The 57671-nt window shown below is 57.4% G+C and carries 45 protein-coding genes, 2 tRNA genes and 1 riboswitch (1 of these 48 only partly in view); of the genes, 15 read left to right on the forward strand and 32 right to left on the reverse strand.

Translation table 11 applies throughout. From position 1 onward, the window contains the following. The 6 genes from AC07VV_RS20930 to ltaE form a co-directional block, all read right to left on the reverse strand. A tRNA-Arg gene (locus AC07VV_RS20930) sits at positions 1-71 on the reverse strand. Positions 72-178: 107 nt separating this feature from the next. Next, a tRNA-Ser gene (locus AC07VV_RS20935) sits at positions 179-269 on the reverse strand. A gap of 62 nt (positions 270-331) precedes the next feature. Continuing rightward, entirely contained in the window at positions 332-520 is a 189-nt protein-coding gene (gene csrA, locus AC07VV_RS20940) for a carbon storage regulator CsrA (RefSeq protein ID WP_002554426.1), read from the reverse strand. A gap of 187 nt (positions 521-707) precedes the next feature. Continuing rightward, on the reverse strand, positions 708-1949 hold the full coding sequence (locus tag AC07VV_RS20945; RefSeq protein ID WP_096818090.1) for an aspartate kinase: 1242 nt from the start codon (positions 1947-1949) through the stop codon (positions 708-710). A gap of 90 nt (positions 1950-2039) precedes the next feature. Further along, the gene (alaS, locus tag AC07VV_RS20950) at positions 2040-4658 is read right to left on the reverse strand and encodes an alanine--tRNA ligase (protein ID WP_495037363.1); all 2619 of its coding nucleotides are present in this window, start codon (positions 4656-4658) and stop codon (positions 2040-2042) included. 146 nt (positions 4659-4804) lie between these two features. Beyond that, positions 4805-5809 carry a low-specificity L-threonine aldolase gene (ltaE, locus tag AC07VV_RS20955; protein WP_495037364.1) on the reverse strand — a complete coding sequence of 335 codons (1005 nt, stop codon included), beginning with the start codon at positions 5807-5809 and terminating at the stop codon, positions 4805-4807. A 197-nt stretch (positions 5810-6006) separates the two neighbouring features. Then, positions 6007-6178: riboswitch (FMN riboswitch) on the forward strand. A 102-nt stretch (positions 6179-6280) separates the two neighbouring features. Between ltaE and AC07VV_RS20960 the strand changes: the two genes are divergently transcribed. After that, positions 6281-6790 (forward strand): 6,7-dimethyl-8-ribityllumazine synthase, encoded by a 510-nt coding sequence (locus AC07VV_RS20960; protein WP_011335530.1) that lies wholly within the window; start codon positions 6281-6283, stop codon positions 6788-6790. 45 nt (positions 6791-6835) lie between these two features. On the opposite strand, the gene astE is transcribed toward AC07VV_RS20960, so the two are convergent. From astE to AC07VV_RS20995, 7 genes are all read right to left on the reverse strand, one after another. Continuing rightward, positions 6836-7846 (reverse strand): succinylglutamate desuccinylase, encoded by a 1011-nt coding sequence (gene astE / locus AC07VV_RS20965; protein ID WP_495037365.1) that lies wholly within the window; start codon positions 7844-7846, stop codon positions 6836-6838. Positions 7847-7858: 12 nt separating this feature from the next. Then, positions 7859-8149, reverse strand: a complete 291-nt coding sequence (locus AC07VV_RS20970; protein ID WP_192558776.1) for a topoisomerase II — start codon at positions 8147-8149, stop codon at positions 7859-7861. A 62-nt stretch (positions 8150-8211) separates the two neighbouring features. Next, positions 8212-9558 (reverse strand): N-succinylarginine dihydrolase, encoded by a 1347-nt coding sequence (gene astB / locus AC07VV_RS20975; RefSeq protein ID WP_495037366.1) that lies wholly within the window; start codon positions 9556-9558, stop codon positions 8212-8214. A gap of 73 nt (positions 9559-9631) precedes the next feature. Further along, positions 9632-11101 carry a succinylglutamate-semialdehyde dehydrogenase gene (gene astD, locus AC07VV_RS20980; RefSeq protein WP_173861371.1) on the reverse strand — a complete coding sequence of 490 codons (1470 nt, stop codon included), beginning with the start codon at positions 11099-11101 and terminating at the stop codon, positions 9632-9634. Continuing rightward, positions 11098-12123 (reverse strand): arginine N-succinyltransferase, encoded by a 1026-nt coding sequence (astA, locus tag AC07VV_RS20985; RefSeq protein ID WP_027612638.1) that lies wholly within the window; start codon positions 12121-12123, stop codon positions 11098-11100. Before astA ends, astD begins: the two co-directional genes overlap by 4 nt. A 51-nt stretch (positions 12124-12174) precedes the next feature. Then, on the reverse strand, positions 12175-13194 hold the full coding sequence (aruF, locus tag AC07VV_RS20990) for an arginine/ornithine succinyltransferase subunit alpha (RefSeq protein WP_096818103.1): 1020 nt from the start codon (positions 13192-13194) through the stop codon (positions 12175-12177). Positions 13195-13325: 131 nt separating this feature from the next. Then, positions 13326-14546, reverse strand: a complete 1221-nt coding sequence (locus AC07VV_RS20995; RefSeq protein ID WP_096818105.1) for an aspartate aminotransferase family protein — start codon at positions 14544-14546, stop codon at positions 13326-13328. Between the two features lie 306 nt (positions 14547-14852). Here AC07VV_RS20995 and AC07VV_RS21000 point away from each other — a divergent pair, with 306 nt between their 5' ends. Continuing rightward, a complete protein-coding gene (locus AC07VV_RS21000) occupies positions 14853-22559 on the forward strand; it encodes a dermonecrotic toxin domain-containing protein (RefSeq protein ID WP_495037367.1) in 7707 nt (2568 codons plus the stop codon). A gap of 48 nt (positions 22560-22607) precedes the next feature. On the opposite strand, the gene argR is transcribed toward AC07VV_RS21000, so the two are convergent. The 7 genes from argR to acs form a co-directional block, all read right to left on the reverse strand. Further along, positions 22608-23588, reverse strand: coding sequence for a transcriptional regulator ArgR (gene argR / locus AC07VV_RS21005; protein ID WP_085709719.1), 981 nt, complete (start codon positions 23586-23588; stop codon positions 22608-22610). A 111-nt stretch (positions 23589-23699) separates the two neighbouring features. After that, on the reverse strand, positions 23700-24464 hold the full coding sequence (locus AC07VV_RS21010; protein WP_003227281.1) for an ABC transporter ATP-binding protein: 765 nt from the start codon (positions 24462-24464) through the stop codon (positions 23700-23702). Between the two features lie 23 nt (positions 24465-24487). Continuing rightward, complete coding sequence (locus tag AC07VV_RS21015; protein WP_495037368.1) at positions 24488-25600, reverse strand: succinylglutamate desuccinylase/aspartoacylase family protein; 1113 nt, start codon at positions 25598-25600, stop codon at positions 24488-24490. A 1-nt stretch (position 25601) separates the two neighbouring features. Next, positions 25602-26300, reverse strand: coding sequence for an ABC transporter permease (locus AC07VV_RS21020; RefSeq protein ID WP_102621033.1), 699 nt, complete (start codon positions 26298-26300; stop codon positions 25602-25604). Then, positions 26297-26986 (reverse strand): ABC transporter permease, encoded by a 690-nt coding sequence (locus AC07VV_RS21025; RefSeq protein ID WP_096818114.1) that lies wholly within the window; start codon positions 26984-26986, stop codon positions 26297-26299. The genes AC07VV_RS21020 and AC07VV_RS21025 overlap by 4 nt, the downstream gene beginning before the upstream one ends. A gap of 91 nt (positions 26987-27077) precedes the next feature. Continuing rightward, a complete protein-coding gene (locus AC07VV_RS21030; RefSeq protein ID WP_249482421.1) occupies positions 27078-27851 on the reverse strand; it encodes an ABC transporter substrate-binding protein in 774 nt (257 codons plus the stop codon). A 688-nt stretch (positions 27852-28539) separates the two neighbouring features. Next, complete coding sequence (gene acs / locus AC07VV_RS21035) at positions 28540-30495, reverse strand: acetate--CoA ligase (protein ID WP_102621034.1); 1956 nt, start codon at positions 30493-30495, stop codon at positions 28540-28542. Positions 30496-30958: 463 nt separating this feature from the next. Here acs and AC07VV_RS21040 point away from each other — a divergent pair, with 463 nt between their 5' ends. Continuing rightward, positions 30959-31219 carry a DUF2790 domain-containing protein gene (locus AC07VV_RS21040; RefSeq protein ID WP_102621035.1) on the forward strand — a complete coding sequence of 87 codons (261 nt, stop codon included), beginning with the start codon at positions 30959-30961 and terminating at the stop codon, positions 31217-31219. 561 nt (positions 31220-31780) lie between these two features. Further along, positions 31781-33028, forward strand: coding sequence for a ribonucleotide-diphosphate reductase subunit beta (locus tag AC07VV_RS21045; protein ID WP_096818122.1), 1248 nt, complete (start codon positions 31781-31783; stop codon positions 33026-33028). A gap of 260 nt (positions 33029-33288) precedes the next feature. Here the strand turns inward: AC07VV_RS21045 and AC07VV_RS21050 are convergent, their stop codons facing one another. The 6 genes from AC07VV_RS21050 to dcm all read right to left on the reverse strand — a co-directional run bounded on the left by AC07VV_RS21050 (position 33289) and on the right by dcm (position 41986). Continuing rightward, on the reverse strand, positions 33289-36126 hold the full coding sequence (locus AC07VV_RS21050) for a Z1 domain-containing protein (protein WP_495037369.1): 2838 nt from the start codon (positions 36124-36126) through the stop codon (positions 33289-33291). Positions 36127-36164: 38 nt separating this feature from the next. Next, positions 36165-37124: a PD-(D/E)XK motif protein gene (locus tag AC07VV_RS21055; protein WP_495037370.1), complete on the reverse strand. Its 960-nt coding sequence runs from the start codon at positions 37122-37124 to the stop codon at positions 36165-36167. 29 nt (positions 37125-37153) lie between these two features. Beyond that, a complete protein-coding gene (locus tag AC07VV_RS21060; protein ID WP_495037371.1) occupies positions 37154-38668 on the reverse strand; it encodes an ATP-binding protein in 1515 nt (504 codons plus the stop codon). Between the two features lie 41 nt (positions 38669-38709). Further along, entirely contained in the window at positions 38710-39960 is a 1251-nt protein-coding gene (locus AC07VV_RS21065; protein WP_495037372.1) for a type II restriction endonuclease, read from the reverse strand. After that, the gene (locus tag AC07VV_RS21070) at positions 39942-40412 is read right to left on the reverse strand and encodes a very short patch repair endonuclease (protein WP_495037373.1); all 471 of its coding nucleotides are present in this window, start codon (positions 40410-40412) and stop codon (positions 39942-39944) included. Before AC07VV_RS21070 ends, AC07VV_RS21065 begins: the two co-directional genes overlap by 19 nt. Positions 40413-40549: 137 nt before the next feature. Further along, positions 40550-41986: a DNA (cytosine-5-)-methyltransferase gene (gene dcm / locus AC07VV_RS21075; protein WP_495037374.1), complete on the reverse strand. Its 1437-nt coding sequence runs from the start codon at positions 41984-41986 to the stop codon at positions 40550-40552. 574 nt (positions 41987-42560) lie between these two features. Between dcm and AC07VV_RS21080 the strand changes: the two genes are divergently transcribed. Both AC07VV_RS21080 and AC07VV_RS21085 read left to right on the forward strand, forming a co-directional pair. After that, on the forward strand, positions 42561-43070 hold the full coding sequence (locus AC07VV_RS21080) for a BRO-N domain-containing protein (RefSeq protein WP_495037375.1): 510 nt from the start codon (positions 42561-42563) through the stop codon (positions 43068-43070). Between the two features lie 173 nt (positions 43071-43243). Next, a complete protein-coding gene (locus AC07VV_RS21085) occupies positions 43244-44230 on the forward strand; it encodes a hypothetical protein (RefSeq protein WP_495037376.1) in 987 nt (328 codons plus the stop codon). A gap of 3 nt (positions 44231-44233) precedes the next feature. Here AC07VV_RS21085 and AC07VV_RS21090 read toward each other — a convergent pair whose 3' ends face one another. The 3 genes from AC07VV_RS21090 to AC07VV_RS21100 form a co-directional block, all read right to left on the reverse strand. Next, positions 44234-45424: a hypothetical protein gene (locus AC07VV_RS21090; protein ID WP_495037377.1), complete on the reverse strand. Its 1191-nt coding sequence runs from the start codon at positions 45422-45424 to the stop codon at positions 44234-44236. A 126-nt stretch (positions 45425-45550) separates the two neighbouring features. Beyond that, positions 45551-46792, reverse strand: a complete 1242-nt coding sequence (locus AC07VV_RS21095) for a hypothetical protein (RefSeq protein WP_495037378.1) — start codon at positions 46790-46792, stop codon at positions 45551-45553. Continuing rightward, a complete protein-coding gene (locus tag AC07VV_RS21100) occupies positions 46789-47604 on the reverse strand; it encodes a sulfite exporter TauE/SafE family protein (RefSeq protein ID WP_495037379.1) in 816 nt (271 codons plus the stop codon). Before AC07VV_RS21100 ends, AC07VV_RS21095 begins: the two co-directional genes overlap by 4 nt. A gap of 112 nt (positions 47605-47716) precedes the next feature. Here AC07VV_RS21100 and AC07VV_RS21105 point away from each other — a divergent pair, with 112 nt between their 5' ends. Both AC07VV_RS21105 and AC07VV_RS21110 read left to right on the forward strand, forming a co-directional pair. Further along, on the forward strand, positions 47717-48484 hold the full coding sequence (locus AC07VV_RS21105) for an AraC family transcriptional regulator (RefSeq protein WP_495037380.1): 768 nt from the start codon (positions 47717-47719) through the stop codon (positions 48482-48484). Positions 48485-48577: 93 nt separating this feature from the next. Then, positions 48578-48889, forward strand: a complete 312-nt coding sequence (locus tag AC07VV_RS21110; RefSeq protein ID WP_495037381.1) for a helix-turn-helix domain-containing protein — start codon at positions 48578-48580, stop codon at positions 48887-48889. A 38-nt stretch (positions 48890-48927) separates the two neighbouring features. On the opposite strand, the gene AC07VV_RS21115 is transcribed toward AC07VV_RS21110, so the two are convergent. After that, positions 48928-49980 (reverse strand): MBL fold metallo-hydrolase, encoded by a 1053-nt coding sequence (locus AC07VV_RS21115; RefSeq protein WP_495037382.1) that lies wholly within the window; start codon positions 49978-49980, stop codon positions 48928-48930. A gap of 214 nt (positions 49981-50194) precedes the next feature. Between AC07VV_RS21115 and AC07VV_RS21120 the strand changes: the two genes are divergently transcribed. From AC07VV_RS21120 to AC07VV_RS21135, 4 genes are all read left to right on the forward strand, one after another. Beyond that, a complete protein-coding gene (locus tag AC07VV_RS21120) occupies positions 50195-50803 on the forward strand; it encodes a TetR/AcrR family transcriptional regulator (RefSeq protein ID WP_102621054.1) in 609 nt (202 codons plus the stop codon). A 147-nt stretch (positions 50804-50950) separates the two neighbouring features. Then, positions 50951-52003 carry a diguanylate cyclase gene (locus AC07VV_RS21125; protein WP_495037547.1) on the forward strand — a complete coding sequence of 351 codons (1053 nt, stop codon included), beginning with the start codon at positions 50951-50953 and terminating at the stop codon, positions 52001-52003. A gap of 184 nt (positions 52004-52187) precedes the next feature. Beyond that, entirely contained in the window at positions 52188-53507 is a 1320-nt protein-coding gene (locus AC07VV_RS21130; protein ID WP_495037383.1) for a methyl-accepting chemotaxis protein, read from the forward strand. Between the two features lie 61 nt (positions 53508-53568). Further along, a complete protein-coding gene (locus tag AC07VV_RS21135; protein ID WP_495037384.1) occupies positions 53569-54099 on the forward strand; it encodes a DUF1003 domain-containing protein in 531 nt (176 codons plus the stop codon). Here the strand turns inward: AC07VV_RS21135 and AC07VV_RS21140 are convergent, their stop codons facing one another. Continuing rightward, positions 54100-55041, reverse strand: coding sequence for a LysR family transcriptional regulator (locus tag AC07VV_RS21140; protein WP_495037385.1), 942 nt, complete (start codon positions 55039-55041; stop codon positions 54100-54102). It lies immediately after the preceding gene. Positions 55042-55056: 15 nt separating this feature from the next. Here AC07VV_RS21140 and AC07VV_RS21145 point away from each other — a divergent pair, with 15 nt between their 5' ends. Next, positions 55057-55764: a CTP synthase C-terminal region-related (seleno)protein gene (locus tag AC07VV_RS21145; protein ID WP_495037386.1), complete on the forward strand. Its 708-nt coding sequence runs from the start codon at positions 55057-55059 to the stop codon at positions 55762-55764. Further along, positions 55761-56081, forward strand: coding sequence for an antibiotic biosynthesis monooxygenase family protein (locus AC07VV_RS21150; RefSeq protein ID WP_495037387.1), 321 nt, complete (start codon positions 55761-55763; stop codon positions 56079-56081). Before AC07VV_RS21145 ends, AC07VV_RS21150 begins: the two co-directional genes overlap by 4 nt. Here AC07VV_RS21150 and AC07VV_RS21155 read toward each other — a convergent pair whose 3' ends face one another. Further along, the gene (locus tag AC07VV_RS21155) at positions 56082-56408 is read right to left on the reverse strand and encodes a DUF2025 family protein (protein WP_495037388.1); all 327 of its coding nucleotides are present in this window, start codon (positions 56406-56408) and stop codon (positions 56082-56084) included. Positions 56409-56623: 215 nt separating this feature from the next. Between AC07VV_RS21155 and AC07VV_RS21160 the strand changes: the two genes are divergently transcribed. After that, positions 56624-57671, forward strand: partial view of a glycerophosphodiester phosphodiesterase gene (locus AC07VV_RS21160; protein WP_495037389.1) — the 5' portion only. 77 nt of this gene lie beyond the right edge of the window; only the first 1048 of its 1125 coding nucleotides appear in the window; its start codon is at positions 56624-56626; the stop codon falls past the right edge of the window.

Genomic DNA, 57671 nt, shown 5'->3' on the forward strand with positions numbered 1-57671 from the left:
ACTCGACAGGATTCGAACCTGTGACCGCTCGGTTCGTAGCCGAGTACTCTATCCAGCTGAGCTACGAGTGCATTTGTTGCGCCGCATTATAGCCCGTCTAATCTCTATTCCAACCACTTTTTCTATTAATTTCAACAACTTACAGAAAAAGCCAGATTACAACGTACTAAGCAAATAATGGCGGAGAACGGGGGATTCGAACCCCCGACACCCTTGTGAGGTGTACTCCCTTAGCAGGGGAGCGCCTTCGGCCACTCGGCCAGCTCTCCGCAACACGGGGCGTATCTTAACCAACCTTTTCCCCGTTTGCAAACATAAAAATCGATAAAAATTAATGGCTTGGTTCTTCGTCCTTCTCTTTCTTTATACGCAGATAGATTTCCTCACGGTGCACGGCCACCTCTTTCGGGGCGTTGACGCCGATACGCACTTGATTTCCTTTGACGCCGAGCACGGTCACGGTGATTTCGCCATCACCGATAATCAGGCTTTCTGCGCACCGACGAGTCAGAATCAGCATACCTTTCTCCTCACGCGAATCATTTCAGGGACAACAGTCTGCAAAAAAAAGGCACCCGACCTACAACCGGAGCGATCGTAGCCCTACATGCCTGAGTATTGACCAGCGCGAGCAAAAGAACAGTTCAGGGCTCGCGCCATTCAAAAAATAAAGGGCGCGGTCAGACCGCGCCCTTCATTGACCAGGATTACTCGCCCTGACGGGCCGGAGCGTCCAGTTCGAAAGCCGTGTGCAGGGCGCGCACGGCCAGTTCCAGGTACTTCTCTTCGATCACGACGGAAACCTTGATTTCCGAAGTCGAGATCATCTGGATGTTGATGCTTTCCTTAGCCAGGGATTCAAACATGCGGCTGGCCACACCTGCGTGGGAACGCATGCCGACGCCGACGATCGAGACCTTGGCAATCTTGGTGTCGCCGACGACTTCACGGGCACCGATCTCGCGAGCGGTGTTTTCCAGCACGGTCTGTGCGGCCTGGTAGTCGTTGCGGTGCACGGTGAAGGTGAAGTCGGTGGTGTTATCGTGCGCGACGTTCTGCACGATCATGTCGACTTCGATGTTCGCGGCACTGATCGGGCCGAGAATCTTGAACGCCACGCCCGGGGTGTCTGGCACGCCACGGATGGTCAGCTTGGCTTCATCGCGGTTGAAAGCGATGCCGGAAATGATCGGCTGTTCCATGGTTTCCTCTTCATCAATAGTAATGAGGGTGCCCGGACCCTCCTTGAAGCTGTGCAGTACGCGCAGCGGAACGTTGTACTTGCCGGCGAACTCCACCGCGCGGATCTGCAGCACCTTGGAACCGAGGCTGGCCATTTCCAGCATCTCTTCGAAGGTGATCTTGTCCAGACGCTGAGCGACCGATACCACACGCGGATCGGTGGTGTAGACACCATCGACGTCGGTGTAGATCTGGCATTCGTCCGCCTTCAACGCAGCGGCAAGCGCCACACCAGTGGTGTCGGAACCACCACGACCCAGGGTCGTGATGTTGCCGTGCTCGTCGACGCCCTGGAAACCTGCAACCACAACCACGCGGCCAGCCTTCAGGTCGCCGCGAATCTTCTGGTCATCAATCTGCAAGATACGCGCTTTATTGTGCGCACTGTCCGTCAGGATCCGCACCTGATTACCGGTGTACGACACCGCCGGCACACCACGCTTGATCAGCGCCATGGCCAACAGGGCAATCGTCACCTGCTCACCGGTGGAAACGATCACGTCCAGTTCACGCGGAACCGGTTGATCTTCGCCACTGATTTGCTTGGCCAGATCGATCAGACGGTTGGTTTCGCCGCTCATTGCAGACAGCACAACCACCAGGTCATCGCCGGCATCGCGGAATTTCTTAACCTTGTCGGCGACCTGCTCGATTCTCTCGACAGTGCCGACCGAGGTGCCTCCAAATTTCTGTACGATCAAAGCCATTTCAAAGCCGCCTCTGCCCATGAAGGGCGCCCAATAATCACTCAAACAGCCGCCGGGCCCGCCACTAGACTGCGGGCCCGACGGGCCGTCTTATAAACCCTGCTCGACGAATGGAACGGTCAGCGCCAGTGCGCCATCCAGTGCGCCGGCGTCGACACCGCCGCCCTGCGCCATGTCCGGACGACCACCGCCCTTCCCGCCCACTGCCGCAGCAGCCTGTTTCATCAAATCACCGGCTTTGAGTTGGCCAGTCAGGTCCTTGGTCACACCTGCAACCAGTACGACCTTTTCCTCATGGACACTGCCGAGCAGGATCACTGCGCGACCGAGTTTGTTTTTCAGCTGATCGACCAGCGCCAGCAGCGCCTTGCCGTCCTGACCATCCAGACGCACGGCCAGGACCTTCACGCCCTTGACGTCCACGGCCGAGGCCGACAGATCGTCGCCGGCAGCGGCGGCTGCCTTGGCCTGCAACTGCTCGAGCTGCTTTTCAAGCGCACGGTTGCGCTCCAGCACAGCCGACAGCTTGTCGATCAGGTTGTCGCGGCTGCCCTTGACCAGGCTGGCCGCTTCCTTGAGTTGTTCTTCCGCCGCGTTCAAGTAGGCCAGCGCCGCAGCGCCGGTGACCGCTTCGATACGACGCACACCCGATGCCACACCGCCTTCGCTGATGATTTTCAGCAGGCCGATGTCGCCGGTACGGTTGGCGTGGATACCGCCGCACAGCTCGACGGAGAAATCACCGCCCATGCTCAGCACGCGCACGTTGTCGCCGTACTTCTCGCCGAACAGCGCCATCGCGCCTTTCTGCTTGGCGGTTTCGATGTCGGTTTCTTCGGTTTCAACGGCGGAGTTCTTGCGGATCTCGGCGTTGACGATGTCTTCCAGCGCTTTGATTTGCTCAGGCTTGATCGCTTCAAAGTGGCTGAAGTCGAAACGCAGGCGCTGGCTATCAACCAACGAACCTTTCTGTTGAACATGCTCACCCAGCACCTGACGCAATGCAGCGTGCAGCAAGTGGGTGGCCGAGTGGTTCAACGAAGTCGCATGACGTACTTCGGCATCCACGTGGGCTTCCACTGGTGCGCCGATGAGCAGGCTGCCGGACGCCAGCACACCGTGGTGCAGGAACGCGCCGCCGGTCTTGGTGGTGTCGCGCACGTCGAAACGGCTGTTGCCGGCCTGCAGATAACCGCAGTCGCCCACCTGGCCGCCGGATTCAGCGTAGAACGGCGTCCGATTCAGAACGATCACCGCCTCTTCGCCTTCATTCAAGACGTCGACCGACTGGCCATCTTTATAGATAGCGACAATTTTCGCCGAACCGCTGGTGTCGGTGTAACCGGTGAACTCGGTGGCCACATCAACCTTGACCAGCGTGTTGTAGTCCAGACCGAACGAACTGGCCGAACGTGCACGAACACGCTGGGCTTCCATCTCGCGTTCGAAACCGACTTCGTCGATGGTCAGGCTGCGCTCGCGAGCGATGTCCGCGGTCAGGTCCATCGGGAAACCGTAGGTGTCGTAGAGTTTGAACACCACGTCACCCGGCACCACGGTGCCTTTGAGTTCCAGCAGATCCTGCTCGAGGATCTTCAAGCCGTGATCCAGAGTCTTCGAGAACTGCTCTTCCTCGGCCTTGAGCACGCGTTCGATGTTCGATTGCTGCTTCTTCAGTTCCGGGAACGCTTCGCCCATCTCGGCGACCAGCGCTGCAACGATCTTGTAGAAGAAGCTGCCAGTGGCGCCCAGCTTGTTACCGTGACGGCAGGCACGACGGATGATCCGGCGCAGCACGTAGCCACGGCCTTCGTTGGACGGCAGCACGCCGTCGGCGATCAGGAAACCGCACGAACGAATGTGGTCGGAAACAACCTTGAGCGAAGACTGGTCGCCATTTTCACAACCGATTGCCTCAGCCGAAGCTTTCAACAGGTTCTTGAACAGGTCGATGTCGTAGTTGGAATTGACGTGCTGCATCACCGCACTGATCCGCTCCAGGCCCATGCCGGTATCCACCGACGGCGCTGGCAACGGATGCAACACGCCGTCGGCGGTGCGGTTGAACTGCATGAACACGTTGTTCCAGATCTCGATGTAACGGTCGCCGTCTTCTTCCGGCGAACCCGGTGGGCCGCCCCAGATGTGGTCGCCGTGATCGTAGAAAATCTCGGTGCATGGGCCGCACGGGCCGGTATCGCCCATGGTCCAGAAGTTGTCGGATGCGTAAGGCGCGCCTTTGTTGTCGCCGATGCGGATCATGCGCTCGACCGGCACACCGACTTGTTGGGTCCAGATGTCATACGCTTCGTCGTCGGAGGCGTAGACGGTGACCCAGAGTTTTTCCTTCGGCAGTTTCAGGACACCGGTCAGGAACGTCCAGGCGAAGGTAATCGCGTCGTGCTTGAAATAGTCACCGAAGCTGAAGTTGCCCAGCATTTCGAAGAAGGTGTGGTGACGGGCGGTATAACCGACGTTTTCCAGGTCGCTGTTCTTGCCACCGGCACGCACGCATTTCTGGCTGCTGGTCGCACGGGTGTACGCGCGCTTTTCCTGGCCCAGGAAGCAGTCCTTGAACTGGTTCATCCCCGCGTTGGTGAACAGCAGGGTTGGGTCGTTGCCCGGAATCAAAGAGCTGGAGGCTACACGGGTGTGGCCTTGCTCTTCGAAGAAGCGAAGGAAGGCTTCACGGATTTCTGCGCTTTTCATTAGGTTCTTCCACGGAGGCTGCGGCCAAAGGCCTGTACGAAACGTCAACAGACGAAACGACGGCAAAGGGCCGCATTATATCGGCCCTGCGCGCGGGGTACAGCGTGTTTATACGATAGAAACGGTCAATTGAGGGGCTAACGCTGTCACTTGCGCGAAAACTCGACGAATGTCGCGATCACTTGCTCGATTTGCGAACGATTGACGTCCATGTGCGTGACCATCCGCAGACGGGCGGCAGCGCTCAATTTGATCCCGCGCTCGGCGGCAAACGCCTTGATCGCCTCGGCACGGTCGCCCATCTGCACGTAAACCATGTTGGTCTGCACCGGCTCGACGGTGAAACCGGCCGCACGCAAGCCTTCGGCCAGAAACTGCGCGTTGGCATGGTCATCCGCCAGGCGCTCGACGTTGTGATCCAGCGCGTACAGCCCCGCCGCCGCCAATAACCCGGCCTGACGCATGCCGCCGCCGACCATCTTGCGCAGGCGCCGCGCCTTGCCGATCAACTCGACCGAACCGCAAAGCACCGAGCCGACCGGTGCGCCGAGGCCTTTGGACAGGCACACCGACACCGAATCGAAGTGTTGCGTGATTTCCCGCGCATCGACCCCTAGCTTGACCGCCGCGTTGTACAGCCGCGCACCATCCAGATGCAGTTGCAGACCATTGTCCTGGGTGAACTGACGGGCCCGGGCCAGATACTCCAGCGGCAGCACTTTGCCTTGCATGGTGTTTTCCAGCGCCAGCAGACGGGTGCGGGCGAAGTGGAAGTCGTCAGGCTTGATCGCCGCCGCCACCTGATCCAGGTCCAGCGAGCCATCGGCCTGCACTTCCAGCGGCTGCGGCTGGATCGAACCGAGTACCGCTGCGCCACCGCCCTCGTACTTGTAGGTGTGCGCCTGCTGACCGACGATGTACTCGTCACCGCGTTCGCAATGCGCCATCAAGCCCAGCAGATTGCTCATGGTGCCCGTCGGGACGAACAGCGCCGCAGCAAAACCCAGCCGTTTTGCCAGTTCGGTTTCCAGACGATTGACCGTCGGATCTTCGCCATACACATCGTCACCGGTGGCCGCAGCGGTCATCGCGTCGAGCATGGCGGGAGTCGGTTGGGTGACGGTGTCGCTGCGAAGATCGATAACGCTCATGAACCTGGCCTCTGGTCAGCAGGGGAAATCCCTTTTCGAAGAGGAATTACTGCGGGCATGGCGCGGATTAATCAACCCTCGCGCAAGGAAAAGTCGTTTCCACGCTTCGAAAAATCCGATGGCAATCATCACAAAGGCGCAATGCACAGCCCACCGATCTGTGATAAAAACGCTGCGCCGCCCGATAAAGGGTGGCGAAACGTTCTCAGGGCGGGGTGCAATTCCCCACCGGCGGTAATTGCGCGCAATGCGCATAGCCCGCGAGCGCTTGGTGACGAGCACGGCAAAAACCGTGAGCGGCGGCAAGGTCAGCAGACCCGGTGTGATTCCGGGGCCGACGGTCATAGTCCGGATGAAGAGAGAACGGGATTGACGCCAAAGGGCCGTCCGCCGTGTTCGCGCGAGCGTGCGTACCCTTGAATCCCTTTCGATTCATAACGCCCTGTTTTTCACACAAACAGGAGTCAGAACATGCAACCCACCGCTATCGACAGCAAAAGCAAACACACTCACGGCGAGCGTGTCGCGTTCATCCAGGCCTGCTGGCACAAGGAAATCGTCGACCAGAGCCGTAAAGGCTTCCTCGCCGAAATGATCGCCCAGGGCTATCAGGAATCGGACATCGATTTCTTCGAAGTCGGCGGCGCCTTTGAAATGCCTCTGCACGCCAAGCTGCTGGCCAAGACCGGCCGTTATGCCGGTATCGTCGCGGCCGCCCTGGTGGTGGACGGCGGGATCTACCGTCACGAATTCGTCGCCCAGTCGGTCGTCAGCGGCCTGATGCAGGTTCAGCTGGAAACCGAAGTGCCGGTGTTCTCGGTATCGCTGACCCCGCACCACTTCCATGCCGGCGAAGAACACCAGAAGTTCTTCTTCGAGCATTTCGTGCACAAGGGTCAGGAAGCGGCGAAGACTTGCGCGGATACGCTGCAGAAAGTGCGTGCGTTGCGCCGCACCGAGCCGCGCGCCGTAGCGGTCTGATGCAATAACGATCTCCCCCGTGCGCCGCGCGGGGGAGATTCAGTGTCAGGCCAACTGCGCGTCAGTGGTCGGCACAATCAAAATGCCCGCCCGCAGGCCGTTCTTGACCTTGGGATTGGGGAAGATGATCCGCGCGCCCTGCTCCTCGATGATCCAGCGGGTATTGGCCAGGTCTTCGGCCAGCACATAACCCACATCCAGTTCCGAAAAGTTTTCGATGTCCGCCGGCAGGTTCAGGCGGAACGCATCGCTGTGCTTGATGATTTCCCGGGCCACGCTGAACAGTTGCAGACCGTCCAGGCCTTCTGTTGCCATCTCCGGCTCGGTGCCTTCGATGATCTGCTTCAGACGGGTTTCCAGCAGCGACACATTGACCCCGGCGTTCTGCCCGAACGGCCGCGCCTTGCCCAGTTCCAGTGTGAAGGACTCGGCATCGAGCTTGTCGTAGGTATAGGAACTGAACACGATCGACGGCTTGTTCTGCAACAGCACCGCCTCCATGCCGGCCGCGCGCAGACGGGCCAGCTCAAGACGGGAATGCTGGCGACCTTCCTTCCACGGATACAGGGCGAACTGCTCGATCTTCGAACCGCGAATCGCCGTGTGCAGGTCGTAGTGCAGACGCTGGCGATCCGGCACGCTGAAGAAGCTCGCCGCCAGGCGCTCCAGCTCGCAGGCGCGCAGGGCTTCGGATCCGCTGCTTTGTTCGTGACGGCCGTTGAACAGCCGATTGACGTCCTGCTCGATGAAACGCTCGCCCTTGCGAATCGCTTCCGGATTGCCGAACAGGAACAGAATGCGTGCGCGCGGCTTCAAGTCGCCGCGGGCGATGTCATGCAGCAACCGGTCGAGCAATTCGATCGGTGCCGTTTCGTTGCCGTGGATCCCTGCCGACAGCAGCAGATCCAGGCCATTGTCGCGTGCTTCGGGTGGCCGGACTTCCAGCGCACCCTCGCTCAACCAGCGCATGCGCACGCCTTCGACAGTCAGTTGAGTCTTCTCCGCCGGTTCGCGGCCGGCGAGGGTCAGTTCAAGCAGTTTGCCGAGGGCGAGCATAGAGCGGTTTCCTTAGTGGTCGTGGTTGCAATCCGGGCCGTGCACGTGACCGTCATCGTCGCCGAGGTCAGCCGGTTCCATCTCCAGTTGCAGACTTACCAGATTAGTCGCCAATGGGCGCAACAGCAGGTTGGCGTATTCAGCATCGCCTTCTTCGACGTCCACGCCGATCAACAGTTGGCCACGGCCGTCCTGCTGGATCCACAGCTCTTTGCCTTGCCACATGACCGCGACGCGGGTGCAGGAAGTTTCCAGTTGCTTGCCGTCGGTGTCTTCAAGGATCAGCCGCAGGGAATCGCTCATGTCTTTTTTACGCTCTGTTGGGGTGACAAGCCGCGCGCCGCGTTCAGGCGGCGCGCCGGCCATCAATTGATCTGGAATGGATAAACCGCGCCCAGTTTAAGGATTTGCGTCAGTTCATCCAGTGCCGTCCGGCATTCAAGCAGCAATTGCGGGTCCGCCAGATCGCTTTCGCTCAGGCGGTCGCGGTAGTGCTTTTCAACCCATGCGGTCAACGAACCGTACAACGGGGCGGTCATGATAACCCCTGGGTTGACGGCCGCCAGCTCGGTTTCGTTGAGCGCGACACGCAGTCGCAGGCACGCCGGGCCACCGCCGTTCTGCATGCTTTGCTTGAGGTCGAAGACTTTCACTTCGCGGATCAGGCCGCCGGAGCTGGTCAGGCCTTGCAGGTAGTTCCACACGCGCTCGTTGCCACGGCACTCTTCCGGCACGATCAGCAGCATCGAACCGTCAGGGCGCGACAGCAACTGGCTGTTGAACAGGTAGGAACGCACCGCGTCGTCCACGGTGACCGCCGAGCGTGGCACGCAGACCGACTGGAACTTGCCGCCGACCTTGGCCAGCTTGGTTTGCAACTCGGCCAGCATCTGCTCGGTGTCGAGGAACGCGTCCTCGTGATAGAACAGCACCTCGCCGTTGCCCACCGCGATCACGTCGTTGTGGAACACGCCCTGATCGATCACCGCCGGATTCTGCTGCGCGTAGACCACGCCGTCGTCACGCAGGCCGTGCAGACGAGCGACTGCTTGCGACGCTTCGAGGGTCTGGCGCGCAGGGTATTTCTGCGGCGCCGGGTAACGGGTGTCGAACGCACTGCGACCGAACACGAAGAACTCGACGCCAGCCTCGCCATACTCACGGCAGAAACGCGTGTGGTTCGCTGCGCCCTCGTCACCGAACTGCGCGACCGCCGGCAATGCCGCGTGGTGAGCGAAGTGCTGTTGATCGGCGAACATCGCACCCAGCACACGGCTGGTGGTCGGGTGCTCGATGCTGCGGTGATATTTGCAATTGAGGTTGGCGGCGGTGAAATGCACGCGACCGTCAGCGGTGTCGGCACTCGGGCTGACCGTGGCGGCGTTGGCCACCCACATGCTCGACGCCGAGCAACTGGCGACCAGCAGCGGCATCGCGTCTTTCGCGGCGCGCTCGATGACCTGGGCGTCGGTGCCGCTGAAACCCAGACGGCGCAGAGCAGCCACGTCCGGACGCTCCTGCGGTGCGAGAACGCCCTGCTGAAAGCCCATTTCCATCAGCGCTTTCATTTTCGCCAGGCCTTGCAGCGCCGCCTCCTTCGGATTCGAGGACTGCTGGCTGTTGCTCTGGGACGCAACGTTGCCGTAGGACAGACCACCGTAGTTATGGGTCGGCCCCACTAGACCGTCAAAATTGACTTCATAGGATTTCATCAGCGAGGCTCCACGAGAATCTGTTTTTATAGGCATCAAATAACAATCGAGTGCAATCGAGGCGCGACGCGCCTCACGCCATCTTCACGCCAGGCGTCAGGGCCGCCGGCATCACCAGGCTCGGGGTTTCCAGCGAGGCCACCGGGTACGCGCAGTAATCCGCCGCGTAGTAGGCACTGGCGCGGTGGTTGCCTGAAGCGCCGACACCGCCGAACGGCGCGCTGCTCGCAGCACCCGTCAGCTGTTTGTTCCAGTTGACGATACCGGCACGGCTTTCCAGCCAGAACTGCTGGTAGCGCTCTTCGGAATCCGACAGCAGGCCAGCGGCCAGACCAAACGCGGTGTCGTTGGCTTCGGCAATCGCCGCCGCGAAATCGGCGTAGCGGATCACTTGCAGCAACGGGCCGAACAGTTCTTCGTCGGAGCGATCGGCAACCGCCGTCACATCAACGATGCCCGGGGTCAGCAGCGCCGACTGCGCCTGTGGCTGAGTCATTGCCAGCAGCGACACCGCGCCGTTAGCCAGCAGATGCGCCTGGGCATCCATCAACGCTTTCGCAGCGCCGAGGGAAACCACCGAACCCATGAATGGGGCCGGTTGCTGATCGAACGCACCGACTTCGATGGTCGAGCTGACGTCCACCAGACGCTTGAGCAGGCTGTCGCCCCACGCGCCTTGCGGCACCAGCAGACGACGGGCGCAAGTGCAACGCTGACCGGCAGAAATGAACGCCGACTGAATGATCGTGTACACCGCCGCATCAAGATCAGCGACCTGATCGACCACCAGCGGGTTGTTGCCGCCCATTTCCAGCGCCAGGATCTTGTCCGGACGACCGGCGAACTGCTGATGCAGATGATTGCCGGTACGGCTGGAACCGGTGAAGAACAGACCGTCGATGCCCGGGTTCGCCGCCAGCGCGATACCGGTTTCACGGGCGCCTTGCAGCAAATTCAGCACACCGGCCGGCAAGCCGGCTTCGATCCAGCACTTGACCGTCAGCTCGGCGACTTTCGGCGTCAGCTCGCTTGGCTTGAACAGCACGCTGTTACCGGCCAGCAGCGCCGGCACGATGTGGCCGTTCGGCAAATGGCCGGGGAAGTTGTAAGGGCCGAACACCGCCACCACGCCGTGCGGCTTGTGGCGCAATACGGCGGTGGCGTCGCCCAGCGGGCCGCTCTTCTCGCCGGTGCGTTCACGGTAGCTTTGCACCGAGATCGCGATCTTGTTGACCATGCTGGTGACTTCGGTCGCAGCTTCCCACAGCGGTTTGCCGGTTTCCTCACCGATGGTGCGGGCCAACTCGTCGGCGTGGTTTTTCAGCGCGGCGGCGAAAGCTTCGAGCACACTGATGCGCTCTTCCAGGGTACGACGGGCCCAGCCCGGGAACGCCTGACGCGCAGCTTGCACGGCGGATTCGACCTGAGCGGCGGTGGCGCCCTCCCCCGACCACAGCACTTGCTGGGTCACCGGGTTCAGCGATTGAAAGGCCTCGCCCTGACCGGCCAGCCACTCACCTGCGATGTATAGCGAATTCATTATTTCGACTCCCGGGCAGCGGACAACGCCACGGCGCGAACCTGATCGCCAGCGTTGAGTTGAAGACGTTTGGCGGTCAGCGGATCGACCACCAGGGTGCCGGCGGCCAGACGGGCCGGTGCAGCCGTGATGCGGCAGTCTTCGCGTTTGCGGTTATGGATGATGAACGGCGTGGCGTCGTCGCCCGGCGTGCCAATGGCCAGCACCAGCGCCTCGCTGTCACGCACTGCGCGGATCTTGCTGGTCTCGCACTCGATGGCCGGGCCGGCGTCGAAGATGTCGACGTAACCCTGATAGCTGAAGCCTTCGCTCTTGAGCATCGCCAGCGCCGGCTCGGTGTCCGGGTGCACCTGACCGATGACGTTGCGCGCGTCCGGCGACAGGAAGCAGGTGTACAGCGGGAATTTCGGCATCAGTTCGGCGATGAATGCCTTGTTACCGACGCCGGTCAGGTAATCGGCCTGGCTGAATTCCATCTTGAAGAAGTGACGGCCCAGGCTCTCCCAGAACGGCGAACGACCGGCTTCATCGGATACACCGCGCATCTCGGCGATGATCTTGTTGCCGAACAGTTCCGGGAACTCGGCGATGAACAGCATCCGCGCCTTGGACAGCATGCGACCGTTGAGACCGGTGCGGTAGTCGGCGTGCAGGAACAGCGAGCACAGCTCGGAGTTGCCGGTCAGGTCATTAGCCAGGAACAGCGTCGGGATCTCGCGATAGATGTTCAGCTCCTGCGAGGCGCTGACGGTCAGGCCGACGCGGAAGTTGTACCAAGGCTCGCGCAGGCCGACGGCGCCGGCGATGGCGGAGATCCCCACCACGCGACCGTTGTCGTCTTCGAGCACGAACAGGTAGTCCGCGTCGCCACGGCCGGCTTCACCGCGAAAGGTCTTCTCGGCCCAGCCGACCCGGTGGGTCAGGCGCTCTTCGTTGGCCGGCAAGGTGGTCAGGCCGGTACCGGTGCTGCGGGCCAGGTCGATCAGAGCGGATAAATCGCTGCTGCGTACGGGACGAACAATCATGCTATCTCCTCAAACGGGCCGCCGTGGCCACCCGTGAAACTCGCTAAGGCGTTAAACCGCCACCAGGCGCACGCTGGCACCTTCACCGACGCCCAGGGCTTCGGCCGCTTCCAGATCCAGGGTCACCGGTTTGCCCGGCGCGTAGTCCAGTTCCAGCAATACCGCGCGGTAATCCTGCAACTGGGCATTGGCCACCAGATACTGGCGCCCGGCACCTTTGACCGGCTCACCGATCTTCACCGGCACCACACGGCTCTGGGCGATCGAACGGATCCCCGAAACACGCGCATGCAGGGTCGGACCACCGTCGAAAATGTCGATGTAGTGATCGGTCTCGAAGCCTTCGCGCATCAGGATGTCGAAGGTGATCTGCGCACGCGGGTGCACCTGGCCCATCGCTTCCTGAGCGGAGTCCGGCAGCAGCGGCACGTAGATCGGGTAATGCGGCATCAGCTCGGCGAGGAACGTGCGGCTTTTCAGGCCACACAGACGCTCGGCCTCGGCGTAGTTCAAGTCGAAGAAGTTGCGACCGATAGCGTCCCAGAAAGGCGAGTCGCCGTTTTCGTCGCTGTAACCGACGATCTCGGTCACCACCGAATCGGCGAAACGCTCCGGGTGGCTGGCGACGAACAACAGACGGCCCCGGGAGTTGAGCTCCGAGAACGGCGAACCCACCAGCTCGCGCTGCACGTAGAAACTGGTCAGCAAGCTGTTGCCGGTCAGGTCGTGGCATTGCGAGAGCACGTGAATCTTGTTGTGGATCTTCAGCTCGCGGGAGGCGTGCACGAAGGTCTCGTTGCGAAAGCTATAGAACGGCTCGGAATAACCGGCCGACGCGACGATCGCCGAGCAGCCCACCAGTTTGCCGGTGGCGGTGTCTTCGAGGACGAAGAAGTAACTCTCTTCACCGTTGAAACTCACTTCGGCAGCAAACGAGGCTTCGCTCGCGGCGATCTTGTCGCTCAGGCGTTCTACGTCATCCGGCAAGGAAGTGACACCAATCGGGCTGTCCGCAGCCAGACGCTGTACCTCGCCCAGATCAGCCATTTGCGCGGGGCGCATCACCAGCATGGTGTCACTCCTTTCTCTACTTCAGGTCGGCGAAAGCGCCGACTCGGGAAAAAAATGCCGGGCAGGCCCGGCACAGGAAATTTGTCCCGGCGCCTGTCGATGACGACAGGCGCCGGGCGGTCTTGCATGAATCAGGCTTGCGTCAGTTTCGCCGCAGCACGTTCGAAGCGATCCAGACCAGCGTCGATATCCGCGTCCTCAACCACCAGGCTCGGGGCGAAACGGATCACGTCCGGACCCGCCTGCAGAATCATCAGGCCTTCTTTTTCAGCGGCGTTGAAGATGTCCTTGGCCTTGCCTTTCCAGGCATCGCTCAGCACGCAACCGATCAGCAGACCGAGGCCACGCACCTGGGTGAACAGGCCGTACTTCTCGCCGATCTGTTGCAGGCGGGTCTTGAACTTGTCGTGCTTGGCGTTGACGCCGTTCAGCACCTCAGGGGTGTTGATCACGTCGATCACCGCTTCGGCTACGGCGCATGCCAGCGGGTTGCCGCCGTAAGTGGTGCCGTGAGTGCCGACAACCAGATGTTTGGCCAGCGCTTCAGTGGTCAGCATCGCGGCGATCGGGAAACCGCCGCCCAGGCTCTTGGCGCTGGTCAGGATGTCCGGAACCACACCGTAATGCTGGTAGGCGAACAGGTTGCCGGTGCGGCCCATGCCGGTCTGCACTTCGTCGAACACCAGCAGCGCGTTGTTCGCGTCGCACAGTTCACGGGCACCTTGCAGGTAAGCCAGCTCGGCCGGCAGTACGCCGCCCTCGCCCTGGATCGGTTCCAGAACGACCGCGCAGGTCTTGTCCGAAACAGCGGCTTTCAGTGCCGCCAGATCGTTGTACGGCACGTGGGTGATGCCGGTGATTTTCGGGCCGAAACCGTCGGAGTACTTCGACTGGCCACCGACGTTCACGGTGAACAGGGTGCGGCCGTGGAAGCTGTTGAGCGCGGCGATGATTTCGTACTTCTCGGTGCCGAAACGATCAAACGCAACGCGACGGGCCAGCTTGAAAGCGGCCTCGTTGGCTTCGGCGCCGGAGTTGCAGAAGAACACGCGCTCGGCAAACGTGGCGTCGATCAGCTTGTGCGCCAGACGCAGGGCCGGTTCGTTGGTGAACACGTTGGAAACGTGCCACAGCTTGTTCGCTTGCTCGGTCAAGGCACCGACCAGCGCCGGATGCGCGTGACCCAATACGTTGACGGCGATGCCGCCGGCGAAGTCGATCAGCTCGCGGCCGGCCTGGTCCCAGACGCGGGAACCGGCGCCACGCACCGGAATGAAAGCGGCAGGCGCGTAGTTGGGAACCATAACCTGGTCGAAATCGGCGCGTTGTACCGCAGCGTGCTCAACGGACATCGGAGTCTCCTGATGAGGGCCACCCGCCTGAAACTGGCGAGCGATGGGGGGATTGTAAGGACAGTTTTCAGCCCGGCCTTGCCGCCAAGCGACAACTTCTTATAGCGCAAACCCCGGTTTTTCCCGGGTTTACGGCAATGCGACATATAGCGTCGCAAAGGCGCAGTTTAAACTGCCGCCGGCCATTGCAGCAGTCCTGCGAGCTTATCAATTACGAAGGCGATGCCTGTCGTACATATGTACCACCTGGCGGTGACCGCATTTTGCTCTGCTTGAGCTCCTTATCGACGCTCAAGGACGCCAACGATGTCTTCCACCACCGGGCAATCGCTCAACCCCGCTTCTCACTATGAACCGCTGGCCAAAGCGATCCCCGAATGGCTGGGCAAGGCCTCACCCGCCCGGCGCTCCGCACTGAAGAACAGCCGTCGACCACTCGGCAACTCGCTCAAGGCAGCCCCGCGACCGCAGCACGATGCCCTCAGAAGCGCCATCACCCAACACATGACGGCACAAAATGCTGTCGATCAAATGCTTGACCGCGTGCAAAACGCCAGTGCCTTTGCCGAGCCTCTGCTGACCGAGGCGCTGAAGTCGCGCTTCGACCTGGATCTGAATGTCAGGGAAACCTTCTTGCAGTTGTATATCCCGGTGACAGCAGCCGGCATGACTACTGGCACCCGGACGTGGACGGTGTCTCTGCTGGAGGCGGCGCTGCATAACTTCGAAGTTGGCGAAACAGAAGCCGGTGCGTATGCCAGCGGCTCCTCGTTCATCACCCGCCCGTCGGCGACGGGGCAATTCGAAACGCTGGCGTCGCTCAATGCGAAACCCGGTATCCAGGCCTTTGCCCGTCTGTGCCGGGAGCTGGACATCGGCGCTCGCTACAAGATTTATCTTGAGGAAAACCTCGCGCTCGCCAGCCCGGTGGCTGCCTCGGTGCTGCGGCACAAGGTCAACACAGCCCAGAAAACCGCACTGCGTGTCGCACTGAAGATGGCCCGGATGAAGGGCGATATCAGTGAAGCCAATCTGCAGTCGATTGAAAGCCTGCTGGATGACGCAACCACCGTATTGATGAACGGCCAGCCAATGCGGTGCCACGACTTGACGATGATGTCGGTCGCCCTGACCGGGATCGTGATATTTGCGCCAGACCTCGAACGCGCGAATACCGCAGTTCGTGCGGTGGCTTACTTACCGGATGACCCTGAGCATCCGATCAAGGAATACCGCTCCACCGCAGACCTCGCAAAAGAGCTGATCCGGCAATTGCGCGGGACCGACTATCAGCGATTCTTCAGCCGTTTCATCGCTCACGAACAGCGTGGACAATTCTTCGGTCAGCTCAAGCAACGCCTGAGCGAAGTGAAGTGGCACCCACCGCAGTCCGACAGTCAATTGCCGCCCTGGCGCGAGACGTCCATCGAAAAGCCCGATCTGCAATTGGCGGCAACCCCCATCACTGGTGAACTCTGGGAACATCTTTATCGGGGCAAATTGAACAAGATCCTCAACGATGCGGCGGTGATTGCGGTCCCGACGGCGATGGTCGATCGCAATGCCCGCTGGAGGCGCTGGGATGCTCTTGTCAGTGTCGCGGCGTCGATCCTGGAAATCGCTGCGTTCGTCGTTCTGCCGTTCGTTCCGTTTCTGGGCGAAATGATGATGGCGTACATCGCTTACCAATTGCTCGATGAGGTCTTCGAATCTGTCATTGATTGGGCCGAAGGTCAGACGACCGAAGCCAGCGAACATTTCTTTGCAGCACTCGAATCGCTGATCCAGCTCGGCGCTTTCGGTATTGGCACCGGCATCGCCATGACCGAGCTGCCCAAGGTGTTGCCGGCCGACGTGGTGGCGTTCATGGATCGCTTTCAGCCGGTGAAACTGCGCAACGGCAAAACCCTGTACTGGAAGCCTGAACTGCAAAGCTACACCCGTGACACCGTGCCGGCCGTTGACTCCACGCCTGACGCGCAAGGCTTGCACAGGCTTCAGGGTAAAAAACTGCTCCCGCTGGAGCAGGCACACTTCGTCGTCAACGATCACGAGCTACCTGGAAAGTGGCGCATCGAACACCCTGTGCGCACCGATGCCTATGAACCGATCGTGCGGCATAACGGCGAAGGCGCGTTTCATACCGAACTGGAAAATCCGCTGCAATGGGACGGCGCCACCGTGCTGCGACGTATTGGCCCGCGCATGGAACCGTTCGCCCCGGCCCGGCGCGAGCGAATGCTTCAAGTCAGCGGCTACACCGAAGACGGTTTGCGCAAGATGCACGTGAATCAGGAGCGCGTGCCACCGTTGCTGGCCGACACCATCGAGCGCTTCAGGATCGATCAGGATCTGCAGACGTTCATCGAGCAACTGACCAGCGACGATCCAGCGATGTATCGCAAGGCCGATCCGTTGGTCCAGCTTCAATTGCTCAACGAGCAGGGCTTGTGGCCGGACACCAAACGGCTGCGCCTGATCAATGCCCGGGGCGAAACGGTCTGGCAGTCCTCCGACAATGCGCAGCTCCCGCTGACAGATATTCACCCTGACCGGCTTATCGACAGCGACCTGCTCAAGAGCCTGCTGCAAACCCTCGACGAGACCGAGATAAACACCCTCCTAAATGAAGAGTTCGGGCTGAAAATCGCCCTCGAGGTACGCAGCCGTCAGCTCAGGATCCGGCTCGCACAGATCGCCGAACTGCGGCGCCCTGCCCTGTTCGAACAACGCTATCAATCACTCCAGCATCGCGATGCTCCGCTGGTGAAACAGGTAGCCCGGCACGTACCGCGACTGCCCGTCAGGATCACCGAAGAACTCATTCGCACCGCCACCGGCACCGAGCTGCTGCAACTGGGCGAAGGCGCGCTTCCAGAGCGTCAGCGGCGACTCTCTGAAACCGCCCTGCACGAATTGCGGATCACTCGCGCCTATGAAGGACTGGAAATCGACTCGGTGCACAACCCGGATTCCGAAACCCTGGCACTGCACAGCCTGCCGCTGCTGCCGGGCTGGTCAGACGCGGTGAGTCTCGAAGTCCGCGACCAGTCGTTTACAGGGAACAGGCTCGACACCATCGGCCCTGTGGGTGCGGCCATCGAAAAAGTTCTGGTGCGCCGGGCCGACGGCACCTGGCAGCCGTTCGACCAGGCCGGACTGGAACTGCACGGCCCGACGGATTTCTACACCAGCGTGCTGCAAGCCTTGCCCGATACACAGCGCCAGGCAGTGAACCTGCAAATCGGCGAAGGGCAGAAACTCAGGCAGCTCATACGCGACAATCCCCTGCCACGCGCCAACCTGCGACTGACACTGGCAGTCGAAACCGCTCCCGCCACCGACGTCGACACCTTGCGTCTGCTGGGCACTGAAGGTTACTCACGCAATCTGTCATCCGACGATTCACCGCCCACCCTGGAAACCCGGGTGCGCGATGTTTTTCCCGGCATCACGCAAGAAGGCCTGCAGGCGATGGTGCTGCACCTGCAAAGCCATCTGGAGAATCCGATTGCCGAGCTGTCGCGCCTGCGCCTCGAATATGCACGCCTGGAAAACGATCTTGATCAATGGCGCTTCCAGGAAGTGCGGATCGATCCCGCGACCGGTCGGGAGCTATCCCTCGCCCGGCGGGCAGCCGCAGGACGTGATAGACAAGTGTTCGCCCGCACATTGCTCAGTTGCTGGCGCCGGGAAACTCCGGAACGCTTTGGCTACCGCATGCGCTTCAACGAACCTCTGCTGGGCGACCTGCCGGTGCTGACGGCGGACTTCAGCCATGTCATCAGCCTGGAATTGAGCGGCAGCGGAACATCCGCGGGCATCGAGACTTTCATAGGCTGCTTCCCTCGATTGTCCCGTCTCGACCTGCAGAACTTCGACCTGCACAACTTGCCGCAAACCATCACGACCCTGCCCACCCTGCGACAACTGCGGCTGCGTAAATGTGGAGTCACCCTGACCCCGGACAACCAGACGCTGCTGACATCCCTCAACGAGCTGGTGGAGCTGGACCTGAAGGACAACCCTCTGGGACCAAGCTTCGACGTGACCATCATGCCTTCGCTGACCTATCTCAACCTGTCCCGCACCGGGATTGCCGAAGTGCCCGCCGGACTGATCGATCACCCGCAGATCAGGAGCGCCTGGCTGACCGACAACCAGATCACCACGCTGCCCGCAGCGCTGTTCGAGTTCTCACCCACCGCCGGGGCAGGATACGATTTTTCCGGCAACCCACTCTCCGCCGCCGCGCGCGAACAGGTTAAAACCTATTTCACTCGCACGGGCGTCAATTTCGGCGTTCGCGCCGAACAGGCCGACATTGTTCGTACCAGAACGCTGTTTCCGGACATCGACGAGGGTCAGGCCAGCGGCCTTATTTATCGCTTGCCCGGCTCACTGGTTCAGGGCCGCTTGCAACTGACGGCGTGGGAGACCGAGATAACCACGTTGAGCAGTGATCTGACTCGCTGGGCCAGGGACATTCCCGACCGCAACCCGAACAGCGGCGCAACGCTGGAGGCTAACGAGCGCTTCACTGAGCAGGATGCGCGCGAAACCTTCGCCGGCAAGCTGCTGCGCCTGTGGCGTCACCGCTCGAAAATCCATCCTCACGCCAGGGCCGATGTCTTCACGGCCGAAGCTACGTTTATCGGCGATCTGCCGGAAATGAGCGCTGACTTCCACCACATCACTGCACTGACCCTCAACGGCAACAAAGGCCTGCGCGGCAATGCGCCCTTCCTCAAAAGTTTTCCCCGGCTCAAACGCTTGTTTCTACGCAATGGTGAGCTCGATCAATTGACCCAAACCCTCACCGGGCTGCCGATGCTGGAGGTATTGGTACTGGACAACTGCGGCGTGAGTTTCACCGCCGAATCACTGACGGCGCTGGCCGCGATGCCCAGACTCGAATCACTGGAACTGCCACGAAATCCGTTGGACCTGGTGCCCGACCTGCAACCCCTGAGTTCTCTGACCTACCTTGACCTGTCGCGCACAGGCCTGCTGGAAATCCCGCCAGGTCTGCTTGATCACCCGAAAATCAAGACCGCGATCCTCAGTGAAAACCAGATCACCGAATTGCCCGAGGCACTGTTTGAGTTATCGGCCCAGGCCGGTGACGGCTACGACCTGTCGAACAACCCGCTGACCCTCGCCACTCGAGAAAGAATCAAACAGTACTGCCGTGAAACCGGCCAGGATTTCGCCGTCCTCGCCGACGCGGCCGATATCGAAACCACCCAGCAGCTGTTCCCCGATCTCGACGCGCAGGACGCCAGCGACGTGTTCTACAACTTGCCGGGCACGCTGGAGCACAGTCGTAGCCAACTGCGGCACTGGCAGGCAGAAATCCGTCAACTGAACGCCGACCTCGCGCGATGGGCTGCGGCAGGGCCGAGCATTCACCCGACCACGGGGCAGTTACTCAACCCTCGACAGGTATTCGTGATGCAGGCGAACAGACGACTGTTCGCTCAGCGGATCGAAGAACTGTGGCGCTTCCGGTTTGCCGAGAAACCCACAGAACGAGGCAATGTACTGATCGCGGAACTGCCCTTCATCGGCGAGCTTCCCTTGTTGTCGGCTGACTTCAGCCACATCGCCGAACTGACTCTCGACGGCAATCCGACCCTGAGTGGCGTCGATGCTTTCCTCTCATCCTTTACCGGACTTCGGCACCTGGAGCTGCACGAATTCAAACTGGAGCACCTGCCCGAGGCTTGCGAACGCATGCCTTCGCTGGAACGTCTGGTGCTGGAGTACTGCGAGCTGACCCTGACGCCGCCAAGCCAGGCCCGGCTGTCATCAATGACCCGTTTAAAGTTCCTCAACCTGAGCCACAACCCGCTAGGCGCTACACCAGAACTGAAGGCGATGCCGGCACTGACCCACGTGCGCTTGATCGATACCGGGATCAACCACCTGCCGGACGGTCTGGTCGAACACCCGACTCTGATCATGGCCAACTTCGATCACAACCGGATCAGCGAACTGCCCGACAGCTTGTTCGACCTGCCGGTGCTTTCACCCAACCAATTCATACTGGGCGAAAACCCGCTGTCCCCCGCCACTCGCGAACGAATCAAGAGCAGCTACCAGCGCAACCGGCAAAACTTCGGGGTGTCGATGCCCTTGGCTGACATCGAGCGCGTGCTTGCACTGTTTCCCCTACTGGATGCGGAGCAAGCGAATCGACTCTTGTATCTGCTGCCGGGGACAATTGATCACGGACGACTCCGGCTCGGTCATTGGGAAACGGAATGGCAACAGCTGGAGGTAACGCTCTATCGCTGGATCGGGGAGATTCCCGATCAACATCCGTCAACCGGTACCCCGCTCAGCGAAGAGGACAAAATCGTAGAGCGCTCAGGACGCGATCAGTATCGCCGTGATCTGCAAGCATTCTGGCGCGCCCGCTCAACAGCCCAACCCGAGGTGCGATCGGACAGGCTGGTCCTCAATCTTCCCTTCATCGGTGAGCTGCCGACGCTGAGCGCAGACTTCAGCCACGTCGCAACCCTGTCAATCACCGGCAATGCCCAGTTGCGTGCCGGCGATGGATTCTTCGGTGCTTTCACAGGACTGAAAACCCTGGAACTGCGTGACCTCGGTTTGCAGCATATGCCGGATTCATTCCGGCGCATGCCTGCCTTGGAAAGTCTGGTTCTGAGCAACTGCGCGGTGGTGCTGGATACCGAAGGTCGCGCCACTCTCGCTTCGCTGACGCGCTTGAAGAAACTCGATCTCTACAACAATCCGCTGGGATTGGCCCCGGACATCCGTTCCCTGCCGGCGCTGGATTTTCTCGATCTGACCGGTACCGCGATTGCCGAGGTACCCATCGGGATGATCAATCATCCGGAGCTGGAAATCGTCATCCTCAACAACAATCGCCTCAACGAAATCCCCGAGGAAATTTTCAACCTGCCGGCAGAAATCGGTAACGGTTACGACTTTGGCAACAACCCCCTGAGCCCTGCGACTCGCGAGCGGGTCAAAGACTACTTCCGGCGCACCGGCGGTGATCTCGGTGTACTTGCCGATGAAGCGGATCGCGCACGGGTGCAAACGCTGTACCCCGCGATGGACAACGATCAGGCCAGCACTTTCCTCTATCGCCTGAGCGGAACGCTGGCCGACGGTCGCAACGAAGTGGCGCGCCGGGAAATGGCGCTAAGCGATCTCACCCGCAGCCTCGCTCACTGGAGCGACGACATTCCGGCGAATCCGCTCAACGGCCAGCCACTGCCGGAAACCGCACGGTTGCGTCAGGAACAACTGCGTTCGCAGTTCGCCGAAGCGCTGCTGACCTGCTGGCGCAAGATCCCGATGGAGGATTCAAGCCTCGACAGTTACGGGTTCAGCCATACAGTGAACTTCATCGGCGAATTACCGACACTGGGTGCCCCGTTTCCCTACGTGCCGGACCTGTTCCTGGTGGGTGACGGCCATTCATCACGACTCGGGCGCTTCCTCGAAGCCTTTCCCGGACTGGACAGCCTGGCCCTTCGTGAATGCAATCTGGGCGATATTCCCAAGGACATTTTCACCATGAACCGACTGACGGCGCTGAGCCTGCCGGACTGCGAGATCCGCCTGACGCCCGAGTCAGTCGCGGCACTGGCGGGGATGGACAACCTCGAAGTGCTCAATCTGCGCGACAACCCGCTAGGATTGACGCCGGACGTCAGCAACCTGCACAGCCTGACCGACCTCGACTTGAGCGATACCGGGATCACCGAGATACCAAAAGGGACGCTGGAGAATCTGCATTGGAACGAGCTCGACCTGTCCGGCAATGCCATCACTGACATACCGGAGGAAATCATGGATGTGCCCGCGTCAGTCGGCGACCGCTATGACTTGCGCAACAACCCGCTGTCACCCCAAAGCCTGGCACGGGTTCGAGCCTACTATCAGGAAACGGGTAACAACCTGAACGTCGCCGGCATCGACGGTACGCCGCGACCGCCGGAAATGAGGCCTGATCTGGAAATCGAAGACTGACCGAGACAGCGCCATGGCAGCCGATGCCATGGCGTGACTGGCGAGGGATCAACCGCGCTCTGGCGGCACCGACGACAGTTCGAACGGGCTGCTGCTGCGCCGCTGGTTGCGGTCTTCCCGCGGCGTGGCGCCGAAGAAGTTGCGATAGGCGCTGGAGAAATGCGGCCCCGAGGAGAAACCGCACGACAGGCCGATCTGAATGATCGACTTGCTGGTCTGCATCAACATTTGCCGGGCCTTGTTCAGGCGCAGTTCCAGATAGTACTGGCTCGGCACGCGGTTGAGGTATTGCTTGAAGATCCGCTCCAGCTGGCGACGGGACACGCACACATGCTGGGCGATTTCGTCGGTGGTCAGCGGCTCTTCGATATTGGCTTCCATCAGCAGCACGGCTTGCGTGAGCTTCGGATGGCTGGAGCCGAGACGGTTCTGCAATGGAATGCGCTGACGCTCGCCACCTTCACGGATGCGCTCCACCACCAACTCTTCGGAGACCGCACCGGCCAGTTCCGCACCGTGATCACGGGCCAGCACCGCCAGCAGCAAATCGAGCACCGACATGCCACCGCACGCCGTCAGGCGATCGCGATCCCAATCGAACAGATGGCTGGTGGCGATGACCTTCGGGAAGCGTTCGGCGAAATCGTCCTGCCAGCGCCAGTGCACGGCGGCGCGATAACCGTCGAGCAGACCGAGTTGCGCCAGCGGATACACGCCAGCCGACAGACCGCCGATCACACAACCGGCGCGCACCAATTGCTTGAGCGCGCTGCTGAGTGCCGGCGCCAAAGTCGTCGGTGGCTCGTCAGCGAGCAGGAACAGTTTCTGGAAGTTTTCGAGTTTGCCGGCCCAGGGTTCGCCGGGCAGTTGCCATTCACCTTCGGTCGGTGCTTCGGCTTGCAGGAACGACAACTCGTAAACCACGTCCGGATGCACACGCTGGGCAACACGCAAGGCCTCCTCTGCCAGCGCCAAAGTCAGAGCTTTAGTGCTGGGCCAAATCAGGAAACCAATTCGATGGGCAGTCATGGCGGGCGATCCGAAACGTAAACAGAGGGAAAAACCGAAATCGGCTGCAACCAAATTAGACCATCTGGCGCGCTGCGCAGCATGACCTAATTTGGTGCATAACGGGAGCGATTACTTGAGGCTGCCCGAGAGGAATTGTTGCAAACGTTCCGATTGCGGATTGACCAGCACTTCACGCGGGTTGCCGCTTTCTTCCACGACGCCTTTATGCAGGAACACCAACTGGTTCGACACTTCACGGGCGAAGCCCATTTCGTGAGTCACCACCACCATGGTGCGGCCTTCCTGAGCGAGGGCCTGCATGACTTTCAGCACGTCGCCGACCAGTTCCGGGTCGAGGGCCGAAGTCGGCTCGTCGAACAGCATCACTTCCGGTTCCATGGCCAGCGCACGGGCGATTGCCACACGCTGCTGCTCACCACCGGACATGTGCCCAGGGAACGCGTCTTTACGATGAGCCACACCCACCTTGTTCAGGTAGTGTTCGGCTTTCTCGCGGGCTTCGGCCTTGGACACGCCCAGCACGTGGACCGGCGCTTCCATGATGTTTTCCAGCGCGGTCATGTGCGACCACAGGTTGAAGTGCTGGAACACCATCGACAGGCGCGAACGCATGCGTTGCAGCTGTTTCGGATCAGCGGCTTTCAGCGCGCCGTCCTTGTTGGCCACCAGCTTCAACTCTTCGTTGTTGAGCAGGATCTTGCCCGCGTGCGGCTGCTCCAGCAGGTTGATGCAGCGCAGGAAAGTACTTTTGCCGGAGCCACTGGAGCCGATGATGCTGATCACATCGCCGGCGGCCGCTTTCAGGGAAACGCCCTTGAGCACTTCGTGACTGCCATAGCGTTTATGCAGGTCTTGGACTTCAAGTTTGTACATGCGGTCGGTTCTCACAAAAACAGTCAGTCGTTGAGCAAAGGGCCGTCGCGCAGCGCATCGCGCCCCGCCACTTTGGCCAGCCAGAAACCGGGTTGGGCGTAACGCAGCCGCTCAATGGCAAACAGCACCCCGGACGTACCAGCACACACCGTGCTGACCCGATCCGACAGCGGATCGATCACTTCAAAAATCTTGTCACCGGCTTCAACCCACTCGCCGGGCTTGCGCAGAAAACTCACCACGCCAGGATGCGGCGGCAGGAGCAGTTCCGTGCCTTCAAACGGCATGCCTTCGCACGGTTCGCGCACGGCGCTTGGCCACTCGCCCCGGATCAGGCCTTGTTCGGCGAGGAATGCCAGGATCCCGTCTGCCCAGGCTTCGGCCTGCGCAGGCGTGGTGTCAGCCTGACCACCCAGTTCAACGGTAGTCGCCAGGCATGCCAGTGGAATCTGCGCGTCCGGGAACAGGCGCGACAGACGCAGCCACGGCAGCGAACAGGCTTCGTCGAACGAGCTGCCACCGGAATCTTCCGCCAGCAGGCCGACCTTCACATCCAGGTGCGCGGCGAGCGAACGCCACTGCGGCCAATGCTGCGGCAAGGCGTACATGTGCAGCGCGGCTTCGCAGTCGCAATGCAGATCCAGCACCACATCGGCGGTGGCGGCATGTTGCAGCAGGATGCGCTGCATGCCCTGCAACTGGCTGCTGGCCTCGGGCAATGCGGCCAGGTGGTCGGCCATTGCCTGACGGATCAGACGAATGTTGGCGTGCGGATCATCACCGAGTTGTCCTTGAAGCTTAGCGGCCACGGGCGCGCTGAGCTCAACGAAATCACGGTTGAAATTCTTGCCGCTACCAGCTTCGAAACGCCCCTGGTGGTTGCCTTGCAGCAACTGGCCAAGACCCAGCGGATTGGCCACAGGCACCAGTTCGATGACGCCGTTGAGCAGGCCCTTGGCTTCGAGTTCGCCGAGGCGTTTTTTCAGTTCCCAGGCAGTACGCATGCCGGGCAATTCGTCAGCATGGAGGCTGGCCTGGATGTAGGCCTTGCGCTCACCGCTGCCGAAGCGAAATACCGAAATCCGGCGCTCGCTGCCCAGGTGGCTCCACGGCAGAACGTGGTCGATGCGTTCCATATCAGTGCTTCCTCGGGGCCAGATAGCTCAGCCAGCGACGCTCGGCCAGCTTGAACAGGCGCACCAGAATGAAGGTCAGGCACAGGTAGAACACGCCGGCGGTGATGTACGCCTCGAACGGCAGGTAGAACTGCGCGTTGACGGTACGGGCCGCGCCGGTGATGTCGATCAGGGTCACGATGGACGCCAGACTGGTGGTCTGCAGCATCATGATCACTTCGTTGCTGTACTGCGGCAGCGCCCGGCGCAGGGCCGATGGCAACAGGATGCGCTGGTACATCTTGAAACGCGACATGCCCATGGCCTTGGCCGCTTCGATCTCACCGTTCGGCGTGGCCTTCAGGCTGCCGGCGATGATTTCGGCGGTGTAGGCGCTGGTGTTGATCGCGAACGCCAGGCACGCACAGAACGTTGCACTGGACAGCCACGGCCAGAGGAAGCTTTCACGCACCGTTTCGAACTGGGCCAGACCGTAGTAGATCAGGAACAACTGAACCAGCATCGGCGTGCCGCGAATCACGTAAGTGAAGAGCCACGCCGTCATGTTGACGACGGCATTCTTCGAGACGCGCATCAGCCCCAGCGGCAGGGCCGCGAGCAGACCGAAGAACAGCGACAGCGCGAGCAACTTGAGGGTGGTGACCAGACCGCCGAGGTACAGCGGCAGGGCCTCCCAAATGACGTTGTAGTCGAAGATCATAGATCAGCCGCCCTTACGCCTACCGAGTAGCGCTTCTCAAGGTGACGCAGCGCCAGCAACGAGACACTGGTGATCACCAGGTACATCGCCGCCACTGCGAGGAAGAAGGTGAAAGGCTCGCGGGTGGCATCGGCCGCCTGCTTGGCCTTGAACATCATGTCTTGCAGACCGACCACGGAAATCAGCGCGGTGGCCTTGGTCAACACCAGCCAGTTGTTGGTGAAGCCCGGAATCGCCAGACGGATCATCTGCGGCACCAGCACGCGGAAGAACACCTGGACGCTGCTCATGCCGTACGCCATGCCCGCTTCGGCCTGACCTTTGGGGATCGCCATGAACGCGCCGCGGAAGGTTTCCGACAGGTACGCACCGAAGATGAAACCGAGGGTGCCGATACCAGCGGCCAGCGGATTCAGGTCGATGTAGTCGTCATAGCCAAGCATCGGTGCGACGCGGTTGAGCAAGTCCTGGCCGCCGTAGAAGATCAGCAGGATCAGCACCAGATCGGGAATCCCGCGGATCACCGTGGAATACAGATCGCCCAGCCAGGCCAGCCAGCGCACTGGCGACAGGCGCAATGCGACACCGATCAGCCCGAGAACGATGGCCAGGGCCATGGACGACAAGGCGAGCTGAAGCGTCAGCCAAGCGCCATCGAGGATGACAGCCCCGTAGCCTTTCAACATGATTCAGGTCCTCGAAAGTTGGGATGAAAAAATGGCGCAAACCGCAGAGATCCTGTTGCTTGCGCCATTTCGGACGGGTCGAGCGACGTCTTTACTTGCCGTAAATATCGAAGTCGAAGTACTTGTCCTGGATTTGCTTGTACTTGCCGTTTTCGCGAATGGCCGCGATGGCAGTATTGATCTTGTCTTTCAGGGCGTCGCCCTTGCGCACTGCGATACCTACGCCGTCGCCGAAGTATTTGACGTCGGTGAAGGCCGGGCCGACGAACGCGAAGCCTTTGCCGGCGTCGGTTTTCAGGAAGCCGTCGTTCAGCAAAGTAGCATCAGCCACAGTGCCGTCGAGGCGACCGGCGGCCACGTCGAGGTAGATTTCGTTCTGTGAGCCGTAAGGCTTGATCTCGGCACCCAGCGGGGCCAGGACTTCGCGGGCGAAACGCTCGTGGATCGAACCACGTTGCACGCCGATGTTCTTGCCCTTCAGTTCAGCCAGACCTTCGCTGACCTGAGTGCCTTCCTTCATCACGAGGCGGGCCGGGGTGTTGTAGTACTTGTTGGTGAAGTCCACGGACTTCTTGCGGTCGTCAGTGATCGACATGGACGACAGGATCGCGTCGATCTTGCGCACTTTCAGTGCCGGGATCAGACCGTCGAATTCTTGCTCGACCCACTGGCACTTGACCTTCATTTCTTCGCACAGCGCGTTGCCGATGTCGTAGTCGAAACCGACGATGCTGCCGTCCGGCGCTTTGGAGGCGAATGGAGGGTAAGCCGCTTCGATACCGATCTTCAGAGGCTTTTCATCGGCGAATGTCGGCAGGGACAGCACGGACAGTGCCAGGGCGCCAAGCAGCACAAGTTTCTTCATCTTGGGACTCCATCGGTAAAGGGCAAAAACGGCAGAGTGAGCGACAGCCCAATATGCGAATGGGTGAATCGGGAAAGCGGTGCTGCATCCGTGGGAAATTTCCCATTGAAACCGTCAGCGATTTCAACACGAGCCACGACGAGCGAGTGATCGGCATTCTAACGACAGGCCCGAAGCCGATATTTCTTCAATGCGACAACTAATTACAGATGCACCGAGAAACCCGCTTGAGCACATTGACAGCTCCGCAATTTCATGCAAGAGCGAAAGACAGTGAACCGATCTATGCTGCAAATTGCGGGCCTATTATTCGCAAACCCTTCTAATCCGGCAAGCGCGGGGTTATGTCTTATTTTTCACCGGGCGTTTTGAGGCCCCGAAACAGGGCTCGGCGTTTCCCATCGCCCCGTTGCGGAGCAGGCGGTTACACATTCAGTTACTTGAAGGCTGACGGGTAACAGTGGGAATAGGCTGACGGAGCAATTCGATAATTATTGGCTGCGGGTTTTGTGTTCCATGATCGTTCCCACGCTCCGCGTGGTAACGCCTCCCTCGACGCTCTGCGTCCGCTCTTGGGACGCAGAGCATCCCGGGCTGCATTCCCACGCAGAGCGTGGGAACGATCGAAAACAAAAAGCCCCGCCCGGCGTGATGCCGGACGGGGCTTTTCAGCCTTCAGACCCGTCGCTTACGCGACGTTCATGGTCTTGTGCGTATCGATCAGATGCTGCACCACACCCGGGTCGGCCAAGGTGGAGATGTCGCCCAACCCGTCGTATTCGGCCGTAGCAATCTTGCGCAGGATTCGACGCATGATCTTGCCCGAACGAGTCTTCGGCAGCCCCGGCGCCCACTGGATCACGTCCGGCGAAGCGATCGGCCCGATCTCCTTGCGCACCCAGTTCTTCAACTCCAGGCGCAGTTGCTCGCTCGGTTCTTCGCCATTTTTCAGGGTGACGTAGACATAAATGCCCTGCCCCTTGATGTCATGCGGCACACCGACCACCGCCGCTTCGGCGACTTTCGGGTGAGCGACCATCGCGCTTTCGATCTCGGCGGTGCCCATGCGGTGGCCGGACACGTTGAGCACGTCGTCCACACGACCGGTGATCCAGTAGTAACCGTCGGCATCGCGACGAGCACCGTCACCGGTGAAGTACATGCCACGGAAGGTCTTGAAGTAGGTGTCGACGAAACGGTCATGGTCGCCGTACAGGGTGCGCGCCTGACCTGGCCACGAATCGAGAATCACCAGATTGCCTTCGGCTTCGCCCTCGATGATGTTACCGAGGTTGTCCACCAGCGCCGGCACCACACCGAAGAACGGACGTGCGGCCGAACCTGGCTTCAAGGTATGAGCACCCGGCAGCGGGCTCATCATGTTGCCGCCGGTTTCGGTCTGCCACCAGGTATCGACGATCGGGCAACGGGACTTGCCGACGTTCTTGTAGTACCAGTCCCAGGCTTCCGGGTTGATCGGTTCGCCGACCGAACCGAGCAGACGCAGGCTGCTGCCATCCGCGCCTTCAACAGCGGCGGTGCCAGAGGCCATCATCGCGCGGATTGCGGTCGGCGCGGTGTAGAGGATATTGACCTTGTGCTTGTCGACGATCTTCGCCACCCGGGTGATGTCCGGATAGTTCGGCACGCCTTCGAACAGCAGTGTGGTCGCGCCATTGGCCAGCGGGCCGTAGACGATGTAGCTGTGACCAGTGACCCAACCAACGTCAGCGGTGCACCAGTAGATTTCGCCCGGGCGGTAGTCGAACACGCGCTCATGGGTCATCGCTGCGTACAACAAGTAGCCGCCAGTGGTGTGCTGCACGCCTTTCGGCTTGCCGGTGGAGCCGGAGGTATAAAGGATGAACAGCGCTTCCTCGGCGCCCATCTCTTTCGGCGCGCAGACAGTGCCCGCCACTTTCATCAGGTCTTCGTACCAGATGTCGCGATGCTGGTTCCACTTGATGTCGCCACCGGTGCGCTTGCACACGATGACTTTCTGGATGCTGCTGGTTTCCGGGTTGGTCAGCGCGTCGTCGACGTTGGCCTTGAGGGAGATCTTCTTGCCGGCTCGGATGCCTTCGTCAGCGGTGATCACCACTTTCGAGCGGCAGTCGATGATGCGACCGGCCAGGGCTTCCGGCGAGAAACCGCCGAACACCACCGAGTGAATCGCGCCGATCCGGGTGCAGGCCAGCATGGCGACCACGGCTTCGGGGATCATCGGCATATAGATGGTCACTACGTCGCCGCGGTGCACGTCCTGGCCACGCAGGGCGTTGGCGAACTTGCAGACTTGTTCGTGCAGTTCGCGATAGGTGATGTTGCGGCTTTCGGAAGGATCGTCGCCTTCCCAGATGATGGCGACCTGATCGCCGCGCTCAGCCAGATGACGGTCGAGGCAGTTATAGGAAACGTTCAGGGTGCCGTCGGCAAACCACTTGATGTCGACATGGTGATCGTCGAACGAAGTCTGTTTCACCGTGGTGAAAGGCTTGATCCAGTCGAGGCGCTTGGCTTGTTCGCGCCAGAAGCCGTCAGGGTTGACGACCGACTGTTGGTACATGGCTTTGTAGGTCGCCTCGTCGGTCAGCGTATTGGCCAGAACCTCGGGACGAACGGGATACAGGGAAGCCGCACTCATCTTTCCTACCTCGGTGTAATAGTTGTTTTTGTATGACCCTGTTGTAGCCGGGGCGCCCGTATAGAACCATTCGACGATGGTAGTAACAAGCCCCTACAAAACATCCAGATACCCCGGAGGTGCGCCGCAAATACCTTTGCGAAATGCTCCGCAAGCCCTGTGTGATCTGGCTTGCCAGCGATTCGGGCGACTCGTTTTCTCAGGAAAGCCGCATCACTGACATCACGATATCCGCCGATTGTTACCAAATCTGCCAAAGGTGTTTATCAAAACCGAGTCTGTTTACCCCCTCCCCGCCTCCCTAGAATTCACCTCGCCGACAAGGCAAAGCGATTAACAACGTTACAGCCCCCACGAAGGCCGTTAATCCAGCTCTTAAGTAACAAACCAAAACGATGAAGTTCCACACGCAACCCCAAAAAGGTTGCGTGACCCCACTCGACCTCAAGAAGGTAAATTTCAGATGAAAGCTTTATTGGTTCTGGCCCTCAGCAGTCTGTGCGCAACCGCCATGGCAGACGAGGTCCCGACTGATGTCGCACAGCAACAACCGGCCATCGAGGAATACACCTACTCCACTCACCTGGACATCGCCAACGTTGTATCGATGAGCGAAGTTCCGAATGTCTGCGAAGTTGTACCGATGAAAATGGAGTACGACGACTCCACCGGCCAGCGCCACATCCTGCGTTACAGCGTGATGGGTAACGGCTGCACCAATTGATGGTTTGAGACTGCACCGAATCGGATCACTCAGCGCAACATCGAGGGTCGATTCCAGCCCGGCTTCGGTCGGGCTCAGTTGTGTTTGAAGTGACGTAAAAGGGTTGCAAAACACAAGATATAGTGAAAAACGCGGTTTTTTGCTCGTTTTTTGAGCAACCAATCACACGCAGAAAAATTAATGAAAAAATTTTCTCCGGGGCCAATCCCGGCGAAAGCCCTGTAAACCCTCGCTCCGATCGAAATCACCTTCCCGTTCAACCGCCCTGCGCTGTTTCGCCCTCCCCCACGCCGGTGTTTTTTTCCCTATAATGCCGCCCAATCGGGTCAGCAATATTCCCTTACAGGGATCAAAGCCATTCTGAAGCCCCGCAGCAGCGACAACGCTGACCTGCGCCCGTCAGAGGCTCTCGGAAACCCGTACAAAATTCTGTTTTATTGCCTGCCTTAGCTGCTGCAAAAAACGATTCCTTAAGATCCAACGCGGCCAGTACGGTCGTGTGAAAAACCAACCATCAGTTTTCACACGGGCATCTGGCCCTCACGCAGGAGACGACACGTCATGCTGAGCTGGGACGAATTCGACAAAGAAGACAGTGAAGTAGCCGTAAAAGGCGCCAACGCCGGCCACGCTACCGAAGCCAACATGGACCGCCTCGACAGCGCCGGCGGTGCCGCTGCTCTCGAAGCCCGCGCCGTGACCGCCGCTGACTCGGCCGCCGTGGCCCGCGCCAAGGCTGCACTGGATTCCCTCGACGTCGCCGAAGGCCTCGCCGAACTCGAAGGCTCCGCCGCCCGTGTCGCCGTTGACGAAAAGCGCATGATCAACTGCCGCGCCGACCTCAACCAGCTCGTGCCATTCAAGTACGACTGGGCCTGGCAGAAATACCTGGACGGCTGCGCAAACCACTGGATGCCGCAAGAAGTCAACATGACCGCCGACATCGCCCTCTGGAAAAACCCGGAAGGCCTGACCGACGACGAGCGCCGCATCGTGATGCGCAACCTCGGCTTCTTCTCCACCGCCGACTCCCTGGTTGCCAACAACCTGGCCCTGGCCGTGTACCGCCTGATCACCAACCCGGAATGCCGCCAGTACATCCTGCGCCAGGCATTCGAAGAGGCGATCCACACCCACGCCTACCAGTACTGCATCGAATCGCTGGGCATGGATGAAGGCGAAATCTTCAACATGTACCACGAGATCCCGTCGGTCGCGAAAAAAGCCGCCTGGGGCCTGAAATACACCCGCGCCATCTCCGACCCGGAATTCAACACCGGCACCGTAGAGACCGACAAAGAACTGCTGCGCAACCTGATCGCCTACTACTGCGTTCTGGAAGGCATCTTCTTCTACTGCGGCTTCACCCAGATCCTCTCCATGGGCCGCCGCAACAAAATGACCGGCGTCGCCGAGCAGTTCCAGTACATCCTGCGCGACGAATCCATGCACCTGAACTTCGGCATCGACGTGATCAACCAGATCAAAATCGAAAACCCACACCTGTGGGACGCCGAAATGAAGGAAGAAGCCTCGCAGATGATTCTGCAAGGCACTCAGCTGGAAATCGAATACGCCCGCGACACCATGCCTCGCGGCGTACTGGGCATGAACGCGGCGATGATGGAGGACTACCTGAAGTTCATCGCTAACCGTCGTCTGTCGCAGATCGGTTTGAAGGAAGAGTACCCAGGGACGACTAACCCGTTCCCTTGGATGAGCGAGATCATGGACTTGAAGAAAGAGAAAAATTTCTTTGAGACGAGAGTTATTGAGTATCAGACTGGTGGTGCGTTGAGCTGGGATTGATCTTTAAAGCAGTCCGTCATTAATCAATACGCAAAAACAAGCATAGAAGAGCCCTGAACTATTCAGGGCTTTTTTATGAAACTGTACTTCGTAACCCTTACTCGAAACCAAAAACACAAATTAATATTCCGCTGACAGGCAACAAGCCTACTTTAACTAGAGCCTACAATATCTCCCTGTACGAAACTCACAAGAACTAAAATAGTTTCCAAAAAAGTGTCAAGCAGTGTAAAAACGCACACTGCACGAGACACATAAAACTACCTATTGATTTCAACCGTTAAGTCTTTTGGCTTTTCCGCAACTCTTACGCCAAAACGAATCTTTGTCTCGATGTCATTATGTGGAAACTGAAGCGCAAAGCCAGGTGTAATATCACTAGCAGAGTTATTTTTATCCATTGTAGGATAGAACAAAAAAACTCCCTGCTTAGATGAACGTAATTTTTTAGTGACGGAATTATTCGCTTCTCCTTCGTCAAGGCCACATAGGTATTTGGCGATAGATCGATGCCAGCTTTCAGAATAAGCATTAAACCTTTCCGAACCACCCTCCACCCGAGAGCGTCTATATGAGTTAAAATCCTGCCCCAAAACCTTATAAGCAACGCCATTTTTTGGCCCTTCGATATAAAGGAAAAGCCACTGCTCAACATTCGTCTTGTTAGTTTTATCCTCGAGAAACTCTATTTCCCTTTGCAAAACCCCTTGGGCAGACCACTTATACGACTTCAAAAAACTGACCATGTCAGTTGAGGAAAGAGTAGCCCACCGGGACTTATAATCTTTAATTTCTTCATCAGAGGTTAATATAGATAGCACCCCTTCCCTAAAGCCAAATTTAGCCTTTGTGAGAAGTCGCTCGAGCAAAACTTGATTATGTTTAACATGAGCAGAATTAGTTGGTGCCAACGTGGACTCCTTCCATTCCGCAGAGAAATTTTTAAAAGTCACAACAGCATTATACATTTTGTTACTCGCTGTTGGGCGTAGTAGGTGCGACGGTACAAGTGGAGGAACTTGAATCGGAAGTACCGGTACTCCGTTTTTGGGATTAGCGTATCTCTTCAGTTCAGAACGAAAATCCATCTCATCACGACAAACCGCTTCAAACGCTTCATAAAGATCAATAGTACTTTTGCCTGCCACCTCTTCACGCCCAATATAAAGCCTAACTAAATCACGATAGCCATCGCGAAATCCAAACCAACGCCCCATCTGCATAAGAGCATCTGCCGCTGCTGCGCGACGCCGGTAGTAACTGATGGTCAATCCCTCTATCGTATATCCCCGAGAAAGTTTGGCACCACCGACTACGATTTTCCAGATACTATCTGTTTCAAAATCTGGGTTATCATTAGCCTCACCATTTACAACAAGTACTTTTTTAGAACCATCTGACAATCTATTCCAACACTCTCCCAGAAATGGTTTGACCTGACTAAAACTTTTCGGCACTGGGTAACCACTGCCATCTTTGCAAAACTTAGAATAGTCAGAGTCCCACAATGACTCAAGACGACCCCAAGCGTTGCCTGACATATACCCGCCCGCACTCAGACAGCGCTCTACCTCTCCCGCGATAGCATTATGATGCGATGTTAAGTGTGATACATGCACAAGCATGGTATGGTGACGGTAGTTCTTAGAAAGCGTTGGATCGACACTTTGTCGAAATAACTTTATGGCGCCACTAAGAATAAAAGAGTCTATAGCTTGCGGCAAATTCTCAGCGGACTCATCACCACCTACAACGTCACGAACATAAGTTTTTTCATTCGGCCCGGCGACACTTTTGTCAATCCGATCCAGATCATGAAAATCGGCAACGCCCATATAATTTTGAGGTCGCGGAAGGCTAATAATAAAATCGCGCGGGAAAAGATTTTCTTCATTATTAGGATCAATAAAAACATTAGCAAAGGGGGTAGCAGTATAACCAACGTATTGCGCACGAGGTAACTGCTGCAAAAGCGAAACGATTGCAGAATTAGTAGCAGTGCGCTCTTCCACCTCTTTCTTAGTTGGCTTCTTAGTATTGACCGATGCCTGGTCCGACTCATCATCAATTATTAAAGTTGGAATATCCGCAAGTCTTGATTTGATCGAATCAAGATCATCTGCTACTTTCTTCAGTACAGACGGAACCTTTTTTACAACTAGCAGCCTAACATCTTCGACATGAAGATTATCTGGATGATTGAACGGTTTAGTTTTATCCGCCCTACGAAATTCCAGTGACTGTATGCCTTGCCTCAAACGCTGATAATCTCCGCTTATATTTGTAAGGCGGTGCCAGTCGAACCCTCCAAAATCAGAGGGCAAACCTCCATGATCAATAAAACTATGAAGATCAGATGCGTAACCAACCTCATCTTCCGCAGTAATGAATGGCTTACCAATTAGTTCACGATCAATTCGACGCTGTGTTTGCGCCCGTAAAATATTCATCGTTCCCGCCAGTACAATTATTAGGCGATATCCTGCATCTGCTGCTCTAGCAACAACACCAGTGAAATTGGCAGTTTTACCGCTTTGCACATAACCAACCACTAAACCCCTAACAGGAAAAATCTCATTCGCCTCTGGGTCAGATAGCCTCTCGGTTACTAACCTAGTACTTTCCTCCAAATCACTTACTTGATCTTGACTCCAGCCCTTGCGCTCCCTCAAATACTTAGAGTAAGCGTCGCGATAGAAGGAGCGACTCTGCTGCCTATCGGCATCGTACCAGGCTTTATGCTCTTGGGCGATAACGATTGGAGCTTCATATGCAAGATTGGGTGGGAATCTATCATTAAATATCTGAATTAGTTGATCATCAAGCTTCAATAGATCATAAATAAGCGCGCGTCGCTCTCTTGTATTTTTAAGAGTAGTCGCTATCCATTCTGCGGTAGATTCATAATCCCAAAGACTAAGCTTTCGACTGAGCAAGATAAATACAGGTGCAGATGGCGGAACGGAGCTTATATACTCTTTAAAAATCGACTCAATTGATGTTTCAGATCCAGAGTTAAAATTGAGCGTCAAGATCAATTTTTTTGGAGCCGTAGCCATGCTACCCAGAGTATCAGTTATTATACCTATCAAATTCATAGTTTTATTCTCCTTAATAAAAACTGAACAAGCTAAGACTACCCTTCAAAAAGGCGAGAAATGTTCTCCTCCCCTACATGAAAGCCAAGACCTTCAAAATCCGCAAAGTATCGAATATCCTTTATCCTTTCACGGTGGGGTACGTCACATAGTATCTCCTCATTAAGCTTGGGACACCATTCATCTACTGGAACAACCAACGGGGAACTTACTAATGTCAGCCGCCTGGGATAGAACAAAGAATGTTCTGAGCGATAGCCAAAGCACTCTCGCAGAATCCTATCCAACTCCAGCTTCGCACCACCACTCAAAAGATTCCTAGTTATTAATATATCCTCAGATAGTGTTGAGCCGAAGTTTAGGCCAGATGGTGCAAACTTTAGTGAGAATACAAACAACTCATGACCTAGGGATGGTTGCAACTGTGTAAAACCGTTAATGATATGAGCATGCCTTGGCCCACTAGTCGCCTTAACTTCAAACTCCTTCTTTCCAAAGCGAAAATCATGAGGTTGCCTCTGTGGGCCAACCCAAGCGCTAAGTGCTTCGTCGCCAAATTGCTCAATAAGAATTCGAAGAAAATATAGCTCTCCGCGCAGCCCTAATTGCACCTCATCACTAAGAATTGCACGAACCTTCATTAGTTCTCTCCACCCGTCAAGAGTTTCCTCAACGGCAGTTATGGGCAAAACCCCATTCAACTGAATCTTATCCGCAACAGAAACGAAAAAACTATACATTTCCTGATAAAGCGAAATAGTACTTGTGCGAACCTCCAACATAACTCCTTCCGCTGTATGCACCATTGATATTTTTATTTCTTCTAGCGGCGATTCATTTGGTCTTTCAACACCGTAGCACTGCACTCTCAACGCTAGCTCTTTCCCAAACTCCGAAACCCAAATATCTACAGCGGGAGCAACACCATCGCTTGAAGGAATGCGGTGAACAAATGGAACACCATTTTGGATTCGCGCACGCAAGTCTTCCCAACTCATGTGACGTGAGCCTTGCTGAGTTATCGAATTCATTCAACCACCCTCGAACTTTCCTCGTTCATCGCCAACATCAAAAGCTCATTAATTTCTTCCAGTCGCGCAGTAAAACGTTTGCTTTCACGCTCTCTTAATAGATCATCCCGTAACAGCAAAAAAAGTAATATTTTTATAATAGGCGCGTCATTTAAGCTAGCGGATGTTCCTTTCAATAGAACTTGCCGATACATTGCATTGAGTACAACATTGCAAGCCGAACGATCAATTCTAAAAAACCTATCTTCCGGTAGCTTAGCCCAGACAACATTCACCTCAGTCCTTGGCGCTTTTTGACCTGCAAGGTAAGTTGACGCTTTCCTTCGAACTGCAACACCGAATCCGCGACCTGGTACAGGAATAAAAGCCCTTTCAACATCGACAGTTTTCCTATAAACATCCTCTGCACACTTCAAATATTGATCCATAGGACCATCTTTTAAAGCAAGCGCCATTCTGAAATAATCAGGCACATCTAGTGCAGACTTTTGTACATTCAGACGAAACTCCGCATCGAACTCTTGCGAGAGTTCAACTTCGACACGGGCCAAGGAAAGATGATGATCTGCGTTATTTTCCCTCCAGCCATTCCATCCTCCAGCCTGAATTAATCGACCATTTCTGTAAAAATAAAAACCTTGTCGAACAGCGACATTCGCCCCACCCAATAAATATCCGCTACTAGTTTGGTTCGGCGGCCATATATGCGCTTTGCAGTTTATTACGTGGGACTTGACGACCTTTAACGAAAACTGCAAAGGGTAGTTCTTTTCACCTGTGATGGGATAGCTGAATGGATTAAGACTTCTAACTGTAACGGCAAAACCCTGACCACCGTCAATCATATTAGCTGCATCAATGTACAACGTTATCCCAGCATCAATAAATCGATGAAAAACCAAACCAAGATGATTACTTAGTTTTTTTTGTAACCGCTGCAAGACCACTTCTAGCGACTTACTTTTGGTTAGTGCGTGATCAAGTTCGTCAATAATTACAAGAGTGCCACTATCAGCGATTGCGAACGGCCACTGAGTTTCGGCCAACCACATTGCAGCCCCTTCAGAATCGAGCAACTCACAGTTCCATCCAGCCGCTATCGATTTGGTTGTCCAGCGACACGAAACGACCTGGCCGGCCTGCTTTGAAATGACAGTTAAGCTCCTGCCTTGACTTAGCGCCGCAGTCTTCAATCCCATTCCAAACTTCCCAAGCGCTTTAGGGCTGCGCTCACGGTTAGAACCGAACTGCATAGCTAAAAGGAGCTCTTCGCTATTCATCCCTAAGCCATTGTCGGCAAGTACTATCTGTTGAATCTCCGCCCCATCATGAACAAAACGAATAAGTATATTTGTTGCACCTGCATCGATCGAATTATCGACCAAATCTGCAACTGCCTCTTCAATTTTATAACCAATACGTGACAACGCATCGGTGACCTTCCCTGCATGTGGCTGAATGGGTACAGTAGTAATAACCTTTAGTCCATTAATCGATTCCCTTGCACTCACCATTCGCCTCCATTTTTTTAAAAATTAAAAAAGCTTCTACCCTAATGGTTCTGCATTTTCACAAAATCGATAAAATCCTTGAGCGACATTAACCAATCACGTTGTGCAACAGAGTAGGTCGTCTGAATTTCCTGAGGGACTACAAGTCGTAACCCACGAGACCTCATCTCCATCGTTTGACTATCGCTAATTGCAGCCTCCAAAGTAATTAAGTGTTTTTCGGGGACACGATTGGCTTCGCTCAACACCTGCCTCCATCGGTCTTTACAAGTTGTTTTCGCTCCAACCATAACTAATTTTTCGGCGGGAAATGAAAAGTCGTGGTACTCGGAAAAGCTAGGAAAAATGAAGTCTGGCCTTGAGTTGTTTTCCGTTATTGATCCTTTACCTCGCCCCTGCTGGAAGCGTAAACCATTTAGAAGAAATATCTCCTCCAAGTGTCCCTCGAATGCATGGCCCACTCTAGATTTTCGCCGATTCTGAACACTCAAGGAAAAATTAATAAACTCTTCGACATCGTCGCCACACTCGCCAAAACCACTAACAAGCTTCTTTCGAACGAGGTACCGTTCGTAGATCCGGAAAAGCTTTTCTTCATGCTCCATCCAAGAAATAATTGCTTTATCTGGATAACGTATAGGATCGACCGTTCGCTCAATAGTTTTTCGAGCATAATTAGAGAATGCCGATGTACTAGGAAACTTAGCATCGCCGAATGAGTTTATTAACCTGTCAAGCCAGACATCGTCATCCCGTTCAACCTGACTTACTTCTACACCTAAATCCTCAAGCATTAGCCTGAGTGGAAGAAGCAGCTGTACGGAATCTAACGTTCCTGCGGTAAACCTTTCGTCAACATCATGAAGGCCAAAGAGGAGCCTGAGTTGATTTTCAACTGAGGTACCTGCTGGAGTGAAGATCATTAATAATGACCCGTCACGCATTTTCCCCACAAGCAGAAAATCCCCTTCTTCGATCAGATCAGTTACGACACTTTTGTTGTAATAAAGGCGAAACTCAGAACTGCGATGTGGTTGTTTTCTTCGACAATCATACCAAGTCACAAATCCATCACAGAACTCTGGTGCGATAGACTCATCCGTAACGTAGATTTGTTTCGCGTTGAATCGGAACTCTTCGCTCTTGCCTGGCGCTCCTAAATATTGTTTAAATCCGGCAGCGGGAAGACCTCCTATTTCGTGTTGATTGGAGGAACCTGGATCAGCATCCACAGCGCTCAAATACTTGGCAGCTACGCCTTCGAAATAGTCACTTATGCGGTCGGTGAACATACGGTTTCGTCTATCTGTAAATATTCATTACCGTTTATCAGCCACCCTGCTATCTGGTCAATCAATACCAGAGATTTTTTTCTATCCATTGACCTAACTGCACATTCCCAAACGATGAGCACTCGCCAACCATGGTTCAAGAGAGCAAGCTCTTGGGATCGATCTCTGGCTCGATTTTTTTCGATTTTCTCCATCCAGAAATCTCGGCGCGTCTGCGGTATTTTGAAGTATCTGCAGGTATGTCCATGCCAGAAGCAGCCGTGGACGAATACCACTGCGTTGTATTTTGATAACGCCAGATCAGGTTTACCAGGAAGGTTATTTACGTGGATGCGATAGCGAAATCCACGGGCATACAAAGCCTTGCGGATTGAAATCTCTGGTTTTGTGTTTTTACCTTTGATTCCCGACATCATCCGGGATCGAGTTACTGCATTCACGATATCGACCATAACTCACCTCCATGCATTCGATAGCTCAGGTCCTGTGTTTAGCTTTGGAGTCCGCACACTCAAGGTTCCCTGTGAGCTATCTAATTCATTTTGAAATGGAGCCGACACGCTAAAACAACTTCAAACTGAGATTTCCCTTACACCGGAAGGGCGAACTCCAGCTGAGGTCTTTCCTCTTCCGCGTTTTTCTCCTTCGCGGCCAGTATTCGATCCTTCATCAACCGAGCTACAGCTTCAAAAACTGGAACCGCCACGGAGTTACCAAACTGACGATAAGCTTGGGTATCGGACACAGGAATCACAAATTTGCTTTCCCCTGGCTTGTCGAAACCCATCAGGCGCGAGCACTCATGCGGAGTCAATCGGCGCGGGCGATTGAGCTGATTCAACTCACTGTTGAAGTCCAAGGTGTCCACAAACCCACGATCAACCAGGATTTCAGAACCATCCTTGTGATATCTCGCCGAGAGCGTACGAGCAACGTCGTTTGGACGAGTCAAACCAAAGCCAAAACCATTGCCCTTTTCGCGATGTTTCTCGGCATATCGGTAGAGGTAATCCCAGAGCTTCGGAGTAAGGATGTATTTTTCGTCCACGTCCTTATCAAGCAGATCACCGAAGCTAGGTCGCTGCTTCGGTATAAGCTTGCTGATGTCGCTCAGAGTGAATCCTTGGTGAACATTCAAGTCACGACGGAAACCGACCAGCACAATTCGCTCACGATGCTGAGGGACAAAGTGCTTGGCATCGATGACCTTCGGGTCTGAGCCTTTCGGTGCATTCACGTCTGCAACCTCATAACCCAGCTCATCCAACGCTTCGCAAATGATCCGGAACGTATTGCCCTTGTCATGGCTTTTCAGGTTTTTGACGTTCTCAAGCAAGAATGCAGCCGGGCGTTTCGCGGCAATAATCCGCGCCACGTCGAAGAACAGGGTGCCTTGGGTCTCACACTCGAAACCGTGCTTGCGCCCCAGAGAGTTCTTCTTGGAAACACCTGCAAGCGAGAACGGCTGGCATGGAAAACCTGCCAACAGGACGTCGTGATCAGGAATTTCGCGATCAATGTTCTTGTACGCTTCTTCGTCGCTGATTTCAGGCTTGTCCGAAAGCGTGACCGAACGGATGTCGAGATTGAACCGGTGACGAGCCGGATCACAGAAGTGGTTGGCCTTGTAGGTCTTGACCGCGTACTTGTTCCATTCGGACGTGAACAGGCACTCGCCTCCGATGGCTTCGAACCCTTTTCTGATACCGCCGATACCGGCAAAGAGATCGATAAAGGTAAATGAAGGTTTATGGTTCAAACGCTTGGGCAGCAAATCCTTGAGGCGGGTGAACTCAATGTGGGAGAGCTTCGGCGAAGCCTTGCCCTTGATCCATCGATTGATGGTTTCACGGCACCAGTGGCTCGGGCTCACATCGTTGAGAATTTCGGCCAACTGCCCTTGGTCGTAGATCTCCAGCAGCTTGTGCAGTAACGCAAGGTCGGTAACAGGATGGGTATCAGGCTCATAAGAATCCGAAGTCGTTTCGCTCAAGGATTCAAAAGATGCTGTTTCAAAAAGATTCATGAGCCGGAAATTCCTCTGGGTCAAAGCTGTGACGAATGGTCACCATTCTAGCCCTGAAAACTTCAAAGTAAATGAAATTTCCCGTAATCCGTGAGATCAGACATGGCGACACGGGCTGGGAGAACTGGAAGAACAGTGGCGACCAAATACTGGATATAAACACAGCATAATTTACTCCACGCCATTGTCCAGATTTCGTTTTGCCTCACGATCGGTAGGAAAAGTCGCTGGTTGACGACCATCCCTGATCCCCCTACCCTCAGCTCCGAGCCTAAGAAACTCTACAAACCAGAGCGGTCCTCCGCACCCGACACTCATGCGGCTTTTTTTCGTCTGCGGTTTCTCTACGCCTGCGAAAAGTCCCGTTATGTCGGGAGTGGGCGAATACAAGACCCGAAAGGGGAATATGTCCGGCCCGTCTCTGGTGGGTTTCTTAGCTCCCGACACCCTTAACGAATGCCCTAAGAAAGCAGCCAGAGGTAAATGGAAATGCCTGACTACTCAGCCTTCATGATGAAGGCGATTCGCTGTACCCGCCGTTTGAATTCCGTGCTCCCGACTCGGGAGGCACGCCATGTCTGAACCACTTCTTCCGACTCGTTTTACCCGCAACAAAACCCACCTGCACGCCCTTCTGGTGGAGAACCAAGCCTGGTTCTGCGTCCATGAACTGGGGCGACTGATGGGCAAATATCTGGATGAGCGACAACTGCGCAAACTCGATGCAGATCAGCGGCAGATGATGTGCGTGGAAACCTACGGGGAACCCGGAGAACACTTGATGGTGAGTGAGTCAGGTGTGTATGCGTTGCTGATCTATCACTACTGCCCCGAGTATCGGCAGCTTCGCGAGTGGGTGACGCATCAGGTTGTGCCCGCGCTGCGAGATGCCCGTCCGACGCGCTCGGTTGAGCGTCCGATACTGAGTGTTTTGAGCTGGCCCAAGATGTCGTTGAGCACGCTGCACTGGCAGGATGAGCCGTGGATTCGCTTGCGGGACATGCCGTGTTTGCTGGCGGAGGATCCGTTCAATCGGCAGGAGTCCTGGTCGCGTAAAGCTTCACGAATGCTGCGTAGTTACTGATATCAAAAAACCGCTGCTTGAAAACTCAAGCAGCGGTTTTTTATGACCCGAAGTGTCGGGGACACCCAGTCCTCGGCAGACTGGGTTCGCATCATTCTGAAAACAATCAGTGCAACCCATCCCCCCACCCGCTATTAATACCCCCTCCCCCACTCAAGGACCCGAGCCCCACCATGAAATTCGATCTCGCCTACTGCCTCAGCCTCGACGACAAACTGTCGATCTATGACGTTCGCGATCTCAATTTCGATGAGACGGTGGCGTTCGATTCTGCGAAGGAACACTTCCAGTGCCCCAACGACGCCTGTCGTTCGGCGTTCGATGCGTCCAACGAGTTGGGTACGTTCAACGCCAAGAACGTGAATTACGTGCGTACGCCGCACTTCAAGAATCTGCCCGGTACGCAGCATGTGGCGGGTTGTCCGTATGTGAGTTTGAAGACGTCGGCGTCGGGGGTTGAGGCGGCGGATGGGGAAACGGATGACGGGCGGGAGGAGCATTTCCCGTCGGAGTTGTTGCTGACGCGCCGTGAGTATGTGCGCAAGCCTGCCGCGCCGGTGGGGGCGGCGGATGTGTTGCGGGATGATCCGGTGCGGGTGGCAGCCGCCACCTCGAAAGAGTCGCCGAGTCGTGAGACGGCGCCGGACAAGACCAGTGTCTTCGCTCACCCCGTGGAGTGTTTTGTGTCGAACTTCGCGGACAAGGATTTGCTCAAGCGTATGCCGTTGAAGATTGGCGAGCATACGGCGCCGTACAGTTCGTTCTTCAAGAAGATCGAGTACTTGATGGACAACAAGGGGCTGATTTACTGGGGCCGGATCAAGAAGATCGAGGACTTTCACAGCGCCAGTTTCCGGATCGATTTCGAGGACAAGGTCTGGTTCAAGAAACCGGATGACAGCAAGAAGAAGCCTTATCCGGTCAGTGTCTATCTCAACAAAAAGCTGATCGACAACTACCGCAAGCGCAAGGCGTTTCTGGAAGAGATCAAGCACGCGATCGACAGTGATAAGGAGTTGTTCTGCTTCTTCTATGGTGTGACGCCGGAGTTGAAGCAGGTGCCGGGCAAGAAGAACCCCGAAAAACCTTTCGAGGTCTTCAATGCCAATATCGAGAACCTGGATCACTTCATCATTCGTGAAGCGCCGGGTCTAGCGTGATGGTCAGCCCTGGGGCAGTTGCAGTTTGACGGCGCCGGGGTGTTGCTTGATCAGGGAGTACGGCAGGATCGACCAGTCTGGTCTATCGCAAGAACGTTGTACGCGGGCGAAGTAGGCGCCCAGGTACAAACCTTTCGCAGTGAAGTACCACGGCGAAGAACCCCAAACGCTTTCTTCCGTGAAGTCGCAATCATCGTCTTGCGTCGGCTTCTTCATTTCTGCGGGGTATAGGGCAGTGAGTTGCTTGATCAGCCAAGGCACCAGCTCTTTGTTTTCATACTGATAACGCGCGTCACTTTCAGCCGGGCTCAAAGGCTTGTCACCCAGACTGTCTCGTTCGGCATGCAGCAGTGGCTTGCCCTCACCTACCCACAACACATCTTCGAGCGACAACGGATGACCAGTGCTCACATCAATATTGAGAGGTGAATCACCGAAGTCCGGATGCGCGCCACCGCAGTAATAGCTGGTCGAGATGTTCAGGCTGACCACGGCTGGCGAAATCATTTTGGGTTCCGCGTCCTGCATGAAGTCGACGTTTTCCCCGCCCTGCAGTTGGCAACCGTGATAGCGGATGACCTCATTCCACAATCGCCCAAGCAACTGTTGGTTAACCCGTTGCAGATCGTCTTTTGGCAGACCGGACTCTACGCTGAACAGCGAAATCTTCGACTCCGGCTCTGTCCACCATTGCAGGGTGTAACCCATGAAGTCTTGTTTCTTCAGCGGTTTGAGCTTGAGTCCCTGTAGTCGCAAATACTCATACGGCTCGCCGTTTGGCAGCGCGGCGATGAAGGGCAGCGTAGAAGTTGTCGGCGCTGGAAGCCTGGCCTCGGAAAGTTGCACTGTAAGCTTCTTGCCCTTCGGACTTTGCCACTCGCCCTGCCAGCCAGTGGCCGTTTCTTCCAGTTTCAAAGTTGGCAGTGGCTTGTCGTCGCTGTAGCGATTGTTGCCTTCAACCAGCGTCAGGGTGCTGTCCTGCAATGACCCGCTAAGGGGCAGGTCCCGATGGTATTTTTCGTAGAAGTAACGACCGGTCACTTCATCCGGCTGCTGAGTGTTGAGTTCCACCACAATCGGCGTCTTGCCCAATGTGCCGGTGAAAACACGCCGGCCATCTTCGGCATGGGCAGTGGAAATCAGTGTGAACAACGCCACGGCATATGGCGCCAGGCGTAACAGTCCCTTGAGCATGGATCGGTCCCTGAATGAGTCGGAAGTTGCGCCGGGACGTGGGTGCCGGCGCTGGAAAATTCGCGGCGGATTATGGCGGGGTTGTGCCCGGTAATCGAGAAATGTAATTCGAGATGCAACGTCGCGTCATGGCAGTTGCAGCGCTACACCACCCGGATGTTGTTTGACGATGTTGTACGGCAGAACACTCCAGTCTACGAATCCGCACACTGCCGCCACGTGGGGATAAGACGGATCAAACTTGATGCCCTGCTCCGTGAAGTACCAACCCATGAATTGCCAGGGATCGCTCTCGTCGTAGTGACAGTCGTTATCGCCCTCTGCGGTGATGGTCATTTGCTGGGGATACAGTTTCAGCAGCTGTGCGACCAGCCAGGGTGCCAACTCTGTAGTCCGGTATTTCGACCAGGCATCAGAAGAACCGGGTGAACCTGCATTGAAATCATCGTGTTGTTCATAGTGCAACGGCTGACCTTGCCCTACCCACAAAACGTCCTCGAGCGTAAGTGTCTGACCGGTTGTGGCATCGAAGTTGAGCGCGTCGTTGCTTTGGTCCGGGTAGGCTCCGCCGCAGTAATAATCCGTTGAAATCCGCACACTCATTACCGAAGGCGTCATCCACAGAGGTTGGCTGGATTGAGAGTAATCACCCGAGCAACCGAAATACGCGATCACCTCCCCCCACAATCGGCCCATCAATTGTTGGTTGATGCGTTGACGCACTTCTGAGGAATAACCGGACACCACTTCAAAAAGCGAAGCTTGTGATTTGGGCTCGCTCCACCATTGCAGTGTGTAGCCCATGAAAGTTTCGGTTTTGCCCTTTTGCAGTTTCATTCCTTGCAGCCGCAGATACTCGTAAGGGGCCGTCTCACGCAGGCTGACGATATAGGGCAATGAGTCGACGGGGGCTTGCGGAATCATTGCGGGCTGCAACTCAACCTTGAGGGTTTTCCCGGCCGGATTACTCCACTCACCGGACCAATTGCTCCCGATCGCGTGTAAACGAAGCGTTGGACGGGAGTCCCCGTCCATCATCGAACCTTCGCTGAGTTCGAGCGTGTCCCCATCCCTGGAACCTTCGAGTTCCAGATCCTTGCGGTACTTCTGGTAGAAGTACCGCCCCTCTCCCGTTCGGGTATTCATCTCCAGAACGATCGCCGTCTTGCCCAGCGTTCCCGTGTAAACCTGCGTAGCGTTTTCCGCCCATGCCAGGGGATGGAAAAAAACGGCGAGTACCAAAATGCCGGAAAGGCGCAACAATCCGTGAAACATCAATTCTTCCTTGAGCAAGCGGGCAAATACCGCAAAAAGTGACCGCGGATTATGTCGATGTTGTAACGGGGAATCGAGCTTCGTCCAGATCAACTCACGCTCATGCTGAGCATCACAATCACCAGCAAACCGATGTACACCCACGCATGCACCCGATCCGGTATCCGCCCGATCCACGGCGTAGCCAATCGAATCCCCAGCATCGAGCCCAACGTCAGCACCGCAAACGCCAGCAGATCCACATACCCGATAAACCATGGCCCGAGGTCTGTCTCGCTGAATCCCGCCATCACCATGTACGTCAGCGTCCCCGCCAGCGCCACCGGCACGCTCAGCGGATTGGCCATCGACGTCGCCTGGGACATGCTCAACCCGCAACGCCGCAATAACGGCACGGTCATGACGCTTCCTCCTACACCGAGAAAGGTCGCGATGGCGCCTATCCCTACACCGCCGCCAGACGTTTCCACTGTTCCCAGTCGCCGTGGGACGGCGCCTTCGGACTGTGTGAGAAAGCCGCGACGCAGCAGGCAGTCGATAATCGTCACACCGAGGTAGGCGATGAAGGCATAACGAATGACTTCGCCACTGACCCACACCGCTGCGACTGCGCCGACAACCGCGCCCAAACCGATAAACCCGCCCAACGGCCACAGGTAATCCCGGATCAGGTTGCCGGCGCGGCGGTGTTTGTCGGTAGCGACCAGGGCGTTGACGATCATCACGCAGGTCGAGGTAGCGACGGCGATGTGCATGGCGGACTGGCTGATCGGGTCGTCGGCGCCGTGGCTCGCGGTGAGCATGCGGTACAGCAGCGGTACGACGACGAAGCCGCCGCCGAAACCAAAGAGCACGGCGGTGACGCCGGTCAGGCAGCCGAAGAGTGTCAGCAGGAGGTAGAACATGGCGCGTCGTCCGTTGGGGGGGAGCGGTCGACGATAGAGCGACGCTGCTTGGCCTGCTTCAGCAAGTCAGCCAATAATGTTTGCGCTTACGCCAATTACTGGGTGCCGCTCGATGCGCAATGTTTCGATCAATCTGCTGGATGACACGCCTCGCAGGGTAGTGGCGATCGGTACGGATTATTCCCACGGCTATCTGTTGCCACGTCATACGCATCGGCGGGCGCAATTGTTGTACGGCGCGACCGGGGTGATGCAGGTCAGCACGCATGACGGCAACTGGGTGGTGCCGCCGCAGCGGGCGGTATGGATTCCGCCGGAGGTGGCGCATGAGGTGTTGATGCTGGGGGTCAGTACTCGCAGTTTGTATATCGAGCCGGGAGCGGTGGATCTGGGTGAGCGTTGTCAGGTGATCAGTGTGTCGCTGTTGATGCGGCACTTGCTGATGGAAGCGGTGGAAATGCCGCTGACGTATGACCTGACTGGACGCGACGGTGTGCTGATCGATCTGTTGCTGCATGAGTTGGTGCGCAGTGCACCGCTGCCGTTGCATATACCGCTGCCGTCTGACGGAAGACTGCTCGAACTGTGTCAGAAATTTCTGCATCAGCCGAACGCCCACCAGTCGCCCCTGCAATGGGCCGATCAGCTGCACGTAAGCTTACGCACCTTCAACAGACTGTTCCGTCAGCAGACCGGCCTGAGCTTCAGTCAATGGCGCCAGCGCGCCTGCGTGGTATTGGCGCTGGCACGACTGGCGGCGGGTGAGGCGGTGACGCGGATTGCCCTGGATTTCGGTTATGACAGTCCGGCGGCGTTCTCGACGATGTTCCGTCGAATCCTCGGTCAGGCACCGTCCGTCTGGTTGGAGGCGGCGAACTAGGGCAAATCAAAAAATGCGTTTGATCCCGGCCGAAAACAACTGTACAAAAACACAGTACATTTTCCATCAGCACTCTCGAGCCCGGAGCACACCATGGCCTCTTCAGCGATGAACCTCATCCTCGAACGTATCGCCCTTTTCCAGTTCACCCCGACCCACTGCGCCCAGGCCCGAGGGATGTTGGGTTGGAGCATCGAACAGTTGTCGCGGGAGGCCAAGGTTTCAGTAGACGACATTCAGCGGTTCGAAGCGCAGCAGGACGTGGCGGATGCGGTGCGGTTGGCGTTGACCTATCGGTTCGAGGCGCAGGGGTTGGTGTTCTTTCCGGGCTTTGCGCCGGGGCGTTCGACAAGCAGTGGCTCGACAGTTGAATCGGTGCGTGGGGACTATGCGATGGCGGAGTGATTCGGTTCGCCTCATGGAGGCGAACCTGCATCCGTGAGTCAGGCCCCTTGCACCACCGCCCCACTCTCCCCTTCAACCGCCAACCACCACGCATGCCCGCGTTGCGGTTGTGCCAGGTTGAACGCCTCGCCCATTTGCGGAGTAGTAATGGAAACGCTGCGCTCCCAGGCCAGTGCAAGAATGCGATCGAACGGTTCATGCCAGGCATGCATCGCCAGGTCGAACGTGCCGTTGTGGATCGGGAATAACCAGCGACCCTTGAGGTCGATGTGGGCTTGCAGGGTTTCTTCCGGTTGCATGTGCACGTGGGGCCATTCGACGTTGTAGGCGCCGGTTTCCATCAGGGTCAGGTCGAACGGGCCGTATTGTTCGCCGATGCGCTTGAAGCCATCGAAGTAGCCGCTGTCGCCGCTGAAGAAGATTCGTGTATCGCCATCGATGATGACCCACGAAGCCCAAAGGGTCTGGTTGCCGTCAAACAGGCCACGACCGGAGAAGTGCTGCGACGGGGTGGCGATGAAGCGGATACCGGCGACTTCGGTGCCCTTCCACCAGTCGAACTGGCGGATCTTGCTGGCATCGATGCCCCATTTGACCAGCGTGTCACCGACGCCCAGCGGGGTCAGGAACACGTTGACCTTGTCCGCCAGTTTCAACACCGCTTCGTAGTCGAGGTGGTCGTAATGGTTGTGCGACAGGATCACCGCTTCGATCGGTGGCAATTCGTCGATGCTGATCGGTGGCTGGTGAAAGCGTTTCGGTCCGGCCCATTGCACCGGTGAAGCGCGCTCGGCGAACACCGGGTCGGTGATCCAGAATTTGTCTTGCAGCTTCAGCAGCAGGGTCGAGTGACCGAGGCGATAGACGCTGTGGTTGGGGGCGGCGATCAGGTCGGCGCGGGTCAGCGGCTGCACAGGGATGGCCGACGCCGGACGGGTGTTGCGCGGTTTGTGGAAGATCATATTCCACATGATGCGCAGCATCTTGCGCACACCTTCACGTTGCACTGGAGCGTGGTTACGGAACGTCCCTTCTGCCTGGCGCGAAGCTTCAGGTACAGGACTGACCGCGGAAGAAATTGATTTGGCCATGACTGAATGACTCCAGAAAAACCGCGCAATTCACGGTTTTCCACGGTGGGACGATAAATGGCCAAGGCACGCACGCATCAGCCGGACATCTGGTTTTAGGTTGCACCGATTAACGCAACATTACACTGATCGGTGTACTTTCTAGGTTGCATCAAACTGGATGACAAGTAAACTGCCGAGTGTAATTTCATCTATTTCCTGCCGAATCGAATTTATGACAGCTCCAACGCGCCTCACCGACCGCAAACGCGAAGCCATCATCCTGGCGGCCATTACCGAATTCCGTGCCAACGGTTTCGAAGTCACCAGCATGGACAAGATCGCGGCCACCGCCGGGGTGTCGAAGCGCACGGTGTACAACCATTTTCCGAGCAAGGAAGAGCTGTTCGCCGAAATTCTCAACCAGTTGTGGGCACGGATCAGCACCGAGCAAGCCGTTTCGTATCAGCCCGATCAGCCCTTGCGTGATCAACTGCGAACGATGCTGCTGGCCAAACTGCAGATGATGGCGGACGACAATTTCATGAATCTGGCCCGTGTCGCCATCGCCGCCGCGATCCACTCTCCCGAACGCGCACAGAACATGGTGGCGCGCATGGGCGAACGTGAGGAAAGCGTGACCGTGTGGATTCGCGCCGCTCAGGCGGACGGTCGGCTGAAACCGGTCGACCCGGAGTTCGCCGCGCATCAGGTGCAGGGCCTGCTCAAATCCTTCGCCTTCTGGCCGCAGATTTCCATGGGCCAACCGGCGCTCGACAACGCAACGCAAAATGCCGTGGTCGAATCGGCACTGGACATGTTCCTGGCCTGCTATCAGCTCTAGATCGTGCCTGCGCCAAGATTAAATGGCTCACAAGGACACTGAATTTTCCCGCTGGAATAAATGACAATGTCTGTCATTGACCGATGAACGGTCGCTCTGAAGAATTACACTGCAAAGTGTTTCAGAATGAATCTGGCGAAGAAACTCATGGATAACCAACGCGGCAAAGGCTTGTCATTCGCCAGACGCATTTACCTGCCACGCGCCATCGGTTTGGGCGTCGGCTTCTTCAGTGTCGGCGCCGCACTCTACCCACTGAATATGCCGGCCTGGCTCTGGGCGCTGTTGCTGTTCAACGGTTTTCTCTGGCCCCACGTCGCCTACCAATGGTCGACCCGCTCGGCCTTCCCCTACCGCGCCGAGCGTCGCAACCTGCTCTATGACTCGGTGTTCGGCGGTTTCTGGACTGCGTGTTTCCAGTTCAATCCGCTGACCGCCGTGACCATTCTGTCGATGATGACCATGAACAATGTGGCCGCCGGTGGCCGGCGGCTGTTCCTGCTCGGCGCCCTCGCCCAGTTGATCGGCGTGCTGTTGGGCTGGTCGCTGTTCGGGGTCAAGTTCAACCTGACCACCACGCAAACCCAGGTCTGGGCGTGTCTGCCGATGCTGACCCTTTATCCGCTTGCACTGGGAATGGTCTGTTACCAATTGGCGATCAAACTCGCCGAACACAAACGCACCTTGAGCGCCCTCAGTCGCACCGACAGCCTCACCGGCCTGCTCAACCACGGTGCCTGGAAAGACCTGCTGCACCTCAAGTTCCAGCAGTGCCGCGACCACAACAGCCAGGCCACTCTGGCACTGATCGACATCGATCATTTCAAGGTGATCAATGACAGTTACGGGCACATCGTCGGCGATGCGGTGCTGCAACAACTGAGTCGCGAACTGAAATTCCTGCTGGATGAAAGTGAGCTGGCCGGTCGTTACGGCGGCGACGAATTCTGCGTGATCCTGCCCAACCTGCCGCTGAGCAAAGCCGAAGCCCTGATGGAGCAACTGCGCCAGGCCCTGCATCAGTACCGCCATCCCGAGGTGCCCGAGTTGCGGGTCAGCCTGAGCATCGGACTGGCGCGTTTCCAACTGACCTGCCCGGACGCCCTCGACTGGCTGGATGACGCCGACAAAGCGTTGTACACCGCCAAGCACACGGGCCGTAACACGATCAGCGTAGCGTTGAGCCGCTCCAGCGCCTGACACGCGTTGTACAAGATTCGGACAAACCACTTTCTTGTACAACATTATAAACTTTGTATAAGATCGAGCTGTCAGCCTGGATGCTGGCACTATGAAGTCAACGCCGAACGTCGCCAGCATCTTCGGCCTGCCGCCGCGGGAACAGGGACAACACCTCTAGCCCTATTTCCGGAGCGCACCCAGCATGTTTTTCAATCGCCAGCAGTCTGTTATCGACGAACTGCAACACACCCTCGCCCAGCAAACCGGCCTGCTCGAAGCCATCGACCGCTCCATGGCGGTGATCGAGTTCGATCTCGACGCGGTAGTGTTGCGCGCCAATGACAACTTTCTCAAGACCACGGGCTACACCGCCGAGCAGGTGATCGGCCAGTCCCACCGCCAGTTCTGCCCACCGGAATTTGCCCGCAGCAGCCAGTACACCGAGCTTTGGTCGAAGTTGAAAAATGGTCAGTTCCAGTCCGGTACCTTCGAACGCGTTGACAGCCAGGGCCGGCCGATCTGGCTCGAAGCCAGTTACAACCCGATCAAGGATGCTTCGGGCCGCGTGGTGAAAGTGGTCAAGTACGCCATGGACGTCACCGCCAAGGTGCAGCAGGAAAGTGAAGCCAACGCCAAACTGCAAGCCATCGACCGGGCCATGGCGGTGATTGAGTTCGACCTCAATGGCAACGTTCTTACAGCCAATCAGAATTTTCTGACGCGCATGGGTTACACGCTCGCCGAGCTCAAAGGTAAGCATCACCGTTTGTTCTGTACCGCAGAGCTGGTCAACAGCAGCGCTTATGATGACTTCTGGCGTCGGCTCAATCAGGGTGAGTTTTTCCACGGGCTGTTCGAACGCGTCGACAAACGCGGGCAAACCGTCTGGCTAGAGGCCAACTACAACCCGGTCTACGACGCCGCCGGCCGCTTGTGCAAAGTGGTGAAATTCGCTTCGGACGTCACCGCCCGAGTCGAGCAGCACGAGCAGGATGCACGCAGCGCCAGCGCCGCTTATCACATTTCTGTCGCCACCCGAAAAGTCGCCGAGCAAGGCACGCAAGTGATCCAGCAAACGGCCAGCGAAATGCGCGAGATCGCCGATGACATCGCCGAATCGTCGAACCTGATTGCACAGCTCGGCGAGCGCTCCGAACAGATCACCACCATCGTCAACACCATCCGTGCGATTGCCGATCAGACCAATTTGCTGGCCCTGAACGCCGCGATCGAAGCGGCACGGGCCGGCGAGCAAGGTCGCGGTTTTGCCGTGGTAGCCGACGAAGTGCGGCAACTGGCGGCACGCACCAGCGGCTCGACGGCAGAGATTTCCAACATGATCGGCCTGATCCAGAGCGAAACCCGCCAGGCGATCAAGAGCATGGACGGCACCCGTGGACGCGCGGCGCAAGGCGTCGAACTGGCGGATCAGGCGGGGACGGTGATTCTGCAGATTCGCGATGGCGCCAGCGAAGCCGTGGACGCGGTGAGCATGTTTGCCAACGAGCGTGCGCCGGGATAAGGCCAACACGGGCGACGCAGGGCTATAGTGACTCAACGTCCCAAGCCCTGCCGAGTCCGTCATGACCACCGAAAAAACCGAATCCCCCGCTGCCCCTGTCGATCACCTGCGCTTCCACCGCCCCCACGCCCACCTCAACACAACCTTCGGCAACGACAAGTTCGCCTTGCGGGCCGAGGCGTTTGCGCGGTTCTTCGGTACGCCGACCTTCCTCGGCGCGCAAACCCTGATCGTGGTGCTGTGGGTGTGCCTCAACATGTTTGGCGTCACGAACTTCGACGTCTATCCGTTCATCCTGTTGAACCTGGCGTTCAGCCTGCAATCGGCCTATGCCGCACCGCTGATTCTGCTGGCCCAGACCCGCCAGGCCGCACGGGACAAGGCGCAATCGGACGCCGACGCGCAGCATCGCGAAGCCCTGGCCGTGGCCAATTCCGAGCGTCAGGTCCAGGCCGCAAAGAACACCGCGCAGTTGCTTGAGCTGCTGGAGCAGAACACCCGGCTCACCGAAATGACCAAGAGCCTGACCGAGCGCATCGAAGGCCTGACCCGTGAACTGCACGATCACATGCGCCAGAACCCGCAGGCCTGATCACGGCAAACTCAACGCCCGCCCGAGCTCATCGAACAGCGTGACCACCGACCGCAACGCGCGGCAGTCCGGGCGGGTCAGCAGCCAGAGCGCGGTGTCGTAACCGTACAGCGGTTCGCTCAAGGCTTGCAGACCTTCGGTGATCAGAAAGTCCGGTAACGCCGCCACGCCTAGCCCGGCACGCACCAGCTCTGTCACCGACAGCATGCTGTTGCAGCGATAGCCCGGCGTCACGCCCGGCAAATGCTGACGACGCCAGACGACGGTCGGGTGATCGGGCAGAAAATCGTCCGGGGCGATCCAGGTCATGGCGGCCAGATCGGACGCATCGATGTTTTGCAGATAACGCTCACTGGCACAGACCCGGTAGGCAATCTTCGCCAGCTCCCGTCCGACCAGGTGCTCCGGTGGCGTGCGCGTCAGGCGCAAGGCGATGTCGGCGTCGCGACGGCTGAGGTTGGCAAAGTCGTTGGAGGTGCTCAGTTCGATGGTCAGCGCCGGGTAGTTCGGCATGAACTGCGCCAGTGCCGGCAGCAGCAGACCTTGCAGCACCGAGTCGGTACAGGTCAGGCGTACCGTGCCGCTGATCACTTCGCCGCCCTGTTCCACGCCGATTCGCGCTGCTTCCAGAGCCTGCTCGGCGCGCTCGGCCTGCTCAGACAGGGTCTGCGCAAGGCTGGTGGGCAGGTAGCCGACGCGGCTTTTTTCGAACAGTTGCTGACCGAGCGCGGCTTCCAGTCGGCGCACGGCGCGAAACACCGTCGACACGTCGACCTTCAGCAGCTGCGAGGCCCGGGCCAGAGAGCCGCCGCGCACCAGGGCGAGAATCAGCGCCAGATCCGGGAAGTCGAGTCGATAGTGCGTCGCTGCATTAATCACTTGGGGAAACGCCCATATTGAGTGCGTGAACGCCAATCTATAGTGAGCGTCATCCCTCAACAAGCACAGCGAACACTCATGGAATCCAGAGCCCTGCGCATTGCCCTGATCGGTGACTACGACCCGCAAGTCACCGCCCATCAAGCCATCCCCGTCGCCCTCGGGCTGGCGGCGGAACATACCGGTCATCCCGTGAATTTCGAGTGGCTGGCCACGGACCGGATTCACCTCGATACACCGCTCGACAGTTTCGACGGTTTCTGGTGCGTCCCGGCCAGCCCTTACAAGAGTGAAGCTGGTGCACTGCGGGCCATTCGTTTTGCCCGCGAACAGCAGCGCCCGTTCCTCGGCACCTGCGGCGGTTTTCAACATGCCGTGCTGGAGTTTTCCCGCCACGTACTGGGCTGGGACGATGCGGAGCATGGCGAAACCTCGCCCGATTCCAGCCGCGCGGTGCTCACGCCGCTGACCTGCTCGCTGGTGGAAGCGGTGGACAGCATCCATCTGGTGCCCGGTTCGTTGATCGCCAAGGCGTACGAAACGTCCGAGATTCGCGAAGGTTATCGCTGCCGTTTTGGTGTGAATCCGCAGTTCGAACGCGAATTGCTGACCCATGACCTGCACGCCGTGGGCCACGATTCGGCAGGCGATCTGCGCGCCATCGAACTGAAAAACCATGTGTTCTTTGTCGCGACCTTGTTCCAGCCGGAACGTGCAGCGCTCAAAGGGCAATTGCCGCCGCTGGTGCGGGCGTTTGTCGAAGCCTGCGCGGAGCAACGGGCATGATCGCCGAAACGCCAGTAGCGCCGTACTACGCGGTGATCTTCACCTCGACCCGTACCGAAGGTGATCAGGGATATGCCGAAGCTGCCGAGCGCATGGTTGTACTGGCGCGCGAGCAACCGGGATTTCTCGGCGTGGAGTCGGCCCGAGGGGCGGATGGTCTCGGGATCACGACATCCTATTGGAACAGTGAAGCGGCGATTCTGGCGTGGAAACACCATCCCGAGCACCAGGCGATTCGCGAGCGCGGACGTTCGACCTGGTACTCGGCATGTCATACGCGGGTGTGCAAAGTGGAGCGCGATTATCGATTCGGATAGTCAGCCCTTCACCAGACTGCGCACCGCCACAATCTCCGGCACTTCCCGCTTGCTCATGTAAACCCGCAACGGTTCGGTGATGTTGATCCGGTCATCGATGTGCTGATCGAGCAGCAACTGGATCAACTCGCGCTTGAGGGTCATGGTCTGTTCGGTGGCCGGTGCCCAGACGAATTCGCTGGCGGGAATGATGCCGTCATCGGCCACGTCCATGCCGAACGAGTCTTCGCTGAAACGCACGATGTATTGGCCGGTCTTGCGATTGAGGCCGACAAAACCCTTGAGGTCGTCGGCCGCCTGGCAGATGTGTTGGGATGTGATGCGCATGGTAAACCTCACAAGAGTGATCGAAGGTTTACACGCAGGGCATTGAGGCACACCCTCTGCCGGGGTGGTTGCCGTGGCCAAGCGTACTGCAAACAAACGCACAAAAGTGCGGAAATTTTCGCTTTCAGTACGTTTATGTCGGTCTTGCGATAGCACGTTTTCGTTTGAGTTGCTAAAAGGGACATCTTCGAAAATACCTGCGAAAGGACCTCGACATGCCCGCCACGTTTACCAAAAGCGCTCTGCTGCTGAGCCTGATGCTCGGCCTCGGCCAGGCCCAGGCCGCCAGCCCGGACCTCACGGCATTGGCCGCCAGCCACGGCATTCCGCACCCGGCGGTGATCGCCCACCGTGGCGCCTCCTTCGATGCACCGGAATCCACCGCAGCCTCGTACAAACTGGCCCGGGACCTCGGCGCCGATTACCTGGAAATGGACCTGCAGCGCAGCAAGGACGGCGTGCTGTTCGCCCTGCACGACAACAACCTGCAACGCACCACCGACGTCGCCAGCAAGTTCCCGGATCGCAAGGACAGCCCGGCCAACGCCTTCACCATGGCCGAACTGAAAACCCTGGATGCCGGCAGCTGGTACAACAAGGCCTATCCGGATCGCGCGCGTCCGTCCTACGCCGGCCTGAAGATTCTGACCCTGGACGAAATCATCGACATCGCCCAGGCCAACCCGCAGCACAAACCGGGCCTGTACATCGAGACCAAGGAACCGCAACTGTTCCCCGGCATCGAGCACGACCTGAAGGAAAAACTCCAGGCTCGCGGCCTGCTGATCCCGGCCGGTGCCAAGCAGCCTAAAGACGCCACCAGCGTCGGCGCAGGCAACGGTAAAGTGATCCTGCAGACCTTCGAGAAAAACAGCCTCGAACTGCTGCAAAAGGAAATGCCGCAGGTGCCGAAGATCCTGTTGCTGTGGGTCGGTGAAGGCAGCATCGAGCCGAAATCGAACGTGTCGTTTGCCGACTCCGGCGAGAAGGACAAGAACGTTTTCTACGGCAAGCAAGAACCGAAATCCGAAGCTGAATTCAAGCAATGGATCGACTACGCCAAGGCTCAGGGCGCCATCGGCACCGGTCCTTCGGCCAAGCTGACCCACGGCGGCGATCAGAGCTATTCGGACCTCGTGCAGCCATGGATGAACAAATACACCCACGACAAAGGCATGCTGGTGCACGTCTACACCGTCGATGAGCCGGTGGACTACGAGAAAGTCATGGCTGCCGGCGTCGACGGCATCTTCACCAACCGTG

Source organism: Pseudomonas sp. GW821-FHT02C04 (assembly GCF_059421845.1).

Coding starts and splice junctions, on each gene's coding strand:
- csrA (WP_002554426.1), bottom strand. CDS start 520: ATGCTGATTCTGACTCGTCGGTGCGCAGAAAGCCTGATTATCGGTGAT.
- AC07VV_RS20945 (WP_096818090.1), bottom strand. CDS start 1,949: ATGGCTTTGATCGTACAGAAATTTGGAGGCACCTCGGTCGGCACTGTC.
- alaS (WP_495037363.1), bottom strand. CDS start 4,658: ATGAAAAGCGCAGAAATCCGTGAAGCCTTCCTTCGCTTCTTCGAAGAG.
- ltaE (WP_495037364.1), bottom strand. CDS start 5,809: ATGAGCGTTATCGATCTTCGCAGCGACACCGTCACCCAACCGACTCCC.
- AC07VV_RS20960 (WP_011335530.1), top strand. CDS start 6,281: ATGCAACCCACCGCTATCGACAGCAAAAGCAAACACACTCACGGCGAG.
- astE (WP_495037365.1), bottom strand. CDS start 7,846: ATGCTCGCCCTCGGCAAACTGCTTGAACTGACCCTCGCCGGCCGCGAA.
- AC07VV_RS20970 (WP_192558776.1), bottom strand. CDS start 8,149: ATGAGCGATTCCCTGCGGCTGATCCTTGAAGACACCGACGGCAAGCAA.
- astB (WP_495037366.1), bottom strand. CDS start 9,558: ATGAAATCCTATGAAGTCAATTTTGACGGTCTAGTGGGGCCGACCCAT.
- astA (WP_027612638.1), bottom strand. CDS start 12,123: ATGATTGTTCGTCCCGTACGCAGCAGCGATTTATCCGCTCTGATCGAC.
- aruF (WP_096818103.1), bottom strand. CDS start 13,194: ATGCTGGTGATGCGCCCCGCGCAAATGGCTGATCTGGGCGAGGTACAG.
- AC07VV_RS20995 (WP_096818105.1), bottom strand. CDS start 14,546: ATGTCCGTTGAGCACGCTGCGGTACAACGCGCCGATTTCGACCAGGTT.
- AC07VV_RS21000 (WP_495037367.1), top strand. CDS start 14,853: ATGTCTTCCACCACCGGGCAATCGCTCAACCCCGCTTCTCACTATGAA.
- argR (WP_085709719.1), bottom strand. CDS start 23,588: ATGACTGCCCATCGAATTGGTTTCCTGATTTGGCCCAGCACTAAAGCT.
- AC07VV_RS21010 (WP_003227281.1), bottom strand. CDS start 24,464: ATGTACAAACTTGAAGTCCAAGACCTGCATAAACGCTATGGCAGTCAC.
- AC07VV_RS21015 (WP_495037368.1), bottom strand. CDS start 25,600: ATGGAACGCATCGACCACGTTCTGCCGTGGAGCCACCTGGGCAGCGAG.
- AC07VV_RS21020 (WP_102621033.1), bottom strand. CDS start 26,300: ATGATCTTCGACTACAACGTCATTTGGGAGGCCCTGCCGCTGTACCTC.
- AC07VV_RS21025 (WP_096818114.1), bottom strand. CDS start 26,986: ATGTTGAAAGGCTACGGGGCTGTCATCCTCGATGGCGCTTGGCTGACG.
- AC07VV_RS21030 (WP_249482421.1), bottom strand. CDS start 27,851: ATGAAGAAACTTGTGCTGCTTGGCGCCCTGGCACTGTCCGTGCTGTCC.
- acs (WP_102621034.1), bottom strand. CDS start 30,495: ATGAGTGCGGCTTCCCTGTATCCCGTTCGTCCCGAGGTTCTGGCCAAT.
- AC07VV_RS21040 (WP_102621035.1), top strand. CDS start 30,959: ATGAAAGCTTTATTGGTTCTGGCCCTCAGCAGTCTGTGCGCAACCGCC.
- AC07VV_RS21045 (WP_096818122.1), top strand. CDS start 31,781: ATGCTGAGCTGGGACGAATTCGACAAAGAAGACAGTGAAGTAGCCGTA.
- AC07VV_RS21050 (WP_495037369.1), bottom strand. CDS start 36,126: ATGAATTTGATAGGTATAATAACTGATACTCTGGGTAGCATGGCTACG.
- AC07VV_RS21055 (WP_495037370.1), bottom strand. CDS start 37,124: ATGAGTTGGGAAGACTTGCGTGCGCGAATCCAAAATGGTGTTCCATTT.
- AC07VV_RS21065 (WP_495037372.1), bottom strand. CDS start 39,960: ATGTTCACCGACCGCATAAGTGACTATTTCGAAGGCGTAGCTGCCAAG.
- AC07VV_RS21070 (WP_495037373.1), bottom strand. CDS start 40,412: ATGGTCGATATCGTGAATGCAGTAACTCGATCCCGGATGATGTCGGGA.
- dcm (WP_495037374.1), bottom strand. CDS start 41,986: ATGAATCTTTTTGAAACAGCATCTTTTGAATCCTTGAGCGAAACGACT.
- AC07VV_RS21080 (WP_495037375.1), top strand. CDS start 42,561: ATGTCTGAACCACTTCTTCCGACTCGTTTTACCCGCAACAAAACCCAC.
- AC07VV_RS21085 (WP_495037376.1), top strand. CDS start 43,244: ATGAAATTCGATCTCGCCTACTGCCTCAGCCTCGACGACAAACTGTCG.
- AC07VV_RS21090 (WP_495037377.1), bottom strand. CDS start 45,424: ATGCTCAAGGGACTGTTACGCCTGGCGCCATATGCCGTGGCGTTGTTC.
- AC07VV_RS21100 (WP_495037379.1), bottom strand. CDS start 47,604: ATGTTCTACCTCCTGCTGACACTCTTCGGCTGCCTGACCGGCGTCACC.
- AC07VV_RS21105 (WP_495037380.1), top strand. CDS start 47,717: ATGCGCAATGTTTCGATCAATCTGCTGGATGACACGCCTCGCAGGGTA.
- AC07VV_RS21110 (WP_495037381.1), top strand. CDS start 48,578: ATGGCCTCTTCAGCGATGAACCTCATCCTCGAACGTATCGCCCTTTTC.
- AC07VV_RS21115 (WP_495037382.1), bottom strand. CDS start 49,980: ATGGCCAAATCAATTTCTTCCGCGGTCAGTCCTGTACCTGAAGCTTCG.
- AC07VV_RS21120 (WP_102621054.1), top strand. CDS start 50,195: ATGACAGCTCCAACGCGCCTCACCGACCGCAAACGCGAAGCCATCATC.
- AC07VV_RS21125 (WP_495037547.1), top strand. CDS start 50,951: ATGGATAACCAACGCGGCAAAGGCTTGTCATTCGCCAGACGCATTTAC.
- AC07VV_RS21130 (WP_495037383.1), top strand. CDS start 52,188: ATGTTTTTCAATCGCCAGCAGTCTGTTATCGACGAACTGCAACACACC.
- AC07VV_RS21135 (WP_495037384.1), top strand. CDS start 53,569: ATGACCACCGAAAAAACCGAATCCCCCGCTGCCCCTGTCGATCACCTG.
- AC07VV_RS21145 (WP_495037386.1), top strand. CDS start 55,057: ATGGAATCCAGAGCCCTGCGCATTGCCCTGATCGGTGACTACGACCCG.
- AC07VV_RS21150 (WP_495037387.1), top strand. CDS start 55,761: ATGATCGCCGAAACGCCAGTAGCGCCGTACTACGCGGTGATCTTCACC.
- AC07VV_RS21155 (WP_495037388.1), bottom strand. CDS start 56,408: ATGCGCATCACATCCCAACACATCTGCCAGGCGGCCGACGACCTCAAG.